Below are 57,671 nucleotides of genomic sequence, written 5' to 3'. Positions count from 1 at the left end.
CGGCAGTCGTGCCGTAGTAGGTGCTGCGCTCGCGAAACGTGGTGCTGACGCGCAGGTCCACGGCGACATCGTAGGCCCCGGCCCGCCAGGGCGTGGGCGCGTGGAGGGTGGCATAGGTAGGGCGAACCGTCTCGGTGAGCCGCGGCTCGTCGGGGACGACTCGCCCTACCAGCCCGCACGAAGCGGCGAACTCGGGGTAAGGCTGCAGCGTGGCGGACATCAGGATCGCACCGCCAAAGGTTTTCAGGATTTCACCGATGGCCGGCGCCGCGTCCACACAGGTGAACTCCAGTTCGCCCTCGCGGGCCACCCACAGGAGTTTGGTGAGTTTGGCGTCATCGAGAAATTCAGCGAGCTGTCCGAACGACCAGAGCGTTTCCGCGTGCTTCGGGCCGAGCGCGGCGTAGTCCAGTGGCTGCGTGCTGACGAGATTGGCCAGTTTCGCCACATGGTCGTGCACCTCGGCCTCGATGGCGGGATCGAGCGAGTCGGCGGGCCGGAGCGAGGCGAGCAGGCGCGTCCATTCCTCCAGCGCCAGCACGAGGGTGGCCGGAGCCTGCAAGTGGTCGAGCTCGGCCAGCAGCAAGCGGGCGTCGGTGTCGGTGGCGCGGTGGGAGTGGGCGCCGGCGACGCGCGAGGGGAGGTTGTGCGCCTCGTCGATGACCAGCAGCGTCTCCGCCGGGTCGAAACCAGGCTGGTCGAAGAAAAGCCCGCGGTTGTCGGGAGCAAAGACGTAGTTGAAGTCGCCGATCCACACGTCGTTGAAGGCGAGCGAGGCGCGCGTGATCTCGTAGGGGCAGATGCGGGCCTCGCGGCCGGCGGCGCGCAGGGTGGCGAGGTCGCGCGGCTGGCGGTCGTCGAGGTAGAACTTGGCCAGCCCGCTGTCGGGCCAGCGCTCGGCGCAGTCTTTCAGGAAATCGCAGCCGTCGCGCACGCAGTGGAAGGTGTGGTTGATGCAGTGCTCGGACTTGTTGCGCACCTGCCAGAAGGCGAGAGGGTGAAACCCGGCCTCCGGACGGGTTGGTTCGGCGGGGGTCGCAGAAAACCGGTCCAGAGGCCCGGTTCCACCGGTCATCTGCTGGAGGGTGTGGACAACCTGCAGCTGGCCGGTGGACTTGCCGGTCAGCCAGATGAGCCGGGCGAAGCGGCCGGCCTTCATCTGCCCGAGCGCGAACTCAAGCACGCAGCCGGTCTTGCCGTAGCCGGTCGGGGCCTCGAACAAGACGACAGAGGCCCCGCCTTCGCTTTCGCCGGACGAAAGCTTCGGCGCGGCCAGCGGAGGACGGAGGGCAGAGGACAGATTCTGCTGGATGGTTTCCTGCCCGGCGCGCAACGAAGGGAAGGCCGGATGGAATGTCAGCGCCCGGCGGCGCTCGGTGGCGCGGAGCCGCAGGTTGAGAAACTCGACGAGGGCGTCGAGTTGGTGGTGGACCAACGCCTCGTCGAATGGCGTGAGCGCGATGGTCTGCGCGAGCCCCGAGCCGGCCTCGACGAAGACGAGCTCGGCGCGAACCAGCTTGGAGCGGGGAGCAGGGAGCGCAGAGCCAGAAGCCGAGGCCCGGACCAGCACCGTGTAGGCGGCGAGTTGGAGGAAGTAGGCCGGGTAGTCCGTGCGCAGGTCGGTCTCTTCTGCCGGCAGCGGGCGCATGACGCTTTTGATCTCGCGCAGCAACACACCCCGGCCCGGTGGGCCACCCTCCTCTAGAGGGGATTCAGGCAGAAGCTGGTCGATGCGGCCGCTGAGGGCGAAGGTCCAGCCGCGGTGCGTGATGCGGCCGTCGATGACGACTTCGAACTGGGCGGCGGGCGACTCGGCGAGCGTGCGCTTCTGCAGATCGTTGTGCCAGTGCTGGCCGAGCTGGGCCCGCCAGATGCCCTGCGAGCCGCCGCCGGAGTCCGACGGGCCGAGGGTGAAGCCGGCGAATTCGCCGACGCTCAGGCTGACCGTGCGGTTTTCGAGGGAGAAATTCATGAAGACGGCACCACGGAACACCCTCCTTCACTCTCTGACAAGAGCTACGGCGCGGCAGGCACGGAATACACGGAAGGAAAGAGGGAACCGGCAAGTGTAGGGCGGGATCACCGCATCCCGCCTTCCCGCGAAAATAATAAGACCCTCGAGGCGGGATGCGGTGATCCCGCCCTACAGTCTGATCTCGGTCTCCGCCCGCACCCAGTCCTCGAGCCGGTGGGTGATGCGGGCCACGGTGGGCGCGTCGGCCATCTGGGCGGCGAGCGGCTGGTTGAGCAGGTGCGCGGCGTGGTCGCGGTCGGCGGCGTTGAGCTGCGGCCACCACTGTTGCTTCACGGGGTAGCCCTCGTCGCGCAGCAGGCAGTAGAGGGTCTTGAGCCAGACGATGTCAGGCCGGCCGCCGGCGGCGAGGGCGGTGAAGGATGAGCGCAGCAGGCCGGCGACGGCCTCGCGGGACTCGTCGGGCACGGGATTGCGGCTGAGCAACGCGCCGAGGGCGGCGGCGGCGCGGAGCGTGTCGTAGGAGCGGCCGATGCCGTCGTGGCGCTGGATGAGGCGGTGCTCCTTGATGAACCACGTGCGGCCCTGGTTGGAGGACTCGAGCCACAGTTCGGTTTCGTCGAACAGGTCGAGGTTGGTGGGGACCTCGGGGGAGGCGCGGAGCGGAGTCCGCACCCTACCGGTTGCGACGCGGCGCAGGCAGTGCAGCACGCCGTCCCCGGCCGAGAACGCCGTCAGCTGCTCGAAGGTGTCGGAGCCCGACGGCTGCTTGGCGAGGATGAACGCCGTGGTTTGGAGCTGCTGGCCGGGCATTGCAGAGGACAGATATCAGAGGACGGAGGACAGACTGGAGAATGAAGGTGGGGGGCTTGCCTTGGAGGGCTCGCGTCCCTGCGAGCCGTTTCGAGCAAGAAGAACGGCCCGCAGGGACGCGGCCCTCCCGTCAGTTTTTTTTCAGCGCGGCCTTCGCCGCGGCCGGGTCATTCCAGGTCGGCAGGACGGCGCCGCAGGAGATGACGGTCTTCATGCCATCGCCGACCGACATATCGAGTTCGATGAGTTCCATCGCGGGCAGATACATGAAGAAGCCGTTGACCGGGCTGGGGCAGGTGGGGACGAACACGGCCCAGTGGTCGTTTTTGAAGTGCGTGTGCAGTTCGCCCTGGCCGGTGTTGGTGACAAAGCCGATGGTGTAGGCACCGGGCCGCGGGAACTGCACGAGCACGACTTTGCTGAACTGCGTGCGGTCTTTCGCCCCGAAGGTCTCGATGAACTGCTTCACGCTGTTGTAGAAGCCGCCGATGCCCGGGATGCCCTGGATCAAACGCTCGCCGAGCGCGCCCACGAACTGCCCGAGGAAAAGATGCGAGACATAACCAAGCAGGGTGACGAACCCGAGCGCGATGAGGGTGGCCAGCACGTCCCAGACGAGGGACGGCAGGTGGCTCAGCATCTCGGGCAGATAAGGCAGGAACAACGGCGTGATCGAGCCGCCGACAAAGCTGATGATCAGGCGCAGCACCCAAACGGTGGCGACCAGTGGCGCGACCAGCACCAAGCCCGTGAGGAAGGCGTTGCGAAGGGAAGTGAAACGGGAGGAGGGCATGAACGGCGCAGTGAATCACAGATGAACCGGGACGCCACTGATTTTTTTGGACGTGCCAATAGCCCATACCCTCATGCATTTTCCGCGGATGACGCGGATGGGCGCGGATTACTGCAAAAAACAATTGCGGGTCCGATGGATTGCATCTGCGAGTATCCGCGCAATCCGCGGAGAATTGTTTGTGTTCTTAGGCCAGGCGAAATTCCGGCACGGCTTTCGCCGCCCGCAACAGCTTCATCGCCCGGGCCTCGGCCGCGCGCATGCGGCGCTTCTTGGCGGGCTGCAGGTCGTCGTAGCCGGCCAGGTGGAGCCAGCCATGCACGACGTAGAGGGTCAGTTCGGCGGAGAATTTTTCCTGTAGGGGCGTCCCTTGTGGACGCCCGCGGGCGTCCACAAGGGACGCCCCTACATACCGAGCGGCCGTGTCGGCCGAGACGCAGATCTCGCCGGCGAGGCCGGCCTCCTTCGCCAAGGCTTCGGAGCCCAGGGCCGTCGGCTCGCCCGCGAAGGTGATGACGTCGGTCGCCGTCGGGTCGGCCATGAAATCGCCGTGGATCTTCGCCAGCGCCGGGTCGGTGAGGAAGACGAGGGAGAGTTCGCCGGCCGGGACCGCCGACACCCCCCGGCGCTTTGCGGCATCAGCCGTCGCCGAGCCTATGGCCGACAGGCCCCTCTCCAGAGGGGATTTCACGAAACCGGTATCGAGAACGTGAATGACACGCGCCACCTCCGCCCGGCGGAAGCGCAGGCGTGGGTGGCGGTTGGTGATGGCGACTTCGCGGTTCATTGGCTTGGTGGAGGGCTCGCGTCCCTGCGAGCCGGCCCGCAGAGACGCGGGCCCTCCAAAATCAACCCGGCCCGATGGGCTCGGCCGACCGGGCCTGCTCGTAGGCGTCGATGATCTTCTGCACGAGCGGGTGGCGCACGACGTCGCTGGCGGTGAAGTGGTGGAACTCGATGCCCGGGATGTTGCGCAGCACGCGCGGGGCCTGGACGAGGCCGGAGGTCTTGTTACGCGGCAGGTCGATCTGCGTGATGTCGCCGGTGATGATCATGCGCGAGTCGTCGCCCAGACGGGTGAGAAACATCATCATCTGCTCGTGCGAGGTGTTCTGCGCCTCGTCGAGAATGATGTAGGCGTTGGCCAGGGTGCGGCCGCGCATGTAGGCGAGCGGGGCGATCTCGATGACGCCCTTTTCCGACAGCGTCGCGACGTCCTCGGGGTCGAGCATGTCGTGGAGCGCGTCGTAGAGCGGGCGGAGGTAGGGAAGGATCTTCTCGCGCAGGTCGCCCGGCAGGAAGCCGAGCGCCTCGCCGGCCTCGACGGCCGGGCGGGTGAGCACGATGCGCTGCACCTGGTTCTTCAGGAGGGCGGAGATGGCCGCGGCCATGGCGAGGTAGGTCTTGCCCGTGCCGGCGGGGCCGATGCCGAAGACGATCGGGTTCTTCTGGATAGCCTGCAGGTAGAGTTTCTGGCCGAGGGTTTTCGGGACGACGCTCTTGCGCTGGGTGGCGATGACGAGCGGCTCGTTGACCAGCGCGCGCAGGCTGGCGCCGCCGTCCTTGGCGTAGAGGTCGAGCAGCCGGACGAAGTCGGGCGTGCGCACGGCCAGGCCCTGGGTCTTGCCGGAGTTCAGCAGGGCGAAGAATTCCGCGGTGCGCGTGACGGCCTCGGCGGGGCCCTCGACCTTCAGCCAGTCGTCACGGGTGGTAAGCCGGCAGCCGAGCGCCTTTTCCACGCGGGTGAGATTGTCCTCGTTGCCGCCATAGAGTTGGTTGAGGTGGCGGGCGTTCGGGTATTGGAGCGTCTTGGAGTCGGGCACGGGTTGAGGAGCGGTAGGCAGTAAGCGATAAGCTTTAAGCTGGTTTGGCAACAGGGTGTTCGGACCGGTTCTGCTTAAAGCTTTCGGCTTAGAGCTTAAGGCTTTCAGCCACTTCCTTGAGCCGGGCATACATCGCGGCGAGGGACTGCGGGAGCACACGGGTCTGGCCGATGACGGGCATGAAGTTCGTGTCGCCGTTCCAGCGCGGCACAATGTGGGCGTGGAGGTGCGGGATGCTGCCGCCGGCGGCGGCGCCGAGGTTGAAACCGACGTTGAAGCCGTTGGGATTGATGGCGGCGCGGAGGATCTCCTTGCCGAGGATTATCTCGTCCATCAGGTCGGCGCGTTCGGCCGCGGTGAGTTCGGCGATGTCCGAAGCGGCGCGGAAGGGCACGGCGAGCAGGTGGCCCGGGTTGTAGGGATAGCGGTTGAGGATGAGGTAGGACAGCGGGCTGCGGTGGATGATGAACGCCGTGGCGTCGTCCCCCAGCTTGGGCAGCTCCGCGAAGACGTTCGCGCCCTCGGGGAGGCGGGGCGCCTCGATGTATTCCATCCGCCAGTAGGCGTGCAGGTGGTCCATGTTCCGGGGCAGGCTTGGCCGGCGGGGCGGGGATGTCAAAACAGGGATTGGCGGAAGGTGGAGCGCAGATTTGAAATTGTAGGGCGGGATCACCGTATCCCGCCTCCGTTCGAAAGGTATATCACGTTCGTGGCGGGATACGGTGATCCCGCCCTACAGAAAGCGTCTTGAGGGCAAGCCGCTCCACCGGGCTTGCAGCGTCACCGGGTTTGCCTTTGCTCGGCCCAGCGTGACCGACCAGCCCCAAGCCCTCTCGAAACCACCCGCACCGTTCCTCGCTGCGCTCGGACTGTCGACGGGCTTCATGGCCTTCGTCGCGTGGGACCAGTCGCACTGGTGGAGCCGGAAGGAGGACTATTCGTTCGGCTGGCTCGTGCCGCTGTTCACCGCCTATGTCGTCTATGACCGCTGGCCGCAGCTGCTCGGGCGCCTGCGCGCGGCGGAGTCCGGGCCGGCCAGTGCGCGCTGGGTGCAATGGGCGCTCAACGCGGCGGCGGGCCTCGGGCTGCTCGGGGGGGCGTTGTTTTTCCTGCTCGGGGCCTTTTACCGCGCCGGCGCGGGCACGTCGCAGCCCGGCACCTTTGCGCTGACGCTCGGCATGGTGGCGATCGTGCTGCCGCTGATTTATTTCAATGCGCCGAATGGAGGGCCCGCGTCTCTGCGGGCCGGCTCGCAGGGACGCGAGCCCTCCAATGGCAATGGTTTCATGGCCCTCTTCGCCGACGGCCGCTACCGCGTGGCGGCGCTGTTCATCTTTCCCGTGCTGGTCTGGCTGGTCTCAGCGCCGCTGGTCTCGGCCGTCGAGTCGCAGGTCAGCCTCTTCCTGTTGCGGAAGGTGGTGACGGTGGTGGCCTTCGTGTTCGACATGCTCGGCTTCCCGCTCGAGCAGCAGGGCAACGTGCTGATGCTGCCGAAGGGGCCGGTCGGCGTGGCCGACGCCTGCTCGGGCATCCGGTCGCTGACGGCGTGCCTCTTCGCCGGGTCGTTCCTCGGCGCGACGTTTTTCGAGCAGCCGTGGAAGAAGGTCACGCTGGTGGTGGCGTCGATGATCTTCGCCTTCCTGATGAACCTGGCGCGCAGCCTGTTCCTCACCGGCTGGGCCTACGCCTACGGCCCCGGGGCCATCAACGGCACGGTGCACGATGCCGCGGGCTACGCCGTGCTGGGGCTCACGTGTGTCGGGCTGCTGCTGCTTGTGCCGCTGCTGAACCTGAAGTTGGAGCGCGCGACACCCTGAGTTCCCGCCCGCCGAAGCCCGCGGCAAGAATCTGTTCTTTGCCTGGCGTTCCAGCTGAGCCACGGCCGTTCGGGTCCGTTGGCTCTGGCGTCCGGTTAGCCTTCTTACTTGGGCAATTCATAATCGCTTCCGAAAAACTTCGATTTGAGCAGGCGATAGCGAAACCTGTCCTGCTCCAGAAACGGATACTTGGTTCGATACTCGACCACTTGCTTTTGAAATGCCTCTTTCGTTTCGGGATAATAGCGCCAAAGCATTGGCCCCGTCTGGCAATCGAGGAAAAAATTCCCGATGAAGACGATCTCGCCGGCCGAGGCCGTAAAAGTCCCTCCCTCCGGCCTACCATCCTTAATCAAATCCGACCGCTTCGCATTCAAGTAGCCAACGTCGGAGACAGACCGAGCGACCTTAATGCTGACACCACTCAGAGCATACTCGCCCGGAGGAAGAATGAATGCGTAATTGAGGAATCGCAGCGTGCGAGTTAGCCGTGACGGTCCGTCTACGATGAAGTCGGCTTTCGCGTCGGGGGTCTTTGGCTCACCCGTTACGCGGTCGAACTCCAGCTTCATGAGCTCGGCATTCTCGTAGCCGCCACAATTCCAGTGGCGGCCCCAATTTACGTCGAACACCACGACAGCATTGGCCGCGATGCCCGCTTGATAGGTCTTCTTGGTCACTTCGCGAATCACCACCGGATCGGCGGCGACAGCGGAACTGACCAGGGCGAGTAAGAATACAATGCGCATGGTTTTGCCCAACAGTGTTATTCAGCTTCAGCGAAAAGCGTGAGTTCTGGGAGCGGCATAAGCACCTAAATGCAGGTTAAGTGTTTCATGCTCAAGAACCGCTTTTTGAACGGACGCTTTTCCCGGGTGCCACGATTTCCGGCAAAAGCGTAAGCTAGGGCCCATCACGGCCCGACTGGTTTCGGCGGGACGGGCGTGACGATGAACTCGGAGGCGCGGGCCGGATCGAGATACTCTTTCGCCAGGGCGCTCAGTTCCTCCACGGTCACGCTCTCATTGTCACTGTAACGGCTGCGGCTCCACTCGAGGTGTTCGGGAAATTCCTGCGCGGCGGCGAGGACGGTGCCCAGCCAGTAGCCGTTGGTGCGGGCGCTCTCGCGCAGGGCGGTGAGCACCGGCTGCTTGGCGCGGACGAGTTCCTCATTGGTGACGCCGCCGTCGTGCAGGGCGGCAGCCACGGCCTTGATGGCGTCGGCGATGCGGCGGGTGTCGTCGGGAGCCACGGTGGCCTCGGCGATGAGGTAGCCGTAGCCGGGGTAGGTCTCGCTGAGGTCGGTGGCGGTGCCGGGGCTGTAGGTGCTGCCCATCTCCTCGCGGATCTTCACCCGAAGGCGGTCGGCGAACACGTCGGCCAGCAGCCGCAGGCGGCGGGCGAGCTTGACGTCGCGGTTGTCGGTGGCGGGCCAGTAGAGGCGGACGAGGGCCTTGGGAATCTCGGACTCGACGGTGTAGGCCTTGGCGACGGGCGCGGCGAGCTTGGCGACCTGGCGGGCGTCGTCGTAGCCGGGCTTTTTCTGGCGTTTGGCCAGCGCGCCGAAGGTCTGCGCCACGGCGGTGAGGGTGGCGGCGGGATCGAAGTCGCCGACGATGGCGATCTCGATGGGGCCCTTGGCGAACTGCGGCGTGAGCCAGGCTTTCAGCTCGTCGAGCGTGCGGGCCAGGAGAACTTCCTTCGGGGGCAGGCCGAAGCGGGGGTCGCCGCCGGCGAGGAGGTTGGCGACCTCGAGCTCCAGCGGGCCGTCGGGCGTGTGGGCGAGCCGGGTGTAAATCTGGTCGGCGGCCTTGTGCACCTGACGCAGGGACTCGGGCCGGTAGCCCGGGTCGGTGAGGTAGGCGCAGAAGAGCTGGAGTTGCAGCAGGAGGTCGTCGCGGTTGGTGGTGCCGGTGAAGGTGAAGGCGTCGGTCTGGGCGCCGAAGCCGAGCCCGACGGTCTTGCCGGCGAGGAGGCGCTGCAAGTCGTCGACGCTGTGCTTGCCGAGGCCGCCGGTGGTGAAGGCGACATTGGCGAGAAGGGCGAGGCCGCGCTGGCCGGGTGGCAGCGTGAGCATGCCGCCGCCGATGCGGACGGAGACCCGGATGCGGCCGGCCTCGAAGTCGGTGGGCTTGAGGTTGAGACGCACGCCGTTCTTGAACTCGACGAGCGTGGCACCGAGGTCGTCCACGGCCTTGGTGTCGCCCACCTTGCCGGGCTTGCCGAAATCCGTGTAGGCGAACGCGGCCGACGCGGTGCGGGCCGGCGGCGTGACAATGGTGCGCCGGCTGGCGGCGTAGGCGGCGGAAATGTTCTGCGGCGCCTTGGCCAGCTCGAGGTTGCCGCTGACGAAAATCCGGCGCCCTGCGGCCTCGTTCCAGGTGGCCTTGAGGGCGGCGGCGCACGCCTCGGGCGTCATGGCCGCCAGCGCGGGAGCGTAGAGCGCGAGGTCGGCCTTGGGGTGCGTGGTGACGTTGCGGTCGATCAGGTCGTCGGCCAGCTTGTCGGCAAGGCCGGGGGAGCGACGGGTCGGCGCGGTCTGGACGGCCTGCTCCAGGTTGTTCTGCATCTCGGCGACCGCCTCGGCGAGCTCCTCCGGCTGGAAGCCGTGGTCGAGGGCGCGGCGCAGCTCCTGCTCGGCGACGGCGAGCGTAGCCGACCACTGGTCGGGGCGGCAGTTGAGCTCGATGGAGGCGTTGCGGAAGAAGTCGAACTGCTCGGTCACGCCGACCAGTCCGCTGAGGAAGGGCGCCCCTTCCTTCTTGGAGAGGATGGAGAGCCGGCGGTTGAGCATGCTGAGCGCGAGCGTGCGCGGCAGGTCCTTGAGGCGGTTGGCGGCGGTGTCGGGCTCGAAGGCGTAGGGCACGACCGTCTCGAGGGCGACATTGGTGCTGCCGGCCTCATTCTCGGTGTGCAGCAGGGCGACGACATCGTCGGACGGCGCGACCGAGCCGAGGCGTGGCTCCGGCAGCGCGGGGGCGCGGGCGGCGAGCGGGGCAAAGAGTTCCCTGATCAACGGCTCGACGGCCGCGGGGTCGAAGTCGCCGGCGAGAATCAGCACCATCCGCTCGGGGCGATACCAGGCGTTGTAGAACTCGACGAACCGGTTGTGGTCGGCGGATTGGATGACCTTGTCGATACCGATGGGCAGGCGCTGCGGGAACCGGGTCTCGGGGACGAGAAACTCCAGCTCGGCCTGGAAGGTGCGGAGGCCGACGGAGTCGCGGGCGCGCTTTTCGCTCAGGATGATGCCGCGTTCCTTCTCGATTTCCTTCGTCTCCAGCAGCAGGCCCCCGGCGACGTCGGCGAAGAAGGTGAGCGACTGGCGCAGGGTTTCCGGCTTGGTGTCGGGCAGCTCCAGCTGGTAGACAGTGCGGTCGAAGCCGGTGGAGGCGTTGGTGTCGCCGCCGAACTCCATGCCCAGCTGCTGGAAGAACTCGACGACGTTGGCCGACGGGAAGTGCCGGCTGCCGTTGAAGGCCATGTGCTCGAGGAAATGGGCGAGGCCGCGCTGGTTGTCGTTCTCGTAGATCGAGCCGACCCGCACGGCGAGGCGGACGCTGACCCGGCCGCGGGGCTCGGGGTTGTGCTGGAGGGCGTAGCGCAGGCCGTTGTCGAGCTTGCCCCAGATGACGCCCGGATCGGCGGGCAGGTCACTGGTCTCGTGCGGGAAGTCGGCGGCCAAGGCCAGCAGGGGCGCGAGCAGCAGGGCGGTGAAGGCGAGGCGGAAGCGGGCGGGGCGGGAGAGGAGCATGACGGAGGAGGAGTCTTCGGACCCGCGGGCCGACTGCAAGTTTCGAGGTAGGGCTGAATATTGGAGGACCCAGCTCCAGCTGGGCCGCGGCTCAGCTGGAGCTGAGCCCTCCACTGAACGGCGAGGCCGCCGAATTTAGTGTGGCCAAAAGCCGGCGCCGGTTTCTAGCTGGGTGGGAAATGATCAAAGCCAAACGCCTCAAGAAACTGCCCGAACACGTCAATGCCGCCCTGGCGAAAAAGAAGGGGCCGGTTTCCAAGTTCATCGCGCTGAATTACCGCCATTTCAACGCCGCGGCGCTGCTCGACACGGCCAAGGGCTACGAGACCCACCTGCAGGCCGGCGGCAAGATGCTCGTGACCCTCGCCGGCGCGATGTCCACCGCCGAGCTCGGCATCACCCTCGCCGAGATGATCCGGCAGGACAAGGTTCACGCCATCGTCTGCACCGGCGCCAACCTCGAGGAGGACATCTTCAACCTCGTCGCCCACGACTACTACGAGCGCGTGCCGCACTACCGCCACCTCACCGCCGACGACGAGCAGGATCTCGTCGACCGCCACATGAACCGCGTGACCGATACCTGCATCCCCGAGGGCGAGGCCATGCGCCGCATCGAGGCCGCCGTGGCCGAGGAGTGGCTCGCCGCCGACCAGTCGGGCCAGCGCTTCTTCCCGCACGAGTTCATGTATAAGATCCTGCGCGGCGGGAAACTGAAGAAATATTACCAGATCGACCCGAAGAACTCGTGGATGCTCGCCGCCTGCGAAAAGAACCTCCCCATCATCGTCCCCGGCTGGGAGGACGCCACGCTCGGCAACATGTATGCCGGTCGCGTCGTGACCGGTGAGATCAAGAACGTCCACACGGTCCGCACCGGCATCGAATACATGACCTGGCTGGCCGCCTGGTATACCAAGACGGCGAAACGGCTTCGCAACGGCGAGGGCTCGATCGGGTTCTTCCAGATCGGCGGCGGCATCGCGGGCGATTTCCCGATCTGCGTCGTGCCCATGCTGCATCAGGACCTCGGCCGCACCGGCGTGCCGCTCTGGGGCTACTTCGCCCAGATCAGCGACTCGACCACCAGCTACGGCAGCTATTCCGGCGCCGTGCCGAACGAGAAGATCACCTGGGGCAAGCTCGGCGCCAAGACGCCGAAGTTCATCGTCGAGAGCGACGCGACCATCGTGGCGCCGCTGATCTTTGCGTGGGTCCTCGGCCAGTAAAGCCAAGCAGCCGGAGTTAACCACTAATCTACACTAATTCCTCACTAATCATTAGTGTCTCTTAGTGTCCATTAGTGGTTACCCCGCCTTGATCTGGATCTATAGAATTCTGTTTCTCCCGCTGCTGCTGCTGGCGTCGCCCTATTACCTGTGGCGGATGCGGCGGCGGGGCGGCTATGCCGAGGGTTTCTGGCACCGCTTCGGTGATGTGCCGCCGCTGCCGGCCAAGGCGGCCGGGGTGAAACGCATCTGGCTGCAGGCCGTCAGCGTGGGCGAGGTGCTCGCTGTTTCCCCGTTGCTGGAGTCGTTCAAACGCGAGGCCGGCGTCGAGGTTTACCTGACCACCACGACCAGCACCGGTTACCGGCTGGCGAAGGAGAAATACGGCGCGCTGACGGCGGGCATCGGCTACTTCCCGCTCGATTGGTGGGCCTTCAGCGCGGCGGCGTGGCGGAAGGTCGCGCCCGACCTGGCCATCCTGATGGAGGGCGAGCGCTGGCCGGAGCATGTGGCGCAGGCGCAGGCGCATCGCGTGCCGGTCATCAGCATCAACGCCCGCATGTCGGACCGCAGCTTCAAGCGCTCGCTGCGCTTCCGCGCGCTCATGCGGCCGCTGGCTGTCGGCATCACCCGGGTGCTGTGCGCCGCGAAGCGCGACGAGCAGCGGTTCAAAGCGCTCGGGTTTCCGCCGGAGCGGTTGCAGACCACCGGCAATCTCAAGCTCGATGTCAGCATTCCGCTGCTGGCCGAGGCGGACAAGGCGGCGCTGAGGCGTGAACTCGGTCTCGGCGCCGGGCTCGTGCTGCTTGGTTCCTCAACCTGGGCCGGCGAAGAAGTGGCGCTGGTCACGGCGCTCAAGTCCGCGCGGGAGAAGGGGCTCAAGGTGTCACTCCTGCTGGTGCCGCGACATGCCGAGCGACGCGAGGAGCTGCGCGGCCTGCTGGAGAAGAGCGGGTTGAAGTTTCATTTCCGCTCCGAGGGCGCGGCCTTGGGGACGGTTGATGTCGCCGTCGGCGACACGACGGGCGAGCTGCGGAAATTCACGCAGCTGGCCGACCTGGTGTTCACGGGCAAGAGCCTGGCGCCGCACGAGGGCGGCCAGACGCCGGTCGAGGCGGCGATCCTCGGCCAGCCGGTGCTGCACGGGCCGCGCATGACGAATTTCCGCGACATCATCCGCTCGCTCACCGAGGCCGGCGCGGTGCGCAAGGTGGAGACGCACAGCGAGCTGATCAGCGTGGCGGTGGAATTGCTGCAGGACTCCGCCCAACGGGAAAAACTGGCGGCCGCGGCGCGCGAATGGAGCGAAGCCAACCGCGGCGCGACGGAGCGCACACTGGCCGTCATCCGCGCGCAGCTCGGCACCGATAATTTGTAACGTATTACGTTATACCAAACACCCAAAGCTTTTACACGAAGGCCGCAAAGAACGCAGAGATATTTCCCCTCGCAGGATCTGCTTCGCGGTCTTGGCGACCTTGGTGTAGAGTGTAGTAGCTTGAGGCGATTGGTATCAGGCCTCCGGAGGCGGTCTGGTCGGGGGAGGAGCGGGCGGGGCGGATTCCGCCGGGTGCGCGGGCGAGGCCGCCCGTTACACGGCGGTCACCACGGCCACGCAGTAGTAGAGGGTCCGGTCGCCCTCATAGCGGGACGCGCCGGTGACGAAAATCTGGCGCCCGGCGACGGTAAACGGCGTGCCCGCCGCGAGGCGCGGACCGAGATTGCCCTCTTTTTCCATCGCGGTACTCCAGGCCGCGTCGTGCGCCAGCACGAAGGCCGTGGCCGGCGGAGCGATCAGCACGCTGAAAGTGGCGACCTGCGCCGCGGGCGGCAGCGGAACGACCGGTGCCGGAGCCGCCGGTGCGGGCGTCGCGACCGCCGGGGGTGATACGGGCTGACCGGAAGGCGCCTGCGCCTGCTTCAGGTCCAGCTTGATCATACGGGCCACCGCCTCGGGGCCGGCCTCGCCGGCGACCATGCTGACCCAGTCGAGGAGCAGGTTGCGCACCGCGTTAAGATCGGGCGCGTGCGCGATGGGCTCCATGCCGCCGCTCTTGCGGACGGCCTTGATCAGGGTCGAGATTTCCTTCAGATAGACATTCTTCTGCGCGCCCGGAATGTAATACATGAACACGAGGTGGACGAGCGCGCCGTCCTGGGCGCCGTAATCGATGCCCTGGGCCGACCAGCCGATGGCGCAGAAGAGCTCGCCCTCGTCGCGCCGTGCGCGCACGTGGGGCACGGCGACGCCCAGGCCGATGCCGGTGTTGCATTCCTGTTCCCGGACCTGGATCTCCTCGATGGCATCGGTGCCGACCTCGATGTTGGGGTTGGCATCGAGAATGCGCGCGAGAAACGTCAGCGAGCGCGGTTTTCCGGTATCGGGCAGCTCGAAGAGCCGGCCTTCCTGCAGGGCGGTGAGGACACTACGCATAAATTAATCCATGCCAAATCGACGCACGAACCACATTTTGACGATGTGCGTGAGCACGCTGTAGGCGACAAGAAACGCCGCGAGCCAGAGGAAAAACACGCCCGGCAGCGGGGTGAAGCCGAGGAAGTGCGCGAAGGGGGAGAACGGCAGCCAGAGGCCGATGCCCATGATGAGGAAAGTCGTGAACATCATCGGCCGGCTCGCCCGGCTCTGGATGAAGGGGATGCGCTGCGTGCGGATGATGTGGACGATGAGCGTCTGGGTCAGCAGCGACTCGACGAACCAGCCCGTGTGGAACAGGGCTTCCCAATGCGCCTTGTCGGCTTCCGTTGCGCCGGCCGTGCTGAACGCCGCGCAGCCGAAGAAATACAGCATCAGGAAGAACGTTGCGTAATCGAAGATGGAGCTGATCGGGCCGATGAAGACCATGAAGTTCTGGATGCTTTTGATGTTCCAGCGGCGCGGCTTGTTCAGGTATTCGGGGTCCACATGGTCGAGGGGGATGCCAACCTGGGAGAAATCGTAGAGCAGGTTGTTCACGAGCACCTGGATCGGCGCCATCGGAAGGAAGGGCAGGAAGTAGGCGCCGCCGACCACGCTGAACATATTGCCGAAGTTGGAACTCGCCCCCATCTTGATGTATTTGATGATGTTGCCGAAGACCTGCCGGCCTTCAAGAATGCCGTCCTCGAGGACGAGCAGGCTCTTTTCCAGCAGGATGATGTCGGCGGATTCCTTCGCCACGTCCACCGCGGTATCGACGGAGATGCCGACATCGGCTGCCTTCATGGCGAGCACGTCGTTGATGCCGTCCCCCATGAAGCCGACGACGTGGCCCCGCGCGCGGAGCGTCTTGATGACCTTTTCCTTCTGGTCGGGGGTCAGGCGCGCGAGGACGTTGGCCTCGTCCACTTCGCGGCCGAAGGCTTCCTCGTCGAGCGCGGCGAGCTGCGGGCCGGTGACCACCCGGGTGATCGGCATGGCGACGTCGTGACAGACCTTTTTCGTGACCAGTTCGTTGTCGCCGGTGAGGATCTTCACGGTGACGCCGGAGCGGGTGAGCGCCTCGATGGCGCGAGCGGAGGTGTCCTTGGCCGGGTCGAAAAACGCGACGTAACCGAGCAGGATCAGCTCGGATTCGTCGGCGACGGTGAAGGTCTGCTTCGTGCGGTCAAACTCCCGGTAGGCGATGGCGAGGACGCGATAACCGTCGGCGCTGAGGTGACGGTATTCGTCCAGCAGATCGTCGCGGATGAGCCGCACGAGGGGATTGATGTCCTCGTCGACCTGGTAGTGCTCGCAGGCGGCGGCGATCTCCTCGACGGCACCCTTGCAGATCAGCACGTGGCGGTCCTCGTGATCGATGACGACCGACATGCGCCGCCGCTTGAAGTCGAAGGGTATCTCATCGACCTTCCGGCAGTCGCGTTCCACGTCGAGGTCGGAATGGGCGAGGATGGCGCGGTCGAGGAGGTTGCGCAGGCCCGTCTGGTAGAAACTGTTCATGTAGGCGTAACGCAACACGTCCTCGCTGGACCGGTTCGTCACATCCACATAGCGCTCCAGGACGACGTGGTCCTGCGTAAGGGTGCCGGTCTTGTCCGTGCACAGCACGTCCATCGCGCCGAAATTCTGGATCGCGTGAAGATGCTTCACGATGACCTTCTTGCGGGCCATGCGCAGGGCGCCCTTGGAAAGGCAGACCGTGATGATCATGGGCAGCATCTCCGGGGTCAGGCCGACCGCGACGGACAGCGCGAACAGCAGCGCTTCCGACCAGTTGCCCTTGGTCAGCCCGACGATGACAAACGTGACGGAGACCATCACGATCATGAAGCGGATCATCAGCCACGTGAAGTCCTTCACGCCTTTGTCGAAGCTCGTGGGTTCGCGCTTCCCCAGGAGCTTTTCCGCCAGGGAGCCGAAATAGGTCTTCGGACCGGTGGCGAGCACGATGGCGCGCGCCGATCCGCTCAGGACGTTGCTGCCCATCAGGCAGGCGTTGGTGAATTCAAACGCCGCCTTGCCGGCGGTCTGATTGGTGTCGGCCGTCTTCTCCACCGGCATCGACTCGCCGGTGAGGGCCGATTGGGTAAGGAAGAAGTCCTTGGCCGAGAGCACACGCAGATCGGCGGGGATCAGGCTGCCCGCGGCGAGGATCACGACATCGCCCGGCACGATCTGCTCCAGCGGCACGGCCGTCTCCTTGCCGTCGCGCAACGCGTGCACGTTGGTGGTGACGAGTTTTTGGAGTTTTTCCACCGCGCGCGACGAACGCGCCTCCTGAACGTAGGAGAGGAATACGCTCAGGAACACCATCGCGCCGACGACGACCGTCGAACTGATGTCGTCCATGAAATAGGAGACGATCGCGATGACCAGGAGTTGGATGACGAGCGGGTTACGGCACCGATCCAAGAGATCGCGCAGCATGGAATGGCGCCCGCCGGCGGCGACGGCATTGGGGCCGACCTTGCTTAAAACGGCCGCGGCCTGCTCGGAAGTGAGTCCGTTGGCGGAGCTGCCGAGCTGGGCGAACAGCTCTGATTCGGGCAGGGTGTATTGGCCGGGAGGAAGATTCACGCTGGCCTGCAATGGACGATGTTTCAATCGGTGGGGCAAGGCGAATTGCGGCGAATTTCATGTGCCGCCGAGCCCCGGCAAATCGGCCTGCGCCGGAGCCGGTTCGCGCCGCCGGACTCCCCGCCCTCAGCCGGCCAGACTGACGGTATGAGGCTCCGTGTTCGCGACCGCGGGCCCGGCCAGCACGATGTCGGCAACGGTGCGGGCGGCGGCGGGCTGGGCCAGGCGGCGCAGGTTGGTGCGCCAGTGGCGCCAGAGTCTCGCGTCGTCGGCGAAGAGGCGCTCAAGCGTGGCGACAATCGCCTCCGGCGTCTCGGCGAGCGCCCCGGCGTCATTCCGGCGGATGAGCTCATAGTTGCCCTCCTCCTGCCCGGGCACGATCTGGCTCACGATCAGCGGGCAGAGCGCGTTGATGGATTCCTGCGTGGTGGCGCCGCCGGCCTTGCTGATGGCGACGTGGTGCGTCATCAGCAGCTCCGGGATGCGGTCGGTCCAGCCGAGGATGTCGGCCTTGGCCGGTGCGCCGGCGGCCAGGGCAATCAGTTCACGGCGCAGACCTTCATCGCGTCCGGCCGTGATGGTCAGCTGCCAGGACGGATTCTGCAGAAGGGCCCGGGCGACGGCCAGAGCGCGGGTGCGGCCGGTGTTGATCATGAACAGGACGCGGCGGGGATGGGCGGGGTTGGTCGGTTCGGGCGGCGCGAGATGCGCCGGCCGGTCGGCAAAGGCGAGCGCGACGGGAAAGCCGCTGACGTGGACCCGGGCCGACGGCACGCCGCGGGCGGTCAGGAAGGCGGCGGAATCCGGGTCGGTCACAAACCACCCGGCCGAGCCGGACCGATACCAGAGGGAATTGATGGTCAGCGCGTCGGTGACGACCGTGTAGTGCGGGCAGAACATGTGCCCCTCGCGGCGCAGCTGGTTAAGCAGCCACGCGTAGACCGGGTAGGTGGAGACGAGCGCGACGGGTTCCTTCTCGGCGATGATCCGGCCGAGCAGACGGCGGTGGCTGGCGAGTGTGCGGAACATCCACGGCGCGCGCGGCGACTCGTCGAGCCAGCGATAGAGCCGGCTCCAGAGCTTCGGGGCGGTGTTGATCAGCCGGAGATAGCCGCGGCGGGAGACGTGGTTGAGCCGGGGGGCGCGCAGGGCGAACAGGTCGACCAGCTCGGCGTCGAGGCCCGGCCGCTCATTGAACGCGGCCTGCAGGGCGCGCGCCGCGCTGTTGTGGCCCTCGCCGTAGCCGGCGGTGAGAATCAGGACTTTATTCATGCGGATAAGGCAGGGGAGGCGGGGCCATCAGCCCGGCGGGTTGTAGGCAACGTGGCCCATGCCTCGCGGGGCTGATGGCCCCGCCTCCAAAAATGCACTCACGCGAGGACGGGCATTTGCATCGGCTCGTCCACCTCGTCGGCCGCGGCCGGCTCGGGGCCGAAACGGGCGGCGAACTCCCGGTAGGTCGCGAGCTCGAAGCGGCCGTCGTGGTGCTCCACGATGGCGGTGAGCGATTCGACCCAGTCGCCGGAGTTGAGGTAGTGGATGTCGCCGATCATCTTGTCGGCCGGCGTGTGGATGTGGCCGCAGATGACGCCGATGCAGCCGCGCTCGCGGGCGAGGGCGGCGACCTGGTCCTCGAACTTGCCGATGAAGCTGACGGCCTGCTTGACGCGGGCCTTGATGGCCTGGCTGAGCGAGAAATATTCCTTGCCCCGGAGGCGGCGGAACCAGTTGTAGGCGCGATTGAGGCGGAGCAGCAGATTGTAGCCGAGGTCGCCGAGGTGGGCGAGGACCACCATGTTCTTCACGACGCCGTCGAACACGTCGCCGTGCAGCACCAAATAGCGGCCGCGGGAGGTCTCGAGGATGTGGTCTTCGACCAGGCTGAGGTGCTCGAACTGCATCGGGAGGAGGCGGCCGATGAAGTCGTCGTGGTTGCCGCGGAGGTAGACGACCTCGGTGTCGCGCTTCTGGATCATGGTCAGCACGCGGCGGACGAACCTGGTGTGGGCCTTGGTCCACGGGTCGCCGCGGCGCAGGCGCCAGCCATCGATGATGTCGCCGTTGAGGATGAGCCGGTCGCAGCGGACGTGCTTGAGGAAGTGCGTGACTTCCTCGGCCTTGCTGTGCGGCGTGCCGAGGTGGATGTCGGACAGGATGACGGTGCGGACGTGGAGTTTGCTCATGGTGGAAGCGGGTTTGTCATTCTGAGCGCAGCGAAGAATCCAGGATGACAGCCGGGGCGGTCATGCTGCTGGATCCTTCACTTCGTCCAGGATGACAGGCACGGGGAAGGGATTTGTCGGCCGCCTCGGCGAGGTCGGCGGCAAACTGGGTGACGACGTTGTCCCAGGAGCGGGCCGCCACGGCGGCGGGGGCCCGGGTGCGCAGGCGCGCGACGAGCACCGGGTCGGTGGCGAGGCGGACGGCGGCGGCGATGAACGCCGCCTCGTCGTCGAGCGGCACCAGCAGTCCGTTTTCTTCCGGGCGCACGAGCTCGTGGGCGGCGGCGTAGTCGTAACCGGCGAAGGCGAGGCCGCTGGCCAGCGCCTCGGCGGCGACATTGCCGTAGGTCTCGGTCACGCTGGCGTGCAGGTAGATGTCACCCGTGGCGTAGTGGGCGGCGAGGGTGGTGCGGTCGACGAAGCCGGTGAAGCGGACGTAAGGCAGCTTGGCCGCCAGCCCGGCGCGCAACGGGCCGTCGCCGACGACCACGAAGCGGCAGCGCGGGTTGGCGGTGCGCATGGCGTCGAAGGCGCGGATGATCAGCCCGTAATTTTTCTCGCGGGCGAGCCGGCCGGTGTGGATGACGACCGGGTCGTCGCCGGGGGCGCCCCAAGCCGCGCGTTGGGCCGCGTCGCGCCGGGCGGGAGTGAAGTGGCCGGTGTCCACGCCGCGGGAAAGCACGCGAAGGTTGTGGTAGCCGTCGGCCGCGAGCTCGGCGCACAGCTCGCGGGTCGGCGCGAAGGTGCGGAGCGTGCGGTTGTGGAAATGACGCAGCCACTTCGCCGTGAGCGTGAACAGCCAGCTGAAGCGGTAATCGTGCGTGTAGTGATGGAAGTTGGTGTGAAAGCTCGACGTGACCGGCAGGCCGAGGACATGCGCGGTGTTGAGGGCCGACCAGCCGAGCGGGCCCTCGGTGGCGATGTGCACGAGATCGGGGCGGTTGGTGCACCAGAGCCGACGGAGGCAGCGGCCGGCGGGCAGGCCGAAGCGGAGCAGGGGATAGCCCGGGATGGGCAGGCCGGGCAGCAGGTGTTGCGTGACGGCGCCGTTGACCTGCAGGGCGGGAGCGCCCTTTTCGGCACGCTGGCGCGGGCGGATGATCGTGACTTGGTGGCCGCGTTGCGTGAGGCCGTGCACGAGGTGCCCCAGCGTCATGGCGACGCCGTTGATTTCGGGAGAGAAGGTTTCGGTTACGAGGACAAGTTGCAATGTGGGTGGCCCGGACGGCGGCCACCGGCCAGCCGTCGAGCGCACCCGGAGCATGGCCGCAATGTGTCAAGGACCGGTGCCGGTCCGGTGACGATTGCGTAAAACGCTCCACCGCAGGGGCGCTGGTAAATAAGCGAAATAGGGATTGCGCGGGGGGCGCGGAACTTTTTAACGTCTGGCTTTTAGCTTGATGCAAACCCACGGGCCCAAGCGCATCTATACTCCGCAATCCTTGGAATTCTGGTTCGGCCGCATGGAGGTCGACTGGGAGGGGCAGTTTGACGCGACCCATGTGGACCGGGGCCATGACATGTATCGCGACGGCGAGATCCGCGAGGTCGAGCTGGGCGCCAAGGACGCCATCATCCACCGCAAGGTCGAGAAGAAGGAGGAATATGCGGTGATCGAGTGGGACAACGACCGGATCAAGGTCCGCTCCTCCTCGACCGACGTCCTGCTGGCCAACGCCATCGCCGTCGCCGGTTTGCATGAGATCGAGGAACTGCTGGTCGACGAGATGGCCGCGCTGCTGCCCGGCGCCTTGCCCAAGGCCAGCCCCGCCGCCCACGGCCATCACGCCAGCGCCAACGGCAATGGGAACGGCGCCAACGACGCGCCCAAGCCCGACGCCCCCGCGCGCGACCTCCTGCTGAGCTTCACCACGAACGCCGACGGCCTGGTCTTCCTCGCCTACTGGAAGAGCGGCCGCAGCCGCATCCCCGCGCTCGGCAACACCGCCAACCCGCCGACCGCCGCCGAGCGCGCCAAGCTCATCGCGCTGGCCACCTACGCCCGCAAGGCCCACTTCCGCTACAACCAGTCCACCCACGCCTACGCGCTCGACGCGCTGGCCGACATCCCGGGCTTCCTGCGCGACCTGCTGCCGCACTGGAAAAAGCAGTTCGCCATCGAGCTCGACGTCAAGGTGGACAACATCAAGCAGGGCGCGCGCGCCATCGAGATCGAGGCCGTGGCCGACCGGCGCGGCGACGGCGGGCTGAACCTGCGCTGGATTTTCCGCGCCGGCGAGAAGCTGCTGACCGACGAGCAGGCCGCCGCGTTGCTCAAGCACGGCCGCACGCCGATGCTGCTGCCCGACCTCGGCATCGTCACCCTCACGCCCGAGAAGCTCGAGGGCTACAACCAGTGGCGCCGCAACCTCGAGGACACCGCCGCCGCCGGCGAGATCCCTCCCTACCTGATCTTCTCCCTCTTCAACGACCACCGCCTCAAGGTCACGCTCGGCCCCGAGATCGAAGCCTGGCGCCAGAAGGTGCTGACGCCGCCCGCCACGCCGCCGGAGCTGCCCGAGTATCTGCGCAACTACCAGCGCCGCGGCGTCGAGTGGATGCACCACCTGTGCGAGACCGAGTGCCACGGCCTGCTGGCCGACGAGATGGGCCTCGGCAAGACCGCGCAGGTCATCGCCCTGCTGCGCACCCGGCCCATGGCCAAGTTCCGTCACGTTGTGGTCTGTCCCGCCAGCGTCGTGCCGGTCTGGCGCGAGGAGATCGCCCGCTTCTACCCCGAGGCGAAGGTCGACATCCTGAAATCGGGCAATGATTTCAAGACCAACAAGGCGCCGTGCATCTGGCTCGCGAGCTACACGCAGCTGCGCAAGCACCGCGCGCTGCTCGACACGACGGAGTTCGGCTACGCCATCCTCGACGAGGGCCAGTTCATCAAGAACCCCGACGCCAAGGTCACGCAGGCCTGCTTCGCCATCAAGACGCGGCACCGGCTGGTGATGACCGGCACGCCGCTGGAGAATCGCCAGCTCGATCTCTGGTCCATCTTCCGCTACCTGCTGCCCGGCCTGCTCGGCTCGCGGGCCGGGTTCGAGTCGGCGCTGGTGCTGGACCGCGAGCGGACGATGAACCGCCTGCGCCAGCAGGTGGCGCCGTTCATCCTGCGCCGCACCAAGAACGAGGTGGCGACGGAACTCCCGCCCAAGGTCGAGATGGACCTGCTCTGCCCGCTCACCGAGGTGCAGCGCGCCGAGTATGCCCGCATCTGCACCGAGGGCCTGGCGCGCCTCGGCGAGGACATCAGCCTGGCGCTGCGCGAAAAATCCTTCGGCTTCCTCGCCCTGCTCACCCGCCTGCGGCAGGTGTGCTGCGACCCGGACCTGCTCCCGTGGATGAATTCGCCGCTGACCGACAGCGGCAAGCTGCAGCTCCTCGTGGAAAAGCTCAGCGAGGTCGTGGCCAGCGGCCACAAGGTCGTCATTTTCTCGCAGTTCGTCACCCTGCTCGACCGCGTGCGCACGGCGCTCGACCAGCATTACCCGGACCTGCCGCGCTACGAGATCACCGGCATGACGGTGGACCGGCAGAAGCCGGTGAAGGATTTCCAGTCGGCGGCGGGCGCGGCGGCGATGCTGGTCAGCCTCAAGGCCGCCGGCACGGGCATCACGCTGCACGCGGCGGACTACGTCTTCCTGCTCGACCCGTGGTGGAACCCCGCGGTCGAGGACCAGGCCATCGACCGCGTGCACCGCATCGGCCAGACGAACACGGTGTTCGTCTACCGCATGGTGACGGCCGGCACGATCGAGGAGCGCATCCAGTCGTTGAAGGGGGAGAAGAAGCAGCTGTTCAACCAGGTGGTCGGCCACCACAGCGGCGACTTCGAGTGGACCAAGCATTTCAGCTCGTTGAACAGCCTCATCCAGCTCAGCGCGGTGGAGGCCGGCGAGACCGAGCTGCTCAACGCCGCGGTGGCGACCGGGCCGCTGGGGCCCGCGCTGCCGGCCGAGCCGGTCCCGGTGATCACGCCGCCCGTCGCTTCCTGACGGAACAAGCCTTGTCAGGCGGGCCGAGTCGGCCATGGTTATTTCGTGGAAGTGCCGCAACACACAGCAACCCGGGCGGAGGCGAGATCGGTTGCCGGCTGCTCTCCGACACACCCCGGCGCGGTCGCGCCACCCCTCTCCAGAGGGGATCCAGACTTTCGCCAGCAATGCCTTGAATCCCCTCTGGAGAGGGGTGCCCGCAGGGCGGGGTGTGTCGGGGATATTTCGCCGTGAAGGAAGTGGTGCCGCAAATCTACGAGCGCTTGCTGCGCCTGCTGCGTTGGCGGCTGTGGATCATCGAGAAGCTGCGGCCTTCGCCGTGGCAGGAGACGCTTTTCTGGGCGGCCGGGGCGGGCGTGCTCGGGGCGCTGGCGGCCCTGACCTTCCGCGGGGGCATCGAGCTCATCCACTACATGCTCACCGGCACGGCGGAGGGCATCGTGGATTCGTTCCGCGACCTGGTCTGGTGGCAGCGGCTGGCGATCCCGGCGGTGGGTGGACTGATGGCGGGACTGGTGCTCCTGTTCGGCAAGCGCCTGCACCGCGGCCAGAGCTCGACGGACTACATGGAGGCGATCCTGATCGGCAGCGGCCGGCTGCCCGTGCGCGCGACCATCGTGAAAAGCACGGCGGCGCTGTTCTCCATCGCGTCGGGCGGCTCGATCGGCCGCGAGGGCCCGATGGTGCAGCTCTCGTCGGTGGTGGCCTCGTGGCTGGGCCGGCGCGGCCGCCTGTCGGCGCCCCAGTTGCGCCTGCTGGTGGCGTGCGGCGCGGCCGCGGGCATCGCCTCGGCCTACAACGCGCCGATCGCCGGGTCGTTTTTCGTGGCCGAGATCATCCTCGGCACCATTGCGATGGAGAGCCTCGGGCCGCTGGCCGTGTCGGCCGTCGCGGCGACGCTGACGATGCGGACGCTCTCGAACGCCCATACGCTTTACTCCGTGCCGTCGTTCACCCTGCACTCGCTGTGGGAGATCGGACCGTTCGTGGTGCTCGGCCTGCTGGCCGGCACGCTGGCGCCGTTCTTCCTGCGCTCGCTGCGGACGGTGGAGGGCTGGTTTGCCCGGACCAAGCTGCCGGTGCCGGCCCGCCTGGCGCTGGGCGGCCTGGTCGTCGGCGGGCTGGCCGTGTGGGTGCCGGACGTCTGCGGCAACGGCTACAGCGTGGTGGTGGCGATCCTCAACGGCCAGCTGGTGTGGACGGCCCTCGTGCTGGTGCTGGTTTGCAAGTGGGTGGCGACGGCCGCCTCGTTCGGGTCGGGTGCGCCGGGTGGCGTGTTCACGCCGACGCTGTTCATGGGCGCGAGCCTCGGTTATCTTTTCGGGTTCGCGGTGCACGAGGTCTGGCCGCTGGGCGCGGCGGACCCGCGGGCTTTCGCCCTCGTCGGCATGGGCGCGTTGCTGGCGGCGGCGAGCCACGCCCCGGTCATGGCCATCATCATGCTCTTCGAGATGACGCTGAGCTACGACATCATCATGCCGCTGATGCTGTGCAGCGTGATCGCGTATTACACGGCGCGCGGCATCGAGGACCAGTCGCTCTACAGCGAGGCGCTGAACAAGAAGGCGGCGGAGGCGCCCGAGGCGGTGCGGCTGCCCGGCGTGGTGGCCGACCTGGCCAAACCGCAGGCCGCGCCGGTGTTGCTGACCGCGCGTTTCGAGGAGATTGCCCGCCTGTTCCTGCAGACACGGCACGAGGAGATCTACGTGACCACGCCCGAGGGCAATTATGCCGGGGCGATCTCGCTGCACGACATCAAGCCCTACCTGAACGACCCGGCCATCGCGGCCCATGTCATCGCCGGGGATTTGCTGCGCGATGACGTGCCGCCCGTGTCGCTGCTGGCGCCGCTGGCCGAGGCGCTGCGGATTTTCGCCCAGCACGCGGGGCAGACCCTGCCGGTCATTGAACCGGGGACGGGCCAGCTCAAGGGCATGCTCGTGAAGAACGATCTGCTGCTGGCGTTGCTCGAGGGCCGCGGGGCCGAGAAGCGCAGCGGCCACACGCAGGTGCCCTGGCGGACGAGCTGAATTAAGGTGGAGCGCGACCTCTGAGCGCGCTTTTGGGTCAACCCGTCCGGAGGCCGGGTTCCACCTCTGCGCCCGGCATTTGCCCGGTTTGTCACACGGGCGTCACGAGACCGTAACAATCGGCCCCTATTATCCGCCCGCGTTTCGGCCCAATCACCGGGACGTTCCACCTACTAGCAACATCCACGCCCGACCCATCATGTTAAACCTAAAATCCAAACTGCTCGCGCTGGTCGCCACGCTCCTTTGCGCCGGCACCGCCCTCGCCCAAGACAGCGGCCCGCTGATCGACCTGCTCGTGAAGAAAGGCATCATCAATGACCAGGAGGGTGAGACTCTCCGGGCGGATCTGGCGAGGGACGCCGCCACGGCGGTCACCTCGACCATCTCGGGTGGGAAAAGCACCGCCTCGCTAACCCTCGCCGGCCGCATCCAGGTTCAGTATGCCGGACTGGCGACCAACATCGACGGAGCGGCGGTGAACCCGGCGAGCACTTCGCATTTTTTCCTGCGCCGCATCTACTTCGGCGCCAAGGCGAACCTCGGCAACGGCTGGTCCTCGAGCATCAACTATGACTTCGCCGGCTCGACCTTCGACGAGGCCAAGGTCACCTGGACGCTGAGCGATGCGCTCGCGGTGGACGTCGGCTTCCGCAAGGTGCCGTTCGGCCTGGAGGAATGGTATACCTCATCGGGCAGCCTGAAGGCGATCGAGCGTTCGCCGGCCACCCGTTACTTTGTCGAATCCAACAACGGCCGCCGCCTCGGCGCCGGCAGTTACCGCACCGGCGTCTTTGTCGGCGGCAAGAGCGACAGCGGTCTGTTTTATAATGCCGCGGTGACGAACCCGGAGCGGGACGAATCCGCCGCCGGCGTCGCCTCCGCGGGCACCCAGGCCACCAACTCCCCGGCTTTTTGGGGCAACGTCGGCTACAAGGTCGCGCCCGTCGAGGGCCTCAACTACGTGGTCAGCGCCTCCGTCGGCTACCTGCCCGGCCAGGGCGGGTTTGGCACGACCTTCGCGGGCAAGGGCAACAACCTGACCGTCTACAACGCCTTCACCGAGATCTCGGAGGGGCCGTGGGACCTGCAGCTGGAGTATTTCGGCAGCGACAACCAGCAGGGCGTCTCGGCCACCCAAAACGCCAAGAGCAGCGCCTGGTCCATCCAGCCCTCCTACAAGATGGGTGAGTTCTGGGAATACACCGCGCGCTACAGCTATGTGAATTCCGACGGTCGCGGCGTGCAGACCGCCGATGGGATCCGCTCGGCTCCGTCTGGCGGCACCATGAACAACCTCGACGAGTGGTATTTCGGGTTCACCCGCTTCTTCCGCGGCAACGACGTGAAATTCCAGCTCGGCTACATCTTCGGCCAGTCGAACGATACCGTCACCGGCGGCACGGCCAAGGCCAAGAGCCAGGGCATCCGCAGCCAGATGCAGGTCAATTTCTAAACCAGTTTAATCCTCAGGAAAAACCATCATGAAAAAATTCACGTTTCTCGCGGTCGCGGCACTCGCCGTCACCACCCTCAACGCCCAGAAGCTCGTCATCAAGGGTTCCGACACCCTTGGGGCCAAGCTCGTGCCCATGCTGAAAGAGGAATACAATGCCAGCCATCCCGGTGTGACCTTTGAGATCGCCGCCGAAGGCTCGACCACCGGCATCGCCGCCATCATCGATGGCACCGCCCAGATCGGCATGTCCTCGCGGCGCGCCAAGCCCACGGAGATGTCCGCCGGCACGGCCAAGGGCATCGTGCTCAAGCCGACCGTGGTCGCCTACGACGGCATCGGCGTCATCGTCAACGCCGGCAACCCCGTCGGCGCCCTGACCAAGCGCCAGGTGGAGCAGATCTTCGCCGGTGACATCACCGACTGGAGCCAGGTGGGCGGCCCGGCCGGCCCGATCTCGATCTACACCCGCAACACGTCCTCCGGCACCTATTCCGACTTCAAGGAACTGGCGATGCACAAGCGGGACTACGCCAACTCCTCCCAGAAGATGGCCGGTAACGAGCAGATCGCCGCCGAGGTGGCCAAGAATGCCAACGGCATCGGTTATGTGGGCCTGGCCTATCTGACCGATCCGGGCATCAAGACGGTCTCGATCGAGGGTTCGCTCCCGACCGAGGCCTCGGTGATCGCCAAGAGCTATCCCTACGCCCGCCCGACGTTCTACTACACGAACGGTGACGCCCAGGGTGAGGCGGCCAAGTTCCTCGATTTCACCCTCAGCGATGCGGGCCAGAAGATCGTCCGCAAGGTCGGTTTCGTCCCGGTTCGCCCGCTGAACTGAGCGGACGACGGTAGTGTGTCCCATACCGCCCGCAGCCCATGCCCGGACTGCGGGCGGTCTCTTTTGTAACCCAACCGTAACATGCATCGGTTGACCGGCCCCCAGGGCCGGCCCGATGCTGACCGCGCCCACTTGGTCATGCCTGCCACCACCGACAGCCCTCCGCTTCCCCGCATGGCCACCCGCGAGATCCTGCTGCGGAAGCGGCGCGGCTGGTTTTTCGGCCTGACCGGCGACCAGTTCGTCAAATATGTCTTCCAGGGGAACGCCACGATCTCAATCATCGTGTTGGGGCTGATTACCTTCACGATTTTCCGGGATGCGGTGGGCTTCATTCCGATGAACCACGCGAACCTGGCCGTCTACCGGCTCGCGGGGCTGGAGTATGTCGACCTGTATCGCGGCCAGGTCACCGCCCACAGCACGATGTCGCGTTATCTGGCCAGCCTGCGGACGCAGCAGCTCGACCTGCTGATGAAGAAGGAGGGGCTGGCCCCGGCCGCCGCCATGGCGCGGCTGGCGGACTTTGATGCGTTCGCGAACAAGTTCGCCGACACCATCAACGAGCAGGAGACCCTGCTGGGCACCATGACCGACCTCGCCACCGGCGTGAAAGAGCGCCAGAAGGTGGCCGAAGACCTGACGGTCGCGAAGCAGAACCTGCTGGCGGCCATGGCTGGCGCCCCGCCCGAGCGGGCCGCCGAGCTGCAGAAGGAGGCCGATGCCATCAAGATCGAGACGGTGGATTTCCAAGCCGAGATCAAACCCCTGCTGGCCCTCCGGCCCGACATTGCCGCCGCCAATGCCGGCCAGATCGCGGCGATCCAGGCACTCATGGTGCAGGCGCCGAAGTTCAGCGATGCCGTGCTGAACCGGCGCATGGAGAAGTTCCAGGGTTTTGTGCAGGGCTATTTCAAGGAAGTGGAGGCGGTTACGCAAAAGATGGCGGCCTGGGACCAGGCCAAGCCGATCAGCTGGCTGGAGGCGCTCAACGCCTTTGCCTTCGGCCGCGAATGGGTCACCGCCAGCTTCTGGCAGGACTGGTATGGCATCATTCCGCTGCTCAGCGGCTCGCTGCTCATCGCCTTCATCGCCATGATGATTGCGCTGCCGCTGGGGGTCGCCGCGGCGATCTACGTCAACCAGGTGGCCAGGCCCTGGGAACTGAAGGTCATCAAGCCCTATATCGAGTTCATCTCGGCCATTCCCAGCGTGGTACTCGGCTTCTTCGGCATCGCCATGCTGGGCGAGACCCTGCGCCGCTTTTCCCAGAACCCCGCGTTCGACTGGGTGCCGGGCTTTCCGATGGCGGAGCGCCTGAATGCCACCACCGCCGCCTGCCTGCTCGCGCTCATGGCCATCCCGACGATCTTCTCGCTGGCGGAGGACGCCATCAACAACGTGCCGCGCTCCTTCAAGGAGGCTTCGTTCGCCCTCGGCGCGACCCGGCTGCAGACGATCATCCACATCACCGTGCCGGCGGCGCTCTCCGGCATCGTGGCGGCCATCCTGCTCGGCTTCGGCCGCGTGGTCGGCGAGACCATGGTCGTGTTGCTGTGCGCGGGCAACCGCATCCAGACGCCCGACCTGTCCGCCGGGCTGGGGGTCATCTTCCAGCCCGTGCACACGATGACGGGCATCATCGCGCAGGAGATGGGCGAGGTGGTGCGCAACAGCATCCATTACCGGGCGCTGTTCATGGTCGGCGTGGTGCTGTTCCTGATTTCCATGCTCATCAACTGGCTGGCGCAAAAAATCGTGCGCCGCTACCGGATCTCCATCGGATGACGCCCCCGCCCACCACCGCGCAGGCCATCTTCGGCCGGCCCACGCCCGCCAAGCGGGTGGAAAAGGGCGTCTTCTGGCTGCTCCGCCTGTGCACCTACTTTGTGCTGCTGTGCGCCGCCTTCATCTTCTGGGACATCGGGAGCAAGGGCGGCAGCGTGATTTTCCAGCGGCACGCCCCGTTCATCAACGTGCCGTTCCTGACCCAGGCGCCCGAGACCCTCAACGTCTTCGAACTCGGCGGCCGGAAGCAGAGCATGGGGGACCGGGCCTTCCGCGAGTTCAAGGCGACGCATGCCGCGGAACTGAAGGGCGTGGCGGTGGAGACCTACGTCTATTCCGCCGGCGGCATCTTCCCCAACATCGTCGGCACGGTGCTGCTGGTGCTCGGCTCGATCATCATCGCGCTCGTGCTGGGGGTGATGAGCGCCATCTACCTGAGCGAATACGCCCTCGACGGCCCCTTCATCCGCTTCCTCCGGCTGTCGATCATCAACCTCGCGGGCGTGCCCTCGATTGTCTTCGGCCTGTTCGGTTTCGGCCTGTTTGTCGTGGGTTTCAAGATCGGCGCGATCCAGTTCTTCGGCTGGAATGTCTCGCTGCTGGCCGGCTGGCTGACCCTGGCCTTCATGGTGCTGCCGATCATCATCACGGCGTCCGAGGAGTCGCTCAAGGGCGTGCCCAAGGGCTACCGGGAGGGCTCGCTGGCGCTCGGGGCCACGAAGTTCCAGACCATCGTGACCAACGTCCTGCCCTACGCCCTCCCGGGCATCCTGACCTCCTCCGTGCTCGCCATCGCCCGCGTGGCCGGCGAGACCGCGCCGATCATGTTCACCGCGGCGTTCGTCATGCGCGACGAGCTGCCCTGGCAGGTGCAGAAGTGGACCGACTTCATCTTCCAGGGGGTCATGGCGCTGCCGTATCACATCTACGTCGTCGCCTCCAAGATCCCGCAAAACGAATACACGCGGGACGTGCAATACGGCACGGCCTTTGTGTTCCTGTTCACCGTCGCCGCCATCGCGATGACCGCGGTCATCCTGCGCCAGCGGCTCCGCAAACGCTACAAATGGTAACCACCCTCGCCATGCCCGAACCCGTTGTTCCCCCCGCCGCGCCCCGCCCGGTGTCCGTGGCCCCCGCGGCCCCGGTCAATCCCGCCGCCCGCGCCGTCATCGAGATCGACGACGTCGATTTCAACTACGGCCCGTCGCGGGCGCTGCACGACATCACCCTCAACATCCAGGAACGGCAGGTGACCGCCTTCATCGGACCCTCGGGTTGCGGAAAGAGCACGCTGCTGCGCTGTCTCAACCGGATGAACGACCTGATCGACGGCGCGCACGTGTCCGCGGGCCAGATCCGGATCGACGGCGTCAACATCTACGATCCGCGGGTCGACGTCATCGAGCTGCGGAAGCGGGTCGGCATGGTTTTCCAGAAGTCCAATCCCTTTCCCAAGTCCATTTACGAGAACATCACCTACGGTCTGCGCATCCAGGGCCAGAAGAACAAGGCCCGGCTGGACGAGGTCGTCGAGCGCAGCCTGCGCGGCGCGGCGCTGTGGGACGAGGTGAAGGACCGCCTGCACGAGAGCGCGCTCGGCATGTCGGGCGGCCAGCAGCAGCGCCTCTGCATCGCCCGCGCCATCGCGGTCGAGCCCGAGATCATCCTGATGGACGAGCCCTGCTCGGCCCTCGACCCCATCGCCACCGCCAAGGTCGAGGAGCTGATCCACGAGTTGAAGAAGTCGTTCACCATCGTCATCGTGACGCACAACATGCAGCAGGCCGCGCGCTGCTCGGACCGCACGGCCTTCTTTTATCTCGGCAAACTCATCGAATACGCCGATACCCGCACCATCTTCATGAATCCCGCCAACCCCCAGACCGAGGCCTACGTCTCGGGCCGTTTCGGCTGAACAATCTTTGAACCACGAATGGACACCAATGAACACGAATCGATCTCATTCACCTCGGCTGCATTCGTGTGAATTCGTGTGAATTCGTGTCCATTCGTGGTTAACCGTCCCTCTTCCATTTTATGAAACGATTCTTCGACGCCGAACTGGAAAACTTCCGCTCCCACCTGCTGCAGATGGGCGAGCGCGCCATGGACCAGACCCGCCTCGCCATGAAGGCCTTGATGGACGCGGACATCGCCCTCGCGGACAAGGTCATCGCGGCCGACGACGAGCTGGACAAGCTGGAGGTGCAGATTGACGACGAGGCCATCCGCTACATGACCCTGCGCGGGCCCGTCGCCTCGGAGCTCCGCCTCATCGTGGTCGGCATGAAGGCCAGCCACGACCTGGAGCGGGTGGGGGACGAGGCCACCGGCATCGCCCGCCGCTCGCGCAAGCTGGCCATCGAGCCGCGCCTCGAGCTCTACGCCGACCTACCGCGCATGTCGAAGATCGCCCTGGAGATGCTGCGCGACGCCCTCGACTGCTTCGTGCAGGAGGACGAGCAGAAGGCGCTCAGCGTCATCCGCCGCGACCCCGAGGTGGACAACCTCAACCGGCTGCTCTACCGCCGGCTGACCAGCTACATGATCGAGAAGCCGGAGACGATCGCCCGGGCGCTCGAGCTCATGTTCATTTCCAAGTCGATCGAGCGCATCGCCGACCACGCGACCAACATCGCGGAGGAAATGGTGTTCCTCTCGAAGGGGCTGGACATCCGCCACAGCGACATCGGCAAGCAGGACATGCTGCCGACGACCGGCTCCAACCCGCCGGTGTGAAATGTAGGGGCGCCGCTTGACGGCGCCCGGGCGTGGTCAAGCCACGCCCCTACACGGATCAGTGGTAGCCGAGCGCGCCGCAGAGGCGCTGGGTCAGGTAGCCGAGCAGGCCGCAGACAGGCAGGGTGAAGACCCAGGCCCAGAGGATGCGCTCGACCACGTTCCACTTGAGGGCGCCGGCGCGCTTGGCGACACCCACGCCCATGATCGAGGTGGTGATGGCGTGGGTCGTCGAAAGGGGAATGCCCGCCACCGACGCGGAATGCAGGATCAGGGCGGAGGTCGTCTCGGCCGCGAAGCCGTGCACCGGCTGCAGCTTGACCATCTTGTGGCCCAGGGTGCGGATGATGCGCCACCCGCCCGCGGCCGTGCCGGCGGCCATGACGAGCGCGCAGGTGATGATGACCCACTGGTTGATCGCGAACTCGGGGGTGCGGAGAAAGGAGGCCCACACCGGCAGCTGGTCGAAGGAGCCGCTCTTCGTGCCGGTGAACAGGGCGAGGGCGATGATGCCCATCGTCTTTTGCGCGTCGTTGGAGCCGTGGCTGTGCGCCATGAACCCGGCGCTGAGGAGCTGCAGCTTGCCAAACACGTTGTTCACCGTCCGGGGCCGGAGCCGGTGAATGAGCATCGTGAGCAGGAACATCAGGAGGGCGCCGCCGAAAAACCCGGCGAGGGGGGAAAGGATCATGGGCAGCACGACCTTGGGCCAGAGGCCGGTGGCCCAGTTCAGCACGTTCCAGTCGTCGTTGGCCGAGGCGAGCGCGGCGCCGCAGAGGCCGCCGATGAGCGCGTGGCTGGAACTGGAGGGCAGGCCGAACCACCAGGTCACGAGGTTCCAGATGATGGCGCCGACCAGGCCGGAAAAGATCGTGATCATCGTGACAACGTTGGTGTCGACCAGGCCCTTGCCGATGGTGCTGGCCACGGCGGTGCCCATCAGGGCGCCGATCAGGTTGAAGACGGCGGCCAGCGCGATGGCCTGGCGGGGCGTCAGCACCTTGGTCGAGACGACCGTGGCGATGGCGTTGGCGGCGTCGTGAAAGCCGTTGATATACTCGAAGACCAGTGCTGTCAGGAGGACGATCAGGAAGATGGTCATGGCACGGAGGCTCGGGGGTGGCTTGCACGGTTCCGGCCTGCTGGCCGGCCGGTGTTTGTCCGGGCCAGTCGCCCGGCAAGCGCGGCGTGTCGGCGACAGTAAATCACGAGTATTTCAGCATGATCATGAAGACCACCTGGCCGGCGTCACGCGCCCGGTCGACGGCGGTCTCCACCAAATCATAGAGTTCCATCAGGATGAAGACCTCCTTGGCGTCGTAAGGGCCGTTGTAGAGGTCCTTGACCAGTGCGAGCATGACCTTGTCCGCCTCGCCCTCGGCGAACTGGAGCTTGGCGTGGTGGTCGGTGATGCGCTCGACCTGCGTGCCGTTGCGGAGCTGCTTGACCATGGCGACGACCGATTCGACGGCCTGCTCGAGCAGGACGACCTGCTTCTGGAGGCTTTCGCGCGGGACGCGGGCCGGGCAGATGGTCAGGCGCTCGACAATCTTCTCAACGGTCTTGGGGATGCGGTAGAGGGCGAGGGAGAGGGCCTCGATGTCCTCGCGCTCCAGCGGGGTGACGAAGGTCTTGCAGAGCTCCTCGGTGATTTCCTGGGTGATGCGCTTGTCCTTGCGGCGCGTCTGAATGATGTCGTGGATGTTGGTGGCCGCCATGGACCCGTCGTTGCTCAGGATTTTGACCAGCAGGTCGGTGCTGACACGGGCCTCGTCGGCGCTCGCCTCGAGCAGATCGTAGAACTTCTCTTCCTTACCCAGAAGCTTCTTGAAGGAAATCATGCTCCTGACCGAATATTCAAAGCCGGTTCGGAGGCGAGGCGATTTTTACAAAGGTTACGACGCGACCTAGCAGTCAATCAGCCGGCATAGTCCGCTTAGGCGACCGGAGGTGCACCAACACCCAAGTCGTCAGCTCAGGCGATTGGGGCAAAAGACTCCGAGCTGCTTTCAAGGATCGGTCGGCAAATGGCGGCGATGGTGTCCAGGGTGAACGGCTTGCGAATCACCGGCAGGGGCAGCCCGCCGAGATTCTGGTCGAGATCGACGGCACCCGCGTGCCCGGTCACAAAGACCAGGCGGCCGCTCAAATCGGGGCGGTTTTCCGCCAGCCAGGCGCGGAGTTGAAAACCGTCCATCCGGGGCATCCGGATGTCGGAGAGGATCAAGTCGTAATGGCCCCGCCGGAGTTTCTCGACGGCCTCGAGGCCATCAGGCACCCCCTCCACGCTGCAGTTGAAACAGACCCTCAGGGCTTCCTGCATGTATTGTCGCACAAACTCCTCATCATCGACCACCAACGCACGCCGGCGGCTGGGTCCGGGATGGGCGACGGGTTCGGCCGGTTCTGCTGCGGTCGTCAGCAGAGCGGAAGGCGGCTGGCCGACGGGCAAGTGGATCGAAAAGGTCGAACCCTCGCCTGGCGTGCTTTCAGCGGTGATCTCCCCGCCGTGTTGCTGCACGATGCCCAGGGAAACGCTCAGCCCCAGCCCCGTGCCTCGCGGACCTTTGGTTGTGAAGAACGGGTCGAATATGCGGCTGAGGTTTTCGGGACTGATGCCCGACCCGACGTCACGCACGCTCAACACGACCGATGCTCCGTCTGATTGCAGTGTCAGGGTGATCTGCGGTTGGGGCACCCCCTCCATGGCGTGCATGGCATTCAGGACCAGATTGATCAGAACCTGCTTCAGCTGGACCGGATCCCCGCGCACCCAAACCGGCTCGACCGGCAGGTGCAGGTGCTGCTCGCAACGGGTCTCCATCAGCTGGAACCGTAGCATCTGGAGCGCCTCCCGGCAAAGCCCGCCCAGTTCGACCGGGTTGGCCTGGCCACCGGCGGGGCGCGAAAGATTGAGCAGCTGGCGGATGATCTGGGCCGCTTCCGCCGCGCTTTGCCGGATGCACAGGGTATGTGCCCGCATCGGCTCCGGGGCCACCAACTGCAGCAGGTCGGCGAAGCCCAACACGGGGGTCAGCTTGTTGTTCAGTTCGTGGGCCACCCCGGCCACGAGCGTGTCGAGCATGTTCTGTTTTTCCTGCCGGGCGATGCGCTGTTTCAGCAGATGCTGTTCGGTGACATCCTCGAAGAATACGCAAATCTGCCCGGTTTCGACCACCCAGCTGGAATGCAGTTCGAACCGGCGCGCGCCCCGGGGCAGTTCAAAGACGACCTCGGTGACCGAAGGCTCGGTGTCCGGGGCGGCGCGTTCGTGGGCGGCGAGCAGCCGGCGGAATGACTGCTGGGCGGAGGACGTCATCCAGCTTGCCAGCTGGAACGAAGCCTGAGGTCGCTCCTGCAGCTGTAGCAGCTGCTCGAAGCGGCGGTTGTGCGCGACAATGACGCCGTCCGGATCCAGCAGCGCCACACCCAAGGCATTGTTCTCAAAGAGGGCCTTGTAGCGACCCTGCGACTGTCGGAGCTGGTTGTTGATCTGAAACAAGGCAAGGTTCTGCTCGCGCAACTCCCCGTCTTGCGAAGTGACGCGCGCCAGCTGCTCGCCGAAGAGCTTGAGTTGCAGCCGCGCCAGGCTGGGCACCGGCACGAGGCCGACGAGCCGCTCGTGTTCATCCACCAGCACGATGTCCTCGAAAAACTCCGAGCCTTGTCGGGAAAGCGCCTCGTCCAGCACCCGGGGCAGGGAGGCATCCCGGCGGTAAATCAGGGGGCGCGGTGCCCGGGCCGTCATGACCGGGCTGTTGCCGTAGAGGGAGAAGCCGTAACGTGAACCCAGCATGAAACCGACCGTCGCCCGCGAGCAAAGCCCGACGACACCACCCCGGTCGACGATGGCCCGGAAGTCACCGGGATGGTCCTGAAACAGCTTTTGGACATCGGCGAGCGGGGTTTGCGCATCAACCCAATCCCGGTGGTGCACCAGCTCGCTGAGTTTGCTTGCCGGAGAAGGATCCTCGTCGGGAACGCCGGCCGGGGGTTGAACCCGGTCCAACTCCGGAACGGGGAGAGTTTCTGGTGACATGCCCCCGCAGGGTAGTTTGCCAGGGGTTTACGACAAGGGGCGGACGGTTACATTTCGGTCACTTTTCCGATCCGCTTTGGCTTGAAATTGGGGCGGTCAACGGGATTCGAACCCGCGACCCCAAGAATCACAATCTTGTGCTCTAACCAGCTGAGCTATGACCGCCGTAAAATTGGGAGCGCGAACATCCATAGCCGGCCGGTTCCTGTCAACTATTTCTCCGGTGCATTTGCCATTGCGGGGGCCACCCGGCGCCCCTTGCTAAAGGCCATGCCCCGGATGCGTTTACTGACCTTCAACGTGGCGCATGCCCGGGGCACCCTGCCGGTGCACCAGAGCCTGCGCTCGGCGGTCAAGATCAGGAGCAATCTCCTGAAGATCGCCACCCTCATCAAGAAGGTGAGGGCCGACCTCGTCGCCGTGCAGGAGATCGACGAGAACTCCCGCTGGAACGGGAGCTACAACCACCTGACCTTCCTGAGCGAGCACTGCGGCCTGCCGTTCACGGCCATCGGGCTGACCAACGAGCGCGGCGGGCGCTATCCGCTCAACTATGGCAACGGCGTGCTCTCGCGCTGGCCGATCATGCACGCCGAGGCCACGACGTTCGGCCGGCGCGCGCTGGGCGACAAGGGCTTTCTCTTCATCGAGACCGAGGTGGCCGCCGGCCGTAGGCTGCCCCTCATCAACCTGCATCTCCACCATGCCTCGCGGAAGCAGCGCCTGGGGCAGGCCGCCCTGCTCATGAAGTTCATGACGGAGCGCGCGGCCGCGCGCGGCGCCCATTGGGTGGCGCCGCCGATCCTGTGCGGTGACTTCAACAACCCCGCGCACCAGCCCGATGCCACGGCGATGTTGCTGGGCTTTTGCGAGCAGTCCAACAACTACACGCTGCTGCCCAAGACCGGCCGCACCTTCCCGGCGGCGCTGCCCGCCCTGTCGCTCGATTTTGTCTTCGTCCCGCAGGAATGCCGGGTCGTGCACGCCGAGGTGGTGCGCTGCTACCTGTCGGACCACCGGCCTGTGCTGGTGGAGTTCGACCTCGATTAGGACTGGACCGCCGCTACAGGGCGGGCGGATATACTTGGCGGACTGATCCTCGATCCGCCAATTTTCGCTCGACCCGCGCCGCCGGTCTTCGGACTCTCGGTTTCTCCATGGACCGCATCGCCCAGGCCTTTGCCCGCACCCGCCGCGAAAAGCGCGCCGCTTTCGTGGCCTACCTCTGTGCCGGCGATCCCGACTTCGATACCTCGCTGGCCGCCTGCCGGGCCGTGCTGGATGCCGGCGCCGACGTGCTGGAGCTGGGCGTGCCGTTCTCCGACCCGCTGGCCGACGGTCTCACCAACCAGCTCGCCGCGCAGCGGGCGCTCGACGCCGGCATGACGGCCGCGCGCGGGCTCGAGCTGGTGAGACGCCTCCGCGAGAAAAGCCAGGTCCCGATCGTCTTCTACACCTACTACAACCTGGTTTTCTCGAACGGCGTGGAAAACTACGTGCGCGCCGCCAAGGAGGCCGGGGTGGACGGCTTGCTTACCCTCGACCTGCCGCCCGAGGAGGCCGACGAGGTGCTGGCCGCCTGCGCCAAGCACGACCTGAAGACCGTCTTCATCGTGGCGCCGACCACGCCCGCCAGCCGGCTGCCCCGCATCGGCGCCGCCGCGACCGGCTTCATCTATTACGTGTCCCGCGAGGGCGTGACCGGCGTGCGCGACCAGGTCGCCGCCAACATCCCCGAGGCGGTCGCCCGCATCCGCCAGCACACGGCGCTGCCCGTGGCCGTTGGTTTCGGCATCTCCACCCGCGACCAGGTCAAGCAGGTGGCGAAGGTCGCCGACGGCGTGGTCGTCGGCAGCGCGCTGGTCAACGTCATCAAGGAGAATCTCGACAACCGGGCCGGTTTGCCGGCACGGTTGCGCATCACCGCGGCCGACCTGGTCGCGGGTGCCGCCTGAGCCATGCCCACCACGATCCCGCCCAAAGTCCGCCGGATCCTGCTGATCGATGACGACCGGCTGCAACAGCGGCTGATGCAGGGGCTGGTGCAAAACTTCCGCGGCGGCGCCTTCGAGCTCGACGGGGCCCAGACCTACGCCGAGGGGCTGAAGAAGCTCCTGAGCGGCAAATACGCCGTGTGCCTGCTCGACTACCGGCTCGATGCCCAGGACGGCCTGGCCCTGCTCCGCGAGGCCCGCATCGCCGGCGGTGAGACGCCGGTCATCATCCTGACCGCCGACGACAGCGAGGAGGTGGACATCGCCGCCATGGAGGCGGGTGCGGTGGATTACCTGGTCAAGGCCACGATCAATCCCCGCCTGCTCGAGCGCTCGATCCGCTACGCCCTGAAGCTCGGCGAGACGCTCGCCCAGCTGCGCCAGCTGGCCCAGCGCGACGAGCTCACGCGCCTGCTCAACCGCCGCGAGTTCTCGCGCATCCTCAACGAGGAGTGGGACCGCAGCGTGCGGTTCAAGCGCCCGTTCGCCCTCGTCATGGTGGACATCGACCATTTCAAGAAGATCAACGACACGCACGGCCACCAGGTGGGCGACGAGGTGCTGCGCCATGTGGCCAGCCTGCTCGCCGGCCAGGTGCGCACGGTGGACCGCGTGGCCCGCTACGGCGGCGAGGAATTCGCCCTCATCATGATCGAGACCGACGGCAAGAACGCCGCCGAGCACATCAAGCGGTTGGGCGTGCTGCTGGCCGAGACCCCTTGTTTCGTGGAGAGCAAGAATCTCACCGTCGAGGTCACGCTGAGTGCGGGTGTCGCCACGAGCATCGGCGATGCGACCAGCGCCACCGATTTGGTGGGGGTGGCGGACAAGGCGCTTTACGCCGCGAAGAAAGGCGGCCGCAACCGGATCGTGATGGCCGACGGCACGGTGATTCCGTTCAAGTAGGGTGATTTCTTTGCAGGTCGGGCTTTACGCCCGACACGAGGGAAACCTGCCGGGCATAAAGAGCCGACCTACACCCAATCATGCTTCCGCCGGCACCATGATCCGCAGACTCCGCGGCTTCAGGGTGATTTCCAGCTTCGAGGTGGTGGCGCGGGGCTCGCCGTCGGTGTGGATCCAGCCCGGCTTGGTGCGTTCGATGACAAATTCCGCGCCGCTGAAGCGGGTGACCGCCTTGACTTGGTCGAAGCTGTCGGTGCCCAGCCGGTAGAGCATGCCGCACGCGCCGAGAAAGCCGACCTGCGGCACGCTGATCAGCTCGAAGCGGCCGTCGTCCAGCTTCGCCCCGGGCGCCACGCGGGCATCGTTGCCGTATTGGTCGGAGTTCATGACCGCGAGGGTGAAGGCGTCGACCTCGGCGGTGCCGCCGGCGTGCCGCACCGTGCAGCGCTCGGGCTGGTGGGCGAAGAACGAGGGAAAGCCGACCCGGATGTAGCCGGCGAGGCCGCGGTTCGTCTGGCGGCTGAAACGCACGGCGATATCCGCCTCGAAACCGAGACCCATGGCATTGAAAAAGGCGAAACCGTTCACCAGGCCGGTGTCGATCGGCATCGGCCGGCCGTCGAGCAGCGTCCGGAAGGCGCCGTGGCCGGGCTGGCGGATGCCGAGGTGCCGGCCGAGGCCGTTGCCCGAGCCGCAGGGGATGAGGCCGAAGACGGCCGGCGTGTCCACCAGCGCCGTGGCCACCTCGTTCATGGTGCCGTCCCCGCCGATGGCCACGACCAAGCCGCAACCCTCGTCGACCGCCTGCCGGGCCAGCTCGGTGGCGTGGCGCGGCCGCTCGGTGTCGACGACGGTGGCGTCAAGGCGGCGCTCCTTGATGAAAGTGGCGGCCCGGTCGCGCAGGTAGGGATTGCGCCGATTCCGGCCGGAATAGGGGTTGAAGATGAACCGGGCTTTCAAAGGCGGTCTCGGAGAAAAGCGACGGATGGTCCGGATTGCACGGATTTTTCTTGTGACAATTCCGACACACCCGCTTCCACTGGCGCGATGTCACGCACCCTTCACGTCCTCACCGGTTGCACCGCCGTCGGCAAGACCGAGCTGGCCCTGCGCTGGGCGGAGGCGAACGGCGCCGAGATCGTGTCGTGCGACTCGCTGCTCTTCTACCGCGGGGCGGACATCGGCACGGCCAAGCCCGCTCCGGCGGAACTGGCCCGCGTGCCGCATCACCTGATCGACAGCTGCGGGCTCACGGAGCGGATGGACGTAACGCATTACGTTACCAAGGCCCGGGTGGCGGTCGACGATATCATGCGGCGCGGGCGCAAGGTGCTGGTGACGGGCGGGAGCGGATTTTATCTGAAGGCGTTCTTCGCCCCGGTGGCGGACGAGGTCGCCGTGCCGGCCGGGTTGCGGACGGAACTGCGCGCCAGACTGGAGCAAGCCGGGCTCGCGGCGCTGGTGGCCGAACTGGGGCGGCTGAACCCGGCGGGGCTGGGCGCGCTGGACGTGCAGAATCCACGGCGGGTGCTGCGGGCGTTGGAGCGCTGCCGGGCTTCGGGCCGGACGCTGGCGGCGTTGCAGGCCGACTTCGACGCCCAGCCGGCGCCGTTCGCGGATTGCACGGTCAAGCTTTGCGAGCTGGTGCGCGAGCCGGCCGAACTGGACCAGCGCATTGCCCAGCGCGTGGCCGCGATGCTGGCCGCCGGGCTGGTGGCCGAGGTGCGCGGGTTGCTGGCGCAGGGATTGAAGGACAATCCCAGCGCGGCCGGTGCCATCGGCTACCGCGAGACCATTGATTTCATCGAGGGCCGGCTGCCGGAGCCGGAGCTCGCCGCAGCCATCGTGAAGAACACTCGCGCGCTGGTGAAGAAGCAGCGCACGTGGTTCAAGACCCAGCTGCCGGAGCACCGGCAGGTCGCGGCCGCCACGGTGCAGGTCGGGGACCTGTTCGTCTAGATTTTGCCAGGCAGTATGCCTTCGATTGTAGGAGCCTGCTTGCAGGCGATTACGCCGAAGATCGCCTGCAAGCAGGCTCCTACATGATCAGGCCGGGCGGTGGGGCAGCTGGCGCACCAGCAGCGTCAGGCCGACGGAGGCCAGCCCGCCCATGAGCGTCATGCCGACGATGATCGTGAGCACCAGGCCGCCGGGGGTATAGGCGTCACGGGTGGCGGTGATGCCTTCCTGAATGATGGCCTCCGACACGTGGGCGGCGCGCTGCTGCGCGACCTTGGCTTCCAGCACCTGGTCGATCCAGGTCGGGTTGATGAAGTGGCTGTAGGTGACGAGGAAGCTGTAGACGAGCAGGGCGGCCACGAACGAGGCGAAGACACCGGCCCAGATGCCGGCCCCCAGGCTGAGCCGGCCGTCGTAGACCGCGGCGCGCTTGGCCCGCAGCAGCAGGAACAGCGTCGTCAGCGGCACCAGGTTGGAGAGCAAGCCGGTGTAGGCCCCGATCTCCGGCCGCGTGGTGTGGAAGCCGAACAGATACTCCAGCGTGATCCACAGGCAGAGGCCCGCGCCGCTGATGAGGCCGTATTTGAGCTCAGATCGCATGCGGCCAGCAAAAGTGGCCGGCGCAATTAGTCCACCAAAAGCCGGCCACCGATCGGGGCGAATTTAGCCGTGAAATGCCGGAGCTGCTCGGGGGCTTCCGTCAGCCTCACGCCCCGGAGGCGGTCGCGCAGGCCGTGCACGTGCAGGATCACCTCGGCGAGGTAATCCACGTGGCTTTGGGTGTAGACCCGGCGCGGGAACGCGAGCCGCACCAGTTCCATGGCGGCGGGCCGCTCGGTGCCGTCGGGCTGGCGGCCGAACATGACCGAACCGATCTCCACGGAGCGCACGCCGCCCTCGAGGTAAAGCGCGAGCGACAGGGCCCAGGCGGGAAACTCCGCCGGCGGGATGTGCGGCAGCAGGGCCTTCGCGTCGATGTAGATGGCGTGGCCGCCGGGCGGCTGCACGATCGGGACGCCGGCGGCGGTGAGCTTGTCCCCCAGGTAGGCGACGGAGCGGATGCGGTAGCGCAGGTAGTCCTCGTCGAGCACTTCCTTGATGCCGACGGCCAGCGCCTCGAGGTCGTAGCCGGCGAGGCCGCCGTAGGTGGGGAAACCCTCGGTGAGGATCAGGTTGTTGCGGCACTTGGCGGCGAGGGCGTCGTTGTTCAGCGCGAGGAAGCCGCCGATGTTCACCAAGCCGTCCTTCTTGGCCGACATGGTGCAGCCGTCGGCGCAGTCGAACGCCTCGCGGGCGATGGCGGCGGGGGTGCGGTTGCCCTGGCCGGGCTCGCGCTGCTTGATGAACCAGGCGTTTTCGGCAAAGCGGCAGGCGTCAAGGATGAGCGGCACGCCGTGCGCCTTGCAGAGGGCGGACGCGCCGTGGATGTTGGCGAGGCTGACCGGCTGGCCGCCGCCGGAATTGTTCGTGATGGTGATCATCGCGAACGGCACGCGGCCCTTGTGCTCGGTCAGACAGCGCTCGAGCGCGACCAGGTCGATGTTGCCCTTGAACGGCGCGACCAGCGACGGCTGCGTCGCCTCGGGGCAGCGCAGGTCGAGCGCCGTGACGCCGACGGCCTCGAGGTTGGCGCGCGTGGTGTCGAAGTGCGTGTTGTTCGGCACGATGTCGCCGGCCCGGCAGGCGCTCGCGAACAGGATCCGCTCGGCCGCGCGCCCCTGGTGCGTGGGGATGATGTGGCGGTAGCCGGTGACATCGCGCACCGCCGACTCAAAGCGGAAGAACGAGCGGGCGCCGGCGTAGGATTCGTCGCCTTGCATCATGCCGGCCCACTGGGCGGCGGACATCGCCCCGGTGCCGGAGTCGGTCAGGAGGTCGATGATGACATCCTCGGCCTTGAGGCGGAAGAGATTGAGGTGCGCGGCCTCCAGGGCGGCGGCGCGCTGCTCGCGGGTGGTGAAGCGGATCGGTTCGACCGTCTTGATGCGGAACGGCTCGATGATGGTCTTAAACTGCATGGGGCGGGGGTGACCAAAGAAAAACCCCTGCCGCCGGGGGGCGACAAGGGTATTAGGTTAAGCCGTATGGCCTAAATGGACCGGCGGTCCGCCTTGATTCAATACTCCGGCGCTTGCTCCGGCTTGCATGAGGGGAAAGACCACGGCGAGGTCGCCGTGGCTCCAGCATGGGAAGAACTGGAGCGCGGGCGAGCCCGGGTGGGATTGAGCCAAGGCCCCGGGGCTTGCCGGGGGTTTTTACTTGGCGGTCAGGTTCACGCGGTAGAGATCAAGCGAGGTGCCCTCGAGAAAGCGCAGGCTGGCGAGCGCGTTGCGCAGGCCGACCTCCGCCTGGAGCTGCGTGAGGCGGGCATTTTCGAGCTGATTCTGCGCCTGCAGCACATCGTAGCTGGTCGCGACGCCGGCGTCGAACTTGGCCTTCTGAAGCTCGTTCTGTTTCTGGCTCAGGAGCGTGGTCTGGATGGCGGCCGCGACACCCTCCTGGCTGGACTGGACGGCGCGGACAGCCGCGCGCACCTGCACCAGCAGGTTTTGGTCGGCCTGATCATAGGCGACCTGTTCGCTCTGGACGTTGGCCAGCGCCTGGCGGTATTGCGCCCGGGCGGCGCGGAGGCCGATGGGCACGCTGACGGCCAGGCCCACGTTCCAGTTGTAGCCCGGGCCGGACCAGACGGAGGAATTGGCGTCGCCGTAGGAATGCTCCGCGCTGCTGTAGCTGCCGCCGGCAATGGCGTTCAGCGAGGGCAGGGTGTTACGCCTGGCCCGGAGGGCGGTGAGCTTGTATTGCTCGATCGTGGCGGCGAAGACGGCGAGATTCGGACCGTTGTCGCGGGCAAGCTTGTAGGAGCCGGCAAAGTTGGGGGCGGTCGCCGGGACGGGAGGGAACTCGACGTGGCCGACCGGGGTGGTGAACTCGCGCTCGCCGAGCGCCTGAAGCAGGGTGTCCTCGGCGTTTTCCATGGTCCGCTTGAACCCGATGAGCGCGCTCTGGGCGGTCGCGAGGCCGGCCTGGGCCTGGACGACGTCGAGGTCGGTGAGCACGCCCGTTTGGCGTTTGAAGAGGTTCTCGTCGAGCAGCTGCTGGGCGAGCTTCACGGCGTCCTGGCCGACCACATACTGCTCGCGGGCGAAGGCCAGGTTGGAGTAGGCGGTCTCGACGTTGAGGATGGTGGTGAGGACGGAGCTCTTGAGGTTGAGGTTGGCGACCCTTTCACCGAGCTGGGCGATCTGGATGGTGGCGCGGTTGTAGTCGACGCCGGCGCCCTGGAGCAGGGGCTGGCTGAGGTTCAGCGAGACCAGGCCGTTGTAGCTCGGATTGATGAGGGCCTGCACGGTGTTGCTGGCGTTCCGGGCGAGGCTGTAGTTGGCGGTCAGGGTGCCACCCGTGATGACGGGCTGGGTCAGCGAGAAGGAGGTCGACTGGTTGTCGGTCTGGGGTTTGGCGCCGCCGAGCCCCGTGGTCGTGGAGAAGAGGGCGCTGGGGCTCTCTTGGACGGCCTTCTGCCAGTTGGAGCCGAACAGCGGGTCGTAAGCGGCCTTCGAGATGATGACCGAGTCCTGCGCCTGCTGCACGGCGAAGGATTGGATGCGCACGGCGAAGTTCTTGTCGAGCGCCCGGGCCACGCATTCCTCCAGGGAAAGGCGGGGGGCGGAGGCGGCGGCGGGCGCGGTAGAAGGGGCGCTGTCCTGGGCGAACGCGGCCGAGCAGGCAATCAGGGCGGCCAGCGAGGCGGCGGTGAGGCGGCGGGGGAGGATGGTCATGAGAAGGGTGGGACGGGGACAGCGGTAGAACACGCGAAACTGGGCAAAAGTTTGAGCTTTTTTGTGACGGTGGCGATCCGGAGTGGTTTCAGGAAAGAAAATGCCACCGCGGGGCGGTGGCACGAGAGGAATAGAGGGGCGGCGTTATGACAGGATGAGCGGCGCATCCCGGGCCGGACTCAGGGACGGGCCGCGTTGGCCGGCTCGGATTTCTTGAGCTCGGCCTCCACCAGACCGCCGAGATACACGCTGCTGTTGCTGTTGGCGGTGCGGGCCATCATCTGCTGCTGGAGCTCGGCATAGCGCGGATTGGCGGGCGTGAGGTCGGGCAGCTTCTTTTCCTGCGCGAAGACGAGGTAGCCCTTCTCGGCGTCGGCCACCATCTCGGAGACCTGGCCGGCCTCGAGGCCCTGCTGCAGGGCACCGAACGCCAGGTAGGGAATGTCCTGCGGCGGCGCGCGGAGGGTGAAGCCGGCGTAGCTCTTGACCTCGAGCTTCTCAGTGGCGGCGGCCGTGGCAAAATTGGCGGGGGCGGTCTTGGCGGCGGCCTGGAGCTGCGTGCGGAGGGCCTGGCCGCGGGCGATGAAGAGCTTCCGCTTCTCGCTGTCCTTGTAGTCGGCCAGCACACGCTCGCGCACTTCCGCGAACAGGGGCTTGTAGCCGGGCAGGTTTTCGTTCCACAGGAGGATGACGAAGCTGTCGGTCGTGGGCAGCGGGTCGGAGAAGTGGCGCTCCTGGCTCAGGCGGGAGATGGGCTCGGCGTAATTGGCGAGCCAGGGCATGTCGGCCGGCGGTTGATCGGGGGCGAAGGGGGCGACGGCCTTGGCCGGGTGGTGCTGCTCGGCGAGGAAGGCGGCCAGTTCGGGCGAGTTCGCCGCCAGCTTGCGGTCGTAAAGGGCGGTGGCGAAGTCGTTCGCGGCCTTCGAGGCGCCGCGGGCGCCGACGGCCATCTTGAGCGCGGCCTCGACCTGCGCGCGGACCTTGGGGAAATTGTCCACGGTGGCGCCGGGCGCGGCGAGCTTGTCGTCCTTCTTGCCGGCGTCGGCCGGGACCGGGAAACGGGCGGGGTTGGTATTGTAGGCGGCGCGCAGCTCGGCCTCGGTGGGGGAAACGGACGGGAGATAGTCGGAGCCCTTGAACTCGACCAGGCTCAGACGCGGGCGGGCGGGCACGTCGTAGCGGAAGGCATTGTCCGCATGAAATTTCTTCAGCGTTTCGTCGGTCGGGTTGAGGCCGGGGTTGAAGGCGGCATAGTCGAGCGTGGCGACCTGGACGGTCCAGATGGAGTCGGCGAGGCTGAGCTGCTCCTTGATGTCGCGGGGGAGGACGTAGCCCGGGCCGCCGACGAGCTTGGACAGGGCCTCAAGGCGGACGTCGTCGCGCAGGATGCGGTTGACGTCGGCGCCCGTCAGGTCGGTGCGGGTCTTGAGCGAGTCGGCGAACTGGCTGTAGCGGGCCGCATCAAACTGGCCCTGCTCGTTCTGGAAGGCGTGGAGGGTGGCGACGGACTTGGCCACCTGGTCGGCGGTGGGAACGGGCAGGTGGAGTTCGTCGGCCAGGGCGAGGCCGGCGACGCGCTGGAGGGCGTATTGCTGCAGCTGGGCGCTCTGGAGGGCGTCGTAGCCGGCCTTGAGGCGGATGCTCCAGGTGGCGTCGTTGAAGATGCGGCGGGTTTCCTCGGCGTTGCCCAGGTTGCGGCCGAAGAAGGGGCGCTCGAGGAGCTTGCTGGCACCGTTGCGGCCGCCGCCGCCGGAGGAGCTGTAGATGACGACCATGGGCAGGGCCACGGCGATCAGGATGACGGCGAAGACGAGGCGGAAGTGCTTCTGAAAGTAGCGTTGGATCCAGGAAATCATGGGGGAAAGGGGCTGAACCTAGAAATGGAGGTGCCGCTGTCAACAGGCGAACAGGTGGGGGTGTGACTCAGTTTAAAATACCCTAACTCCTTGGCATGAAGGCTGAGTGTAAAAGGGACGGTGTTGTTTGCCGGCAAACAGCCGTTTTAACCGGAGTTAGGTTTTACGAGCGCACACTACGGATATTTGACGGCTGGGTTCAGTCCGCCGCATTTATTACGCGGAGTGCATACCGCCCCTCTTGGTAAACACAACCTATTGCTTGGTCGGTGGACATCGCCCCTAGCTTAAATGCGACCTGACAAAACGCGCCTATTTACCAGCCCCTCAATTCCCATGAAAATTAAGCCCATAGTGAAGCTCCTAATCGCCAAGGTGCCAATGACTGAGCTTATCGTAGTCCTAATCCTCCTATGGATGATTCTACACGAAGTGCGACTCATGCATTGAGAACGCCTAAACCTATGGCATCAGGATTCGCCGCAATTGCTCCATCGCGGGGATGTTTTCCACTAAGGCCCGCAATTTCTGCTCCTCGCGCTTGAACTCGAAATAACCGAAATATTTGTTTTTGTCGCTCGTGCGGATGAACCCAATTCGCAACCACGGGAACACATCGCAACGGGTTTCCCATTCAAGCGGCGGCGTGAAGTCCTCTTGTTTCGCCCGCACTGCGTCGCCGACCTTCAGAATCCCATCTTCGATTTGTTTAATCTCTTCATCGGTGACCGGGAATTTCCATTCGACCGGATAGGATTGTGCCTTTTCCGTCAGGTTACCGCACACAACGAGGGTCACCTTGCTGTTCTTCATGCCATGATTGGCATCGGACCATTCGACTTCGTGTTGGGCGTTGACGGTAACTTGAGTATTTTTGGCAATGGACAACGCGTGGTCGGCGCGGAGCGTGCGGTATTCGATGTTCATGACTCGATATAATGCTCGTCCATCTCCGAATGGCCAGCGCCACGCGGACATTGCGCAACGCTGCAGAGCGAAACACTCCAGAAAATAGTCGCCCGACAAGCGTCAATTTGAATCTGACCACCCCGGCCTGACTCGGGCATTTCTCAATTCAGCGGGCCGCTAACCTATCTTCATAGCATTAAGGCGATCGTCTGGTAACCTTCTGCAACCTCAACTAGCCGCCAATATTCCTCCTCAAATCGTTTCTGGGAAATAGACAAGCCGCAGGTCAACGCTTTGCCGCAGTTCTCAAAACACCACCTGGGTTTAGGCTGCGAAACACGTTGCCGCCCGCCGGCGTCCGCTCTACCCTGACTGACGAATGGGATCGCCACCCGGCCGAACCCCGCAGCATCCAACCAGCTTGCAAGGAGGTTCCCCGAAGCTACCCACAAGGATAGCGCAAGGATAGCGCAAGGATGCAGTATGGATCCAGTATAGATCCAGTATGGATCCAAGGAGGATCCAAGAAGGAAGCCCGAAGGAACCAAGAAGGAACATCAGGCCTGAGCGCCTTTGCCTCAGGCCGGGTTCTTGGCCGGAAACGGAGCGTAAGTCTTACTGGGTTCGAGTTCGCTGATGAGTTCGTCCAGGGTCCGGCCGCCGAGGACGGCGGGGCAGGAGCGCATTCCAGTCCACGGGCGCCTACTCCAGACAGCCCAATGCGGCCTCCCCGGGTTCGTAGCGGAAATCGGTGAACCCCTTCTTGATGGCCCACCGCATCAGCTCCTCGCGGCCGTGCAGGTTGAGCTTGGCGAGGATGTTCTGGTGGTGGGTGCGCACGGTGGCGGGGCTGAGCCCGGCGTGCCGGGCGACTTTATCATGGGCCCACCCGAAGCCGAACAGAGGCACCAGTTCGAGTTCGCGGTCCGAAAGGATTTTTGAGAAATGATCCGGCTGCCGCCGGGTGCGGGCGATGGCGGTCAGCACGGCGGGTTGGAAATACGTCCGGCCGAACAGCAGCTCCTTCAGGGCCAGGGCCAGCTCGCTGTCGCGCGCGGAGGATTTGAGGAGGAAGCCGTGAATGGGACTGTTGGTGATCCGGCTCAGCACGGTGTCGGGAGCCGATGAGGTCACGACCAGCACCCGCGGGGCCGGTCTCAGTCCGGCCAGCTCCGCGGCCACCTGGAAGCCGTTCATGTCCGGCAGGCGGAGCTCGAGGATCACCACGTCCGGCTTGTGCTCGCGGGCGAGTTCCAGTCCGGCTCTCCCGCTGCCTGCGCCGACAATCACCGCCGGTCCGGACACAACCTGCTCCAGCTTGAGGACCAGGAAGTCGAGCAGCAGGGCGTTATCCTCAATGCAAAGAATCGTGGAGGGACTCATGCCGGCGTGGGTGCACCAGCCACTATAGCGGAGCGGCCCGGCCGGCCCAGTTGGCCAAATAACCTGATTTCAGGGCGTAATTGCGCGCGGGAACTGCCGGCGCGGATCGCCGGGAAACTACGACCCCTTCACCGGGAACGGAGCGTAGGTCTTGCTCGGCGCGAGTTCACTGATGAGTTCGTCCAGGGTCCGGCCGCCGAGGGCGGCGGGCAGGGCCTGGGCGATGCGCTCATGGTAGAGGGCGAGGACGGGATCCACGTTGTCGAGCAGGCCGGCCGTCGGGGCCTCGCCGTAGTTCTCGAAGGCGCGGCGGAACTCCTCGAGCGTGATCTGCTCCAAGGGGCGCGCGGGCTGGTAGCGGAAATCGTTGGGGTCGGCGGCGTCGGCCGGGGGCAGCTCGATGGCGAGCTTGAGGTCGCAGAGGCGGTTGAGGCTCTCGTTGAGGATCTGCGCAGGCACGCGGATGAGCCCGGCCAGCTCGCTGACGGAGTAGGCGGGGGCGGCGACCTTGAAGCGGCGGGCGATGAGCAGGAGCACGACCAGCGACATGCTCTCGCGCGTGGCGTGGTTGAGGCTGTGCCAGGCGGTCTGGCTGCTGCGGTAGCGGACGTTCTGCACGGCATAGGTGATCTGCCCGCCCACGAGCACGAAGAACCAGAAGATGTAGAGGCCGATCATCAGGATCGGCATGATGCTGACGGAGCCGTAGAGGCTCTTGGAGAGGACGACGCGCTTGAAATAAAGGAAGGCGAGGTAGTTGTTGAGGAAGAGCAGGACCGTGACGACGACGGCGCCGAGGAGCGCCGCCCCCCAGCGCACGCGGGTGTGCGGCACGAGCCGGTAGAACAGCGTCAGGATGAAGACCAGCAGCAGCACCGACCCCGACGGCAGCAGCCAGACGAAGAAGCTCTTCAGCTGGGCGCCGAGCGGAATTTTCTCAAAGAAGACATTCAGGAAGGCACCGGCGGAGAGCAGCGTGAGCGAGGTGAAGAAGAGCAGGGCGCCGAGCGTGATGACGCTCCAGTAATAGACGATGCGGGCCAGCAGGCTCCGGCCGCGGCGCACGCCCCAGATGTCGTTGAAGGTGTTCTCGATCGTCGTGAAGAGACCGATGACGATGATGAACAGCGTGAGGATGCCGATGAGGCCGGCCGTGCCGGAGCGGGAGCTGGCGATGAAATTGTTGAGCAGCTGCACCATCTCGGGCGTGGCGACCGGGGCGGCCGCGGCGGAGGCGGAGGCCGCGGGGTTGGCCGCCAGGGCCTTGTCGCGGGCGTGCTCCTGCTGGTCGGCCTTGTCGTATTGGGCCACCTGCGGCGCGATGAAGCTGATGACGCGGTTGATCCCCTGCGCCGCGAGGGCGGGATCCTGGTTGCCGAGGGTGAAGCCGGAGATGAGGACGGCGATGGCCACCAGCGGGCCGAGGGCGAGCAGCGAGCTGTAGCTGAGCGCGGCGGCGCGGATGGCCACGTGCATCTCATGCAGGCCGGAGAGCGTGATGGAGGCGATGCGCAGCAGCGCGAACAGGCGGCTCTTCAGCGTGCGCTCGCGGATCAGGCCGGCGGCCCAGATGTCATGGGCCCAGAGCTGCCGGAGCCGGGGCAGGAGCGTAGGCAGCGGCATGGCGGGACCGGGCGAGCCGGGGCGCGCTCAGGAGTAGGACAGGGTGGCGAGCATCGCCATGCCACCCAGGCCGACCAGCGCCGCCACGGCGAGCGGGATGAGGCTCAGGAAGATCGTGCAGAAATACAGCCCGGTCGAGCCGGCCGCCACGGCGATCATCGGCGTGACCTGCCCCTGCGTCATGAACAGGAAGCCGAGGAAGCCGAGGCCGAACACCGCCCGGAAGCGCACAAAGGGATAGATGGTGATGACGCCGAGCAAGAGCAGGAGGCCGATGACGGCGTCGACGAAACCGAGGTAGACGAACGGCTTGTCGGCGAGCTTGGCCATGTCCATGGCGAGCACCAGGTCGATGCTGGGCAGGATCAGCGCGACGGCGCTGAGCAGGGAGATGACGGCGGCGCTGCGGGTGCCCCACTGCGCGGCCTTCATCATCTGCTCGGACTTGTCCTTCTTGCCCTTGGTCTCGTCGGTCCGGCCCTCGGCCGCGGCGAGGAACTCCTGCACCGTGATGGCGGGGGCGCTGTCGGTCTTCTCCTCGTTGACCGCCTTGAATTCCTTCTGCTTGAAGCCCATTTTCTTCTTCTCGGGCCAGAGGGCGCTCTTCAGGTGCTCGTGCGTGCCGATCTGCAGCCACTGCTCGGAGGTGGCGTCGTAGAAATAGGTCTCGGGGGTGACGTTCTTGGCCGGGTCGCTGCTCTCGGTGAGCGAGCGCAGCTGCTCCATGGAGAAGGGGCCGCGCGCTTCGGTGTCGTTGAGACCGCGGATGTAATATTCCGTACCAGAGGATTCAGGGGAGCCACCGGACATAGTGCGGCCATGTTGCGGCCCCGGCCGGCAGCGGCAAGAGCGAAGTGGCCTGGATCGGGACTGTAGCGGCGGTCACCGACCGCCGCTACAGGCCTAAGGCGTTTTTGCAAAATCCTCTGATTGTCATCCTGAGCCGGGCGAAGGATCCAGAGGTACGCGCGAATCCTGCTGGATTCTTCGCGCAGCTCAGGATGACCGGTAGCGAAAGTGACGGATTGAGCGCCAGATTGAGCAGTCAAGGCATTTTGCAAACACGTCCTGGCAAAGGACGTTCCGAAATACCGCAATTCCAGAACACATATGCCGGGATGCTCGCGGGGGGCTCCGCCAGGGAAATATCCAGCCAAGGAGCAGGTTTTGCTTGCGCCGCCGATCCAAGGATATACGGTGTAGATACAATGAGAAACGCTATCCTCCACCCCAAATCAAGGCACGCAAGTGTCCCGAAATCGATCGGCGTTCCGATGGGCAAGGTATTCAAATCGGGCAACTCCGCCGCGCTGCGTCTGCCGGCCGGTTTGAAGGTTCCCGTTGGCAAAACCTTCGCGCTCACCCCCACGGCCTCGGGCTTTGTCGCCACCGATCCGGTCGAGCTGGCCAAGCGCCGCAAGGGATTGTCCGCACTGTTCGGTTCGGCTCCTGATTTCCCATCCCGCGAGTCCTGAGCGCTTGCGGCCATGATCTACCTGCCGGACACAAACGTGTTCTCGCGCTTCCTGCGCGGTGGCGAGGCTAACGAAGCCCTCCGGGACCGGCTCAGCGCTGAACTGCCTTTTTGCCGGATTTCGGCCATTGTCCTGAGCGAACTCGAATATGGTGCCGCGAAATCCGGCAAACCTGCGCATCGTGAGCGCGTGGCCCAGCTCCGCAGGGTTCTGCCCGATGTGGCCCCGTTTGACGCAGAAGCGGCGATATACGCCGGCAACGTGCGCGCCTACCTGGCGACGCTGAAGCCCAACGCGCAGCCAATCGGGGCTTACGACGCCTTGCTTGCCGGCCAGGCGCTTTCACTTGGGGCCTGCGTCGTCACCGGCAACGTTGGGGAGTTCCGCCGTGTTCCCGGATTGATCGTGGAAGACTGGTAAGGATAATCGACCTGCAAGTGTGGTCGTTAATCAGAAACACGCATTACGGGCACTACGGCTGACACCGAAAAAACGCAGTTCCCGGGTTTACGCAGTGCAATATCTGGGAACTACATCCGCTCGAGGTCTGTGCGGAGGCCGAGCAGGTGCAGGCCGGCCTCGAGCTCGACGAGCGTGCGGTGGCAGAGCAGGAGGCGCCGGGCGCGCACGGCCGGATCGTCCACGATGACCTTGTCGGCGGCGTAGAAGGTGCTGAAGGCGCCGGCGAGCTCGTAGAGGTAAAGGCCGAGGAAGTGCGGGCGGAGGGTGTTCGTCGCGAGCTGCACGGCGTCGGAGAACTTCACGAGCTTGCGCGCGAGGTCGGTTTCCTGCAGGGTCTCGGGCGCGGTGGCGGCCGCGGCCACCGGGACGGGGGCGCTGCCGTCGGCGGCGACTGTCGGCTTCCCGGCGTCCAGCCCGGCCTTGCGGAAGATGGAGCGGATGCGGGTGACGGCGTAGAGCAGGTAGGCGGCCGTGTTGCCCTCCAGCGAGATCATCTTGTCCCACGCGAACACGTAGTCGCTCGAGCGGTTCTGCGAGAGGTCCGCGTATTGCACGGACGCGACGCCGACGAGGTCGGCGATGGTGCGGCGCTCGGCCTCGGGGAAGTCGGGATTCTTGCCGGTGACGAGCTGGTAGGAACGCTCCTGAGCCTCGTCGAGCAGGGCCTTGAGGCGGATGATGCCGCCATCACGGGTCTTGAGCGCCTTGCCGTCCTCGCCGTTGACGGAGCCGAACGTCACGTGGTGCAGCTCCGGCACGCGGTAATTTTTGGCGGCGAACCATTTTCTGACCGTGAGGTAGAGCTGCTCGAAGTGGTCGGCCTGGCGGAAGTCGGTGACCACGATGATGCCGTCGACCTTGAAATGCTCGGCGCGGTAGAGCGCCGTCGCGAGGTCGCTCGAGGCGTAGTTGGCGGCGCCGTCGCTCTTGCGGATGATGAAGGGCTGCTGGGCGAAGCGCGGGTGCTCCGGGTGGAAAACCACCAGGGCGCCCTCGCTGGGCTGCGCGAGATTCGTCTCGGTGAGTTCGCGGTAGATGCGCTCGACCTGGTCGTTGTAGAAGCTCTCGCCCAGCATGACGTCGAACTTGATGCCGAGGCGGTCGTAGATTTCCTGGAAGGCGGCGAGGGAGACGTCGTTGATGTTTTTCCAGATCGCGAGGTTCCCGGCGTCGCCGGCCTGGAGCTTCACGAGTTCCTGCTGGGCCTCGGCCAGGACGGCCGGGTCGGCCTCGGCGGCGGTGTTGCCGAGTTTATAGAGACGCTCGAACTCCTCGAGGGGGTCGCGGGCGAGGGCGGCGGGATCGAGGTGGCGCTTGTAGGCCCAGATGAGTTTGCCGAACTGCGTGCCCCAGTCGCCGATATGGTTGTCGCGAATGACCTTCGCCCCGCTGAACGCGAGCAGGCGGCAGATGGCCTCGCCGATGACGGCGGAGCGCAGGTGGCCGACATGCATCTGCTTGGCGGTGTTAGGCGAAGAGTAATCGACGACCCACGTCTGGCCGTGGCGGGCGCTGGCGGCGCCGGACTGGAGGTGCTCCTCGGAATCGTAGGTCTGCAGCCAGGCGAGCAGCGCGGCGGGCTTCAGGCGGAAGTTGATGAAGCCCGGGCCGGCGAGGGATATGTCATAATCCGCCTGCAGCGCGCCGAGTTGGTCGACGATTTGCTGGGCCAAGGCGCGGGGGTTCTGTTTTTCCCGTTTGGCGAAGGCGAGGGCGCCATTGGCCTGGTAATCGCCATTGGCCGGATCGGCCACCCGGACCTCAGGCTGGAAGCCCCGGTCGGCCAATCCCAGCTTGGCGGCGGCGGCCCGGAGGGCCGTGTCGAGATGGCTGGCGACGTTGAAGGGCAGGGACATTGCGTGATTGAGGAATTGCGCTTGGCTTTGAGCAAGAAGGATTTTGGCGGGTTGCGGGTTTGCTAAATCGGGGTATCCTGTCGCATGACAATCGATGTAAATATAGCCGAGAATCCGGTCATTTTAAGCTCGACAAAATTGGCAAAACCCATTGCCTCTGCGAGCTTTGCGCCGCACGGCGCCATCCCCCCTGACACCATAGTGACTTCCATGAGAAAACGTCCCATTCCCACGCGTCGGTTCATCAAGCCGTCGTTTACTTCATTGATTGAGAAGAAACGCGACGGCCAGGAATTTACGCAGGAAGAAATCCGCTACATTATCGATTCGACCCTTGATGGGGAGATGCCGCAGCACCAGCAGGCCGCCTTGTTGATGGCGATTTACTTCGCCAATATGTCGGCCCAGGAGACGGCGATCCTCACGGAGGAGATGATGCTCTCCGGCGAAGTCATCGATTTGTCACACATTTCGAAGCCGAAGATCGACAAGTATTCCACTGGTGGTGTCGGTGACAAAACGGCCCTGGTCCTCGCCCCGCTCGCCATGGCCAGCGGCGTGGTCGTCCCCATGATGTGCGGTGTCGAGCAGGAGTTCGTCATCACCACGCTGGAGAAGCTCTCGGCCGTCCCCGGCTTCAAGAGCCACATGTCCATCCAGCACTTTGTCGACCAGCTCGCCCGCGTCGGCGGCGCCATCGCCGAGCAGAGCCCCGAGCTCGCCCCGGCGGACAAGATCTTCTACGACCTCCGCCTCGAGACCGGCACCATCCCGAGCCTCCCGCTCATCACCGGCAGCGTGCTTTCCAAGAAGCTGGCCGAGGGCGCCGAGGGCCTCGTCATCGACGTGAAGTGGGGCAACGGTTCCTTCATCAAGGATCTCGAGCAGGCCAAGCAGCTCGCCCGCTCCATGACCCGCGTCGGCCGCTCCATGAAGCGCCGCTGCGTCGCGCTCGTCACCGACATGAACCAGCCGCTCGGCGACACCGTCGGCACCGCGCTTGAGATCAAGGAGGCCATCGCGCTTCTCAAGGGCGAGGGCCCCGAGGACATGAAGGAACTCGTGCTGAAACTTGGCATGGAGATCGTCCGCCTCGCCGGCGTCGCCGGCTCCACGCTCTCGGCCAAGCAGACCGTGCAGCGCCACCTGACCGACGGCTCCGCCCTCGAGAAGTTCAAGGACATGATCAAGGCCCAGGGCGGCGACATCTCCTACATCGACCACCCGGAAAAATTCCCGACGGCGAAGCACATCCGCAAGCTGCCCGCCCCGAAGCGCGGCTACGTGCACACCATCAACGCCGCCATGATCGCCAAGGGCGTTTCGCTCCTCGGCGCCGGCAAGGACGCCGCCCACCACAACCGGATCGACTACGCCGTCGGCGTCTCGGAGATCAAGAAGGTCGGCACGCAGGTCAAGCAGGGCGAGCCGCTGATGATGATCCACTACAACGACGAGGCGAAGCTCGAGCAGGCGCTCAACTTCTTCAAGGACGCCTACCGCCTCGCGCCCAAGCGGCCCATCCCGCCCCCGCTCGTCGTCGAGCGCGTGGCGTAAGTTGACGCCAACTGTAGGAGGGGCTTTATGCCCCGATTCTTTCAGGCCGGTCCCCGCGGACCGGCCTTTTTCTTTGGTCCCTTCCTGTAGGGGCGTCGCTTGACGACGCCCGCGACTGGGTTGTCAGCCGCCTGCGCAAGCGAGGGCGTCGTCAAGCGACGCCCCTACAAAAGAATCGCCCTTCACGTCTTCCCGTCTTTGCGTGAGGGCGATGTCTGACGAGACCGCCGAGAAGACCCCGCTCAACCCCTTTCGCCCCGATCCGGGCGAGCCGCTGCCGCCGGAGCAGTGGTCCAAACCGTGGGCGCAGCTCAAGTTCGTCTCGTTCCAGCCGGCCATCTTTCCCCGCATGCTGGGCGATGTGTCGCGCGACGCCCGGCCGGGCGACCTCGTCGCGGTCTACGACAAGTTCGGCCATCGCGTCGGCACCGGGCTCTTCAACCCGCGCGCCAAGATGCCGCTGCGCGTCGTCGTCCACTCAAACCAGCCCATCGGTGAGGAATACTTTGAAATGGCCATCCGCCGCGCCGTCGCGCTGCGCCAGGACATGTTCAAGCTCGACGAGTCGACCGACGCCTGGCGCGTCATCAACTCCGACGGCGACGGCATCAGCGGGCTGACGATCGACCGCTACGCCGACACGCTTTATTGCGACGTCTATTCGCTCGGCATCTTCCAGCGCCTGCCGAAATGGCTGCCACTGCTGCACGCGCTGCTCGGCACGAAGCACGTCCGCGTCCACGTGGACCACGACCTCGGCAGCCTCGAAGGTATCAAGCCATCGCAGATGAAGGAAATCACCGCGTCGGCGCCGGACAAGGTGCGCATTCGCGAGGGTGGGGTGAAATACGAGGTGGATTTCGCCGAGGGCCACAAGACCGGCTTCTTCTGCGACCAGCGCGACAACCGGAAGCGCTTCGGCACGCTGGTGAAGGGCGCCCGCGTGCTCGACCTCTGTAGCTACACGGGCGGTTTCTCCATCAACGCCGCGTTCGGCGGTGCGACCGAGATCACGGCGGTCGATCTCGACGAGAAGGTCATCGCGCAGGGCCGGCGCAACGCCAACCTCAACCAGGTTTCGCCCAACAAGCTCAAGTGGGTGCACGCCGACGCCTTCGCCTACGCGCGGCAGATGATGAAGAACGGCGAGCAGTTCGACGCGGTCATGTGTGACCCGCCTAAGTTTGTCATGACCCGCGAGCCCGCCGGTGCCGCCGAGGGCATGCGGAAATACGCCGACCTGAACACCATCGCCGCCAGCCTGGTGAAGCCCGGCGGCCTGTTTGTCACGTGCTCGTGCTCCGGCCTCGTGTCGCTGGAGACGTTCGAGGAATGCGTCATCAAGGGCGTGCACCGCCTCAACCGTCGGATGCAGATCTTCGACCGCACCGGCCCCGGCGTGGACCACCCCGTCTACTCCAACTGCCTCGAAAGCCGCTACCTCAAGCTCCTCTGGGCGCGGGTGGTATGAATCTGTTGTAGGAGGGGCTTTACGCCCCGATCGGCTGCTTGACGCCAAGCCATACCTTCGTATGGCTGTGGTGCGTGCAGTTCACGTGGGACAAAGCC

Annotated in this window: 46 protein-coding genes and 1 tRNA gene (2 of these 47 only partly in view); 20 read left to right on the top strand and 27 right to left on the bottom strand. The window is 65.8% G+C overall.

What is annotated here, in order from left to right:
* The 6 genes from BLU29_RS01715 to BLU29_RS01690 all read right to left on the bottom strand — a co-directional run.
* Positions 1–1,972, bottom strand: partial view of a helicase C-terminal domain-containing protein gene (locus BLU29_RS01715; RefSeq protein ID WP_091054858.1) — the 5' portion only. Its footprint begins 605 nt before the window's first position; the window shows 1,972 of its 2,577 coding nt (coding positions 1–1,972); its start codon is at positions 1,970–1,972; the stop codon falls past the left edge of the window.
* Positions 1,973–2,143: 171 nt separating this feature from the next.
* Positions 2,144–2,785, bottom strand: coding sequence for a hypothetical protein (locus tag BLU29_RS01710; protein WP_091054857.1), 642 nt, complete (start codon positions 2,783–2,785; stop codon positions 2,144–2,146).
* A 130-nt stretch (positions 2,786–2,915) separates the two neighbouring features.
* Complete coding sequence (locus BLU29_RS01705) at positions 2,916–3,578, bottom strand: DUF502 domain-containing protein (RefSeq protein WP_091054856.1); 663 nt, start codon at positions 3,576–3,578, stop codon at positions 2,916–2,918.
* Positions 3,579–3,765: 187 nt separating this feature from the next.
* Positions 3,766–4,365 carry an rRNA maturation RNase YbeY gene (gene ybeY, locus BLU29_RS01700; RefSeq protein ID WP_091054855.1) on the bottom strand — a complete coding sequence of 200 codons (600 nt, stop codon included), beginning with the start codon at positions 4,363–4,365 and terminating at the stop codon, positions 3,766–3,768.
* Between the two features lie 61 nt (positions 4,366–4,426).
* Positions 4,427–5,401, bottom strand: a complete 975-nt coding sequence (locus BLU29_RS01695; RefSeq protein WP_231962290.1) for a PhoH family protein — start codon at positions 5,399–5,401, stop codon at positions 4,427–4,429.
* Positions 5,402–5,489: 88 nt separating this feature from the next.
* The gene (locus BLU29_RS01690) at positions 5,490–5,981 is read right to left on the bottom strand and encodes an HIT domain-containing protein (protein WP_091054853.1); all 492 of its coding nucleotides are present in this window, start codon (positions 5,979–5,981) and stop codon (positions 5,490–5,492) included.
* Positions 5,982–6,210: 229 nt separating this feature from the next.
* Between BLU29_RS01690 and BLU29_RS01685 the strand changes: the two genes are divergently transcribed.
* Positions 6,211–7,218 carry an exosortase/archaeosortase family protein gene (locus BLU29_RS01685; protein ID WP_231962289.1) on the top strand — a complete coding sequence of 336 codons (1,008 nt, stop codon included), beginning with the start codon at positions 6,211–6,213 and terminating at the stop codon, positions 7,216–7,218.
* Between the two features lie 104 nt (positions 7,219–7,322).
* On the opposite strand, the gene BLU29_RS01680 is transcribed toward BLU29_RS01685, so the two are convergent.
* Complete coding sequence (locus tag BLU29_RS01680) at positions 7,323–7,967, bottom strand: hypothetical protein (protein ID WP_091054852.1); 645 nt, start codon at positions 7,965–7,967, stop codon at positions 7,323–7,325.
* Between the two features lie 164 nt (positions 7,968–8,131).
* Positions 8,132–10,972: an insulinase family protein gene (locus tag BLU29_RS01675; protein WP_091054851.1), complete on the bottom strand. Its 2,841-nt coding sequence runs from the start codon at positions 10,970–10,972 to the stop codon at positions 8,132–8,134.
* A 179-nt stretch (positions 10,973–11,151) separates the two neighbouring features.
* Here BLU29_RS01675 and BLU29_RS01670 point away from each other — a divergent pair, with 179 nt between their 5' ends.
* Positions 11,152–12,201 carry a deoxyhypusine synthase family protein gene (locus BLU29_RS01670; protein ID WP_091054850.1) on the top strand — a complete coding sequence of 350 codons (1,050 nt, stop codon included), beginning with the start codon at positions 11,152–11,154 and terminating at the stop codon, positions 12,199–12,201.
* 88 nt (positions 12,202–12,289) lie between these two features.
* Complete coding sequence (locus BLU29_RS01665; protein ID WP_091054849.1) at positions 12,290–13,579, top strand: glycosyltransferase N-terminal domain-containing protein; 1,290 nt, start codon at positions 12,290–12,292, stop codon at positions 13,577–13,579.
* A 213-nt stretch (positions 13,580–13,792) separates the two neighbouring features.
* Here the strand turns inward: BLU29_RS01665 and BLU29_RS01660 are convergent, their stop codons facing one another.
* The 5 genes from BLU29_RS01660 to BLU29_RS01640 form a co-directional block, all read right to left on the bottom strand.
* Positions 13,793–14,635 (bottom strand): PTS sugar transporter subunit IIA, encoded by an 843-nt coding sequence (locus tag BLU29_RS01660; protein ID WP_091054848.1) that lies wholly within the window; start codon positions 14,633–14,635, stop codon positions 13,793–13,795.
* Positions 14,636–14,638: 3 nt separating this feature from the next.
* Positions 14,639–17,218: a magnesium-translocating P-type ATPase gene (gene mgtA, locus BLU29_RS01655; protein ID WP_197677746.1), complete on the bottom strand. Its 2,580-nt coding sequence runs from the start codon at positions 17,216–17,218 to the stop codon at positions 14,639–14,641.
* Between the two features lie 126 nt (positions 17,219–17,344).
* The gene (locus BLU29_RS01650; protein WP_091054846.1) at positions 17,345–18,490 is read right to left on the bottom strand and encodes a hypothetical protein; all 1,146 of its coding nucleotides are present in this window, start codon (positions 18,488–18,490) and stop codon (positions 17,345–17,347) included.
* A gap of 98 nt (positions 18,491–18,588) precedes the next feature.
* On the bottom strand, positions 18,589–19,401 hold the full coding sequence (locus BLU29_RS01645; RefSeq protein WP_091054845.1) for a UDP-2,3-diacylglucosamine diphosphatase: 813 nt from the start codon (positions 19,399–19,401) through the stop codon (positions 18,589–18,591).
* 16 nt (positions 19,402–19,417) lie between these two features.
* On the bottom strand, positions 19,418–20,650 hold the full coding sequence (locus tag BLU29_RS01640) for a glycosyltransferase family 1 protein (protein ID WP_197677745.1): 1,233 nt from the start codon (positions 20,648–20,650) through the stop codon (positions 19,418–19,420).
* Positions 20,651–20,840: 190 nt separating this feature from the next.
* Here BLU29_RS01640 and BLU29_RS01635 point away from each other — a divergent pair, with 190 nt between their 5' ends.
* From BLU29_RS01635 to phoU, 8 genes are all read left to right on the top strand, one after another.
* The gene (locus tag BLU29_RS01635) at positions 20,841–23,444 is read left to right on the top strand and encodes a DEAD/DEAH box helicase (RefSeq protein ID WP_091054843.1); all 2,604 of its coding nucleotides are present in this window, start codon (positions 20,841–20,843) and stop codon (positions 23,442–23,444) included.
* A 230-nt stretch (positions 23,445–23,674) separates the two neighbouring features.
* Positions 23,675–25,474 (top strand): ClcB-like voltage-gated chloride channel protein, encoded by a 1,800-nt coding sequence (locus tag BLU29_RS01630; RefSeq protein ID WP_157693552.1) that lies wholly within the window; start codon positions 23,675–23,677, stop codon positions 25,472–25,474.
* A 199-nt stretch (positions 25,475–25,673) separates the two neighbouring features.
* Entirely contained in the window at positions 25,674–26,930 is a 1,257-nt protein-coding gene (locus BLU29_RS01625) for a porin (protein WP_091054841.1), read from the top strand.
* A gap of 28 nt (positions 26,931–26,958) precedes the next feature.
* A complete protein-coding gene (locus tag BLU29_RS01620) occupies positions 26,959–27,774 on the top strand; it encodes a phosphate ABC transporter substrate-binding protein (protein ID WP_091054840.1) in 816 nt (271 codons plus the stop codon).
* A 138-nt stretch (positions 27,775–27,912) separates the two neighbouring features.
* On the top strand, positions 27,913–29,562 hold the full coding sequence (gene pstC / locus BLU29_RS01615; RefSeq protein ID WP_231962288.1) for a phosphate ABC transporter permease subunit PstC: 1,650 nt from the start codon (positions 27,913–27,915) through the stop codon (positions 29,560–29,562).
* Positions 29,559–30,635 carry a phosphate ABC transporter permease PstA gene (gene pstA, locus BLU29_RS01610; protein ID WP_091054838.1) on the top strand — a complete coding sequence of 359 codons (1,077 nt, stop codon included), beginning with the start codon at positions 29,559–29,561 and terminating at the stop codon, positions 30,633–30,635. Before pstC ends, pstA begins: the two co-directional genes overlap by 4 nt.
* Positions 30,636–30,646: 11 nt before the next feature.
* A complete protein-coding gene (gene pstB, locus BLU29_RS01605) occupies positions 30,647–31,480 on the top strand; it encodes a phosphate ABC transporter ATP-binding protein PstB (RefSeq protein WP_172830183.1) in 834 nt (277 codons plus the stop codon).
* A 122-nt stretch (positions 31,481–31,602) separates the two neighbouring features.
* Positions 31,603–32,304 carry a phosphate signaling complex protein PhoU gene (gene phoU / locus BLU29_RS01600; protein WP_091054836.1) on the top strand — a complete coding sequence of 234 codons (702 nt, stop codon included), beginning with the start codon at positions 31,603–31,605 and terminating at the stop codon, positions 32,302–32,304.
* Positions 32,305–32,362: 58 nt separating this feature from the next.
* On the opposite strand, the gene BLU29_RS01595 is transcribed toward phoU, so the two are convergent.
* The 4 genes from BLU29_RS01595 to BLU29_RS01580 all read right to left on the bottom strand — a co-directional run bounded on the left by BLU29_RS01595 (position 32,363) and on the right by BLU29_RS01580 (position 36,508).
* The gene (locus BLU29_RS01595) at positions 32,363–33,406 is read right to left on the bottom strand and encodes an inorganic phosphate transporter (RefSeq protein ID WP_091054835.1); all 1,044 of its coding nucleotides are present in this window, start codon (positions 33,404–33,406) and stop codon (positions 32,363–32,365) included.
* Between the two features lie 103 nt (positions 33,407–33,509).
* On the bottom strand, positions 33,510–34,145 hold the full coding sequence (locus tag BLU29_RS01590) for a DUF47 family protein (protein WP_091054834.1): 636 nt from the start codon (positions 34,143–34,145) through the stop codon (positions 33,510–33,512).
* A 134-nt stretch (positions 34,146–34,279) separates the two neighbouring features.
* The gene (locus tag BLU29_RS01585) at positions 34,280–36,313 is read right to left on the bottom strand and encodes an ATP-binding protein (protein WP_172830182.1); all 2,034 of its coding nucleotides are present in this window, start codon (positions 36,311–36,313) and stop codon (positions 34,280–34,282) included.
* Between the two features lie 118 nt (positions 36,314–36,431).
* Positions 36,432–36,508: transfer RNA gene (locus BLU29_RS01580), tRNA-His, on the bottom strand.
* Between the two features lie 114 nt (positions 36,509–36,622).
* On the opposite strand from BLU29_RS01580, the gene BLU29_RS01575 reads away from it, so the two are divergent.
* The 3 genes from BLU29_RS01575 to BLU29_RS01565 all read left to right on the top strand — a co-directional run bounded on the left by BLU29_RS01575 (position 36,623) and on the right by BLU29_RS01565 (position 39,243).
* A complete protein-coding gene (locus BLU29_RS01575) occupies positions 36,623–37,393 on the top strand; it encodes an endonuclease/exonuclease/phosphatase family protein (protein WP_157693551.1) in 771 nt (256 codons plus the stop codon).
* Positions 37,394–37,500: 107 nt separating this feature from the next.
* A complete protein-coding gene (gene trpA, locus BLU29_RS01570; RefSeq protein ID WP_091054831.1) occupies positions 37,501–38,298 on the top strand; it encodes a tryptophan synthase subunit alpha in 798 nt (265 codons plus the stop codon).
* A gap of 3 nt (positions 38,299–38,301) precedes the next feature.
* On the top strand, positions 38,302–39,243 hold the full coding sequence (locus BLU29_RS01565) for a diguanylate cyclase (RefSeq protein WP_091054830.1): 942 nt from the start codon (positions 38,302–38,304) through the stop codon (positions 39,241–39,243).
* A 78-nt stretch (positions 39,244–39,321) separates the two neighbouring features.
* Here the strand turns inward: BLU29_RS01565 and BLU29_RS01560 are convergent, their stop codons facing one another.
* Positions 39,322–40,203, bottom strand: coding sequence for a diacylglycerol kinase family protein (locus tag BLU29_RS01560; RefSeq protein ID WP_157693550.1), 882 nt, complete (start codon positions 40,201–40,203; stop codon positions 39,322–39,324).
* Positions 40,204–40,290: 87 nt separating this feature from the next.
* Here BLU29_RS01560 and miaA point away from each other — a divergent pair, with 87 nt between their 5' ends.
* Positions 40,291–41,202, top strand: a complete 912-nt coding sequence (gene miaA, locus BLU29_RS01555) for a tRNA (adenosine(37)-N6)-dimethylallyltransferase MiaA (protein ID WP_091054828.1) — start codon at positions 40,291–40,293, stop codon at positions 41,200–41,202.
* An 87-nt stretch (positions 41,203–41,289) separates the two neighbouring features.
* On the opposite strand, the gene BLU29_RS01550 is transcribed toward miaA, so the two are convergent.
* From BLU29_RS01550 to BLU29_RS01515, 8 genes are all read right to left on the bottom strand, one after another.
* The gene (locus BLU29_RS01550; RefSeq protein ID WP_091054827.1) at positions 41,290–41,802 is read right to left on the bottom strand and encodes a DUF4199 domain-containing protein; all 513 of its coding nucleotides are present in this window, start codon (positions 41,800–41,802) and stop codon (positions 41,290–41,292) included.
* A gap of 26 nt (positions 41,803–41,828) precedes the next feature.
* Positions 41,829–43,220, bottom strand: coding sequence for a tryptophanase (locus tag BLU29_RS01545; protein WP_091054826.1), 1,392 nt, complete (start codon positions 43,218–43,220; stop codon positions 41,829–41,831).
* Between the two features lie 237 nt (positions 43,221–43,457).
* Positions 43,458–44,981 (bottom strand): TolC family protein, encoded by a 1,524-nt coding sequence (locus BLU29_RS01540; protein WP_091054825.1) that lies wholly within the window; start codon positions 44,979–44,981, stop codon positions 43,458–43,460.
* Between the two features lie 179 nt (positions 44,982–45,160).
* Positions 45,161–46,837, bottom strand: a complete 1,677-nt coding sequence (locus BLU29_RS01535) for a SurA N-terminal domain-containing protein (protein ID WP_091054824.1) — start codon at positions 46,835–46,837, stop codon at positions 45,161–45,163.
* Positions 46,838–47,299: 462 nt separating this feature from the next.
* Positions 47,300–47,764 (bottom strand): hypothetical protein, encoded by a 465-nt coding sequence (locus BLU29_RS01530; protein WP_091054823.1) that lies wholly within the window; start codon positions 47,762–47,764, stop codon positions 47,300–47,302.
* Positions 47,765–48,448: 684 nt separating this feature from the next.
* On the bottom strand, positions 48,449–49,129 hold the full coding sequence (locus BLU29_RS01525) for a response regulator transcription factor (RefSeq protein ID WP_091054822.1): 681 nt from the start codon (positions 49,127–49,129) through the stop codon (positions 48,449–48,451).
* A gap of 117 nt (positions 49,130–49,246) precedes the next feature.
* Entirely contained in the window at positions 49,247–50,752 is a 1,506-nt protein-coding gene (locus BLU29_RS01520; RefSeq protein WP_091054821.1) for a YihY/virulence factor BrkB family protein, read from the bottom strand.
* A gap of 27 nt (positions 50,753–50,779) precedes the next feature.
* Positions 50,780–51,562: a hypothetical protein gene (locus BLU29_RS01515; RefSeq protein ID WP_091054820.1), complete on the bottom strand. Its 783-nt coding sequence runs from the start codon at positions 51,560–51,562 to the stop codon at positions 50,780–50,782.
* Positions 51,563–51,666: 104 nt separating this feature from the next.
* Between BLU29_RS01515 and BLU29_RS18490 the strand changes: the two genes are divergently transcribed.
* The gene (locus BLU29_RS18490) at positions 51,667–52,227 is read left to right on the top strand and encodes a hypothetical protein (RefSeq protein WP_231962287.1); all 561 of its coding nucleotides are present in this window, start codon (positions 51,667–51,669) and stop codon (positions 52,225–52,227) included.
* 12 nt (positions 52,228–52,239) lie between these two features.
* Complete coding sequence (locus tag BLU29_RS01505; RefSeq protein WP_091054818.1) at positions 52,240–52,647, top strand: PIN domain-containing protein; 408 nt, start codon at positions 52,240–52,242, stop codon at positions 52,645–52,647.
* A gap of 110 nt (positions 52,648–52,757) precedes the next feature.
* On the opposite strand, the gene argS is transcribed toward BLU29_RS01505, so the two are convergent.
* The gene (gene argS / locus BLU29_RS01500; RefSeq protein ID WP_091054817.1) at positions 52,758–54,545 is read right to left on the bottom strand and encodes an arginine--tRNA ligase; all 1,788 of its coding nucleotides are present in this window, start codon (positions 54,543–54,545) and stop codon (positions 52,758–52,760) included.
* A 210-nt stretch (positions 54,546–54,755) separates the two neighbouring features.
* Here argS and BLU29_RS01495 point away from each other — a divergent pair, with 210 nt between their 5' ends.
* The 3 genes from BLU29_RS01495 to BLU29_RS01485 form a co-directional block, all read left to right on the top strand.
* Positions 54,756–56,102: a thymidine phosphorylase gene (locus BLU29_RS01495; RefSeq protein WP_091054816.1), complete on the top strand. Its 1,347-nt coding sequence runs from the start codon at positions 54,756–54,758 to the stop codon at positions 56,100–56,102.
* Between the two features lie 211 nt (positions 56,103–56,313).
* A complete protein-coding gene (locus BLU29_RS01490; RefSeq protein ID WP_091054815.1) occupies positions 56,314–57,573 on the top strand; it encodes a class I SAM-dependent rRNA methyltransferase in 1,260 nt (419 codons plus the stop codon).
* Positions 57,574–57,611: 38 nt separating this feature from the next.
* Positions 57,612–57,671: the beginning of a BrnT family toxin gene (locus BLU29_RS01485; RefSeq protein WP_197677744.1), read on the top strand. It continues 246 nt past the right edge of the window; 60 of the gene's 306 nt are visible here — the first part of the coding sequence; the start codon lies at positions 57,612–57,614; its stop codon lies beyond the right edge, outside the window.

This window comes from Opitutus sp. GAS368, from assembly GCF_900104925.1.
Taxonomy (GTDB): Bacteria; Verrucomicrobiota; Verrucomicrobiia; order Opitutales; family Opitutaceae; genus Lacunisphaera.
The sequence above is the reverse complement of the archived record's forward strand: the minus strand, read 5'-3'. Positions and strand labels throughout refer to the sequence as shown.

Bases quoted from the DNA above. Each gene is read 5' to 3' on its own strand.
- BLU29_RS01495 (WP_091054816.1), top strand. From the start codon at position 54,756: ATGAGAAAACGTCCCATTCCCACGCGTCGGTTCATCAAGCCGTCGTTT.
- BLU29_RS01520 (WP_091054821.1), bottom strand. From the start codon at position 50,752: ATGCCGCTGCCTACGCTCCTGCCCCGGCTCCGGCAGCTCTGGGCCCAT.
- BLU29_RS01595 (WP_091054835.1), bottom strand. From the start codon at position 33,406: ATGACCATCTTCCTGATCGTCCTCCTGACAGCACTGGTCTTCGAGTAT.
- BLU29_RS01505 (WP_091054818.1), top strand. From the start codon at position 52,240: ATGATCTACCTGCCGGACACAAACGTGTTCTCGCGCTTCCTGCGCGGT.
- BLU29_RS01625 (WP_091054841.1), top strand. From the start codon at position 25,674: ATGTTAAACCTAAAATCCAAACTGCTCGCGCTGGTCGCCACGCTCCTT.
- BLU29_RS01680 (WP_091054852.1), bottom strand. From the start codon at position 7,967: ATGCGCATTGTATTCTTACTCGCCCTGGTCAGTTCCGCTGTCGCCGCC.
- BLU29_RS01490 (WP_091054815.1), top strand. From the start codon at position 56,314: ATGTCTGACGAGACCGCCGAGAAGACCCCGCTCAACCCCTTTCGCCCC.
- BLU29_RS01650 (WP_091054846.1), bottom strand. From the start codon at position 18,490: ATGAATAAAGTCCTGATTCTCACCGCCGGCTACGGCGAGGGCCACAAC.
- argS (WP_091054817.1), bottom strand. From the start codon at position 54,545: ATGTCCCTGCCCTTCAACGTCGCCAGCCATCTCGACACGGCCCTCCGG.
- BLU29_RS01635 (WP_091054843.1), top strand. From the start codon at position 20,841: ATGCAAACCCACGGGCCCAAGCGCATCTATACTCCGCAATCCTTGGAA.
- BLU29_RS01565 (WP_091054830.1), top strand. From the start codon at position 38,302: ATGCCCACCACGATCCCGCCCAAAGTCCGCCGGATCCTGCTGATCGAT.
- BLU29_RS01645 (WP_091054845.1), bottom strand. From the start codon at position 19,401: ATGAGCAAACTCCACGTCCGCACCGTCATCCTGTCCGACATCCACCTC.
- phoU (WP_091054836.1), top strand. From the start codon at position 31,603: ATGAAACGATTCTTCGACGCCGAACTGGAAAACTTCCGCTCCCACCTG.
- BLU29_RS01530 (WP_091054823.1), bottom strand. From the start codon at position 47,764: ATGAACATCGAATACCGCACGCTCCGCGCCGACCACGCGTTGTCCATT.
- BLU29_RS01710 (WP_091054857.1), bottom strand. From the start codon at position 2,785: ATGCCCGGCCAGCAGCTCCAAACCACGGCGTTCATCCTCGCCAAGCAG.
- BLU29_RS01660 (WP_091054848.1), bottom strand. From the start codon at position 14,635: ATGCGTAGTGTCCTCACCGCCCTGCAGGAAGGCCGGCTCTTCGAGCTG.
- pstC (WP_231962288.1), top strand. From the start codon at position 27,913: ATGCCTGCCACCACCGACAGCCCTCCGCTTCCCCGCATGGCCACCCGC.
- BLU29_RS01620 (WP_091054840.1), top strand. From the start codon at position 26,959: ATGAAAAAATTCACGTTTCTCGCGGTCGCGGCACTCGCCGTCACCACC.
- pstB (WP_172830183.1), top strand. From the start codon at position 30,647: ATGCCCGAACCCGTTGTTCCCCCCGCCGCGCCCCGCCCGGTGTCCGTG.
- BLU29_RS01670 (WP_091054850.1), top strand. From the start codon at position 11,152: ATGATCAAAGCCAAACGCCTCAAGAAACTGCCCGAACACGTCAATGCC.
- BLU29_RS01535 (WP_091054824.1), bottom strand. From the start codon at position 46,837: ATGATTTCCTGGATCCAACGCTACTTTCAGAAGCACTTCCGCCTCGTC.
- BLU29_RS01550 (WP_091054827.1), bottom strand. From the start codon at position 41,802: ATGCGATCTGAGCTCAAATACGGCCTCATCAGCGGCGCGGGCCTCTGC.
- BLU29_RS01705 (WP_091054856.1), bottom strand. From the start codon at position 3,578: ATGCCCTCCTCCCGTTTCACTTCCCTTCGCAACGCCTTCCTCACGGGC.
- BLU29_RS01515 (WP_091054820.1), bottom strand. From the start codon at position 51,562: ATGTCCGGTGGCTCCCCTGAATCCTCTGGTACGGAATATTACATCCGC.
- BLU29_RS01590 (WP_091054834.1), bottom strand. From the start codon at position 34,145: ATGATTTCCTTCAAGAAGCTTCTGGGTAAGGAAGAGAAGTTCTACGAT.
- BLU29_RS01675 (WP_091054851.1), bottom strand. From the start codon at position 10,972: ATGCTCCTCTCCCGCCCCGCCCGCTTCCGCCTCGCCTTCACCGCCCTG.
- trpA (WP_091054831.1), top strand. From the start codon at position 37,501: ATGGACCGCATCGCCCAGGCCTTTGCCCGCACCCGCCGCGAAAAGCGC.
- BLU29_RS01525 (WP_091054822.1), bottom strand. From the start codon at position 49,129: ATGAGTCCCTCCACGATTCTTTGCATTGAGGATAACGCCCTGCTGCTC.
- BLU29_RS01690 (WP_091054853.1), bottom strand. From the start codon at position 5,981: ATGGACCACCTGCACGCCTACTGGCGGATGGAATACATCGAGGCGCCC.
- BLU29_RS01540 (WP_091054825.1), bottom strand. From the start codon at position 44,981: ATGACCATCCTCCCCCGCCGCCTCACCGCCGCCTCGCTGGCCGCCCTG.
- miaA (WP_091054828.1), top strand. From the start codon at position 40,291: ATGTCACGCACCCTTCACGTCCTCACCGGTTGCACCGCCGTCGGCAAG.
- pstA (WP_091054838.1), top strand. From the start codon at position 29,559: ATGACGCCCCCGCCCACCACCGCGCAGGCCATCTTCGGCCGGCCCACG.
- BLU29_RS01545 (WP_091054826.1), bottom strand. From the start codon at position 43,220: ATGCAGTTTAAGACCATCATCGAGCCGTTCCGCATCAAGACGGTCGAA.
- BLU29_RS01575 (WP_157693551.1), top strand. From the start codon at position 36,623: ATGCGTTTACTGACCTTCAACGTGGCGCATGCCCGGGGCACCCTGCCG.
- ybeY (WP_091054855.1), bottom strand. From the start codon at position 4,365: ATGAACCGCGAAGTCGCCATCACCAACCGCCACCCACGCCTGCGCTTC.